This window comes from Finegoldia magna, from assembly GCF_003182075.1.
Taxonomy (GTDB): domain Bacteria; phylum Bacillota; class Clostridia; order Tissierellales; family Peptoniphilaceae; genus Finegoldia; species Finegoldia magna.
The window spans coordinates 1-57671 of the sequence record NZ_QGTH01000013.1 but is presented as its reverse complement, the minus strand read 5'-3'; the positions used below and the strand labels follow the sequence as shown (position 1 = coordinate 57671).

Sequence of the window (57671 nt, the reverse complement as noted above, 5' to 3'; positions counted from 1 at the left end):
AATTTGGTAGAATCTATCTATTCGTATGAGAATATTAAGAATACAAAATATTACAAAACAATCATTCATTTTATTGACAAACCAGAACTATATCTTCCAGCTGAAACAGACAAAAAAGAAGCTCAACAAAATTTTAGAGAAATAGCATCTGTAACTGTAATGCCTAAAACAGTATATGATGAAAACAAAGAAGAGATTCTCAACTGTTTAGAGGAATTAAATGATTTCAAGAATGATATTTCCAAGAGAGTTATCGCACGACAAAATATTTATAAATACACATTAACATTAGGCTATGAAGAATTTGCTAATGTTTATAAGCATAGTCTCACAAATATTGTTGAAATAAGCAGCTATGAAAAAATTCACGTTGTAGATTGTAATTATAGTTATGATTTTGGAATTTCGGAAGCACAACCTAATTCAGGAGGGATATTCATATGATAGAAGATAAGATTACTGGGCTTATGATTTACTATTATTTTGTTTGCAAAAGGAAGTTGTGGTATTCTTGCCAAAACATATCTATGGAATCGGAGAACGAAAATGTATCTGTAGGAAAATTTGTTGATGAATCTTCTTACATTAAAAACAGAAAACACATTATGATTAATAACGAGATAAATTTAGATTTTATAGAGAAGTCAAATACTATTCACGAGATTAAGAAAAGTAGAAAGATTGAGAAGGCTTCAATTTGGCAAGTCAAATATTATTTGTATTATTTGAAAAAACGTAATATCTTTAATTTGAATGCGAAAATAGATTATCCTCTTTTGAAGAAAACGGTGGAAGTTGAATTATCCGAAGAGGATGAGCTTACTATAGATAAATCTATCGAGGAAATAAAAAGGATAATTTCGTGTGAATTTCCACCTGAATTTGAAGCTAAAAATATTTGTAAGAGTTGTGCATTTGAAGATTTGTGCAAAATATAGGAGATTTTATGAAGAATAGCTTGTATGTTTATCAAAATGGGGAACTGAAAAGAAAAGATAATACTCTTCAATTTTGTACGGTTGATGGCGAGAAGAGGGACATTCCAGTCAATATGGTATCAGAGATTTATCTTTTTGGAGAGGTTAGTATTAATTCTAAATTAATAGATTTTCTGTCTCATAATGATATAATCGTTCATTTTTTCAACTACTATGATTTCTACAGTGCAAGTTTGGTGCCAAAAAAATCAAAAGTTTCTGGGAAAGTAACAGTTAAACAAGCCCAATTTTATTTGGACGATGAAAAAAGACTACAACTAGCGATGAAATTTGTGGAGGGTGCAGGTAAAAATATATACAGAAATCTTAGATATTATAATGGCAGAGGGAAAGATCTCGAAGAGTATATGAATGAGATTAATTATTACTTAAAAAACCTAGACAAAGCAAGAGATGTGCCGGAACTTATGGGGATGGAGGGTAATATTCACAAAACATATTACAAATCGTGGAGCACAATCATTAATCAAGAGATTGACTTTGAAAAAAGAGTCAAAAGACCTCCCGATAATATCGTGAATACTTTGATTTCTTATTTGAACTCATTAGTCTACACAACAGTTTTGGGCGAAATTTACAAAACTCAACTTGATCCTACAATTAGTTTTCTACATGAACCTGGCGATAGAAGATATTCGCTGAGTTTGGATATTGCTGAAATATTTAAACCGTTGATAGCTGACAGATTAATATTTTCATTATTGAACAAAAATCAGATACAAGACAAACATTTTAGTCAAGAATTAAACTATTTGTACATGAAAGAATCAGGGTCTAAGGTAATATTGCAAGAATACAATAAAACTTTGCAAAGGACGATAAAGCACAAAGATTTATCAAGAAATGTAAGCTACAGATATCTAATCAGATTAGAATGTTATAAATTGGTGAAGCATTTTATTGGTGAAAAAGAATATGAACCGTTTATAATTTGGTGGTAAAAATGTATATAATTTTAGTGTATGACATCTCAAATGAAAATAATGGACAACGAAGATGGAACAGAGTATTCAAAATATGCAAACAATACTTAAACCATATCCAAAACTCCGTGTTCGAAGGAGAAATCTTGGAATCGGATTTGTTTAAGTTGAAGAAGAAAATCCAAAAAGAAATCGATGAGAAGTTAGATTCAGTAATAATATTCAAAAGTCGAAACGAAAGATGGCTTGAAAAAGATATATTGGGAACAGAAATTGATGATCCACAATTTATCTAATATAATTGTCGATCACCTGTATAGACAAAATACGCGTAGATCGACAACGCCTAAAATCACACATTATTTTGTATTACATTGAATTATTTTCAAAAAAATCGTAAATTTGATATACTTAAAAAGAACATAGACAGAAACACCGTCTATAAGCATTGGAAATACTGTCATAGACAGTCACCTATTAAAATCTATCCAGAGTGGAATGTAAATATGCCTCAAATAAAACTTCCATTCTTTATCTTCCCTATCATTAAAATCTATCCAGAGTGGAATGTAAATGTTTTTCAAAATAAAGAAATCAAGGGAGATATAAAATTAAAATCTATCCAGAGTGGAATGTAAATATGATTTCTAGGATATCTAGCTTGTATTTGTCCCTCAATTAAAATCTATCCAGAGTGGAATGTAAATGCAATTAAACAAGCCTTAAAAAGCCTGTAAATGAATTATTAAAATCTATCCAGAGTGGAATGTAAATATGATTTCTAGGATATCTAGCTTGTATTTGTCCCTCAATTAAAATCTATCCAGAGTGGAATGTAAATGCAATTAAACAAGCCTTAAAAAGCCTGTAAATGAATTATTAAAATCTATCCAGAGTGGAATGTAAATGCATATCCGATAGTTACTTTAATAGGAAAAGCAAGATTAAAATCTATCCAGAGTGGAATGTAAATGAATATCAGCTAAAAGCGTCTAAGAAATGGTATAAATTAAAATCTATCCAGAGTGGAATGTAAATGATAGTATTGACCCAATATATCTAGAGAAAATGTATTAAAATCTATCCAGAGTGGAATGTAAATAAATATTCTTTGATTAAGCCTCTTAGTTTTGAATAATCATTAAAATCTATCCAGAGTGGAATGTAAATTCTTGATTACAACTATAGTATATACCTTAATAGGTATAATTAAAATCTATCCAGAGTGGAATGTAAATAGCTTTCCCAAATGCTGTGAGTTCTTGTGTTGACCTAATTAAAATCTATCCAGAGTGGAATGTAAATTTTCAAAGCTCTTAATCAAGTGATTCGAAGTAAAATTAAAATCTATCCAGAGTGGAATGTAAATGACTGTGTAACAAATACTTCCATCATCTCTTTTGATTAAAATCTATCCAGAGTGGAATGTAAATTGACCTGCGTCTAGCATTATCTTAATCATATTACAATTAAAATCTATCCAGAGTGGAATGTAAATATAGTATAACTTCTACTGTAACAAAAACTGTATCTGATTAAAATCTATCCAGAGTGGAATGTAAATTTGTACAGTGCAAGTTGTATCTTTAGTGTTCCAGTCATTAAAATCTATCCAGAGTGGAATGTAAATAGATCAACAGATTTCACAGTTGCAAATATAACAAATTAAAATCTATCCAGAGTGGAATGTAAATTTTCAAATTCTTTTTCAAGGTCTTTAATAGTTTCTTGATTAAAATCTATCCAGAGTGGAATGTAAATATTGAACTTGTAGCACTTGAGAAATCTCATTACGAATTAAAATCTATCCAGAGTGGAATGTAAATGTATTGGCGTATGCAGGGAATGTACATACTGATACATTAAAATCTATCCAGAGTGGAATGTAAATGCGACAAGTCGATTCTTCTTCCATATCCACCGTTTATTAAAATCTATCCAGAGTGGAATGTAAATCAAAATTTTTAAATACTTGTCTTAATATTTCTGTAATTAAAATCTATCCAGAGTGGAATGTAAATCTTTTTTTGGCTTGTTCCCAATTGATTTTTCCGTTATTAAAATCTATCCAGAGTGGAATGTAAATTTATTAAATTTAATCAACTTTGGCGTATCAAGTGCATTAAAATCTATCCAGAGTGGAATGTAAATATTAACTTATACGATATGTCGTATGTTTTTCTTGTATTAAAATCTATCCAGAGTGGAATGTAAATAATAGTACAGAAAACATAAAACAATACAACACAAATTAAAATCTATCCAGAGTGGAATGTAAATTTGTTTTATATTCTTTTTTATTCAAATTTTTAACACATTAAAATCTATCCAGAGTGGAATGTAAATGAATTTAAACGATTACTTGCGAAATTTTTCATATTATTAAAATCTATCCAGAGTGGAATGTAAATCCAGCTATCAACTCATGTTCAATCATTGACATCTGAATTAAAATCTATCCAGAGTGGAATGTAAATTTTGTTTACTTTATACCTATCATGTATCAACTCGTGATTAAAATCTATCCAGAGTGGAATGTAAATTTATACACTAAAGGTCTACTGTCTGTACTTTTAAAATTAAAATCTATCCAGAGTGGAATGTAAATAAACAAGACAAGGTATATCTTATATCAAAAGCTTTAATTAAAATCTATCCAGAGTGGAATGTAAATGTATATCCTCAAAGATATAATAATCTTCGTCATATATTAAAATCTATCCAGAGTGGAATGTAAATATGCGAATGATAACAAGGGTAAAGACTTCACTAAATTAAAATCTATCCAGAGTGGAATGTAAATGTTCTTGAAAAAGCAACTGAAACAACAGCTGGTATATTAAAATCTATCCAGAGTGGAATGTAAATTCGCTATTCAAGTCTTTAAAAGACACCTTGCCTTGATTAAAATCTATCCAGAGTGGAATGTAAATTTAGAATATTTGTTGTATCGTCCATTATTTTTTCCATTAAAATCTATCCAGAGTGGAATGTAAATATGCTTTGTGTGTCCTCCAACTGAATAATTCGGGATTAAAATCTATCCAGAGTGGAATGTAAATGTTTCTGAAGTATTATCAGTATAACTCCATACTGTATTAAAATCTATCCAGAGTGGAATGTAAATTTTACTGCTATCCGTTCCAAGTGGTAAAGATGGACAAGAAATTAAAATCTATCCAGAGTGGAATGTAAATCATGTAGAATATGGGCATGATGTTGGGGAAAATGGATTAAAATCTATCCAGAGTGGAATGTAAATATAGACTCTTTTAAATACCTTGAAATATCTTCATTATTAAAATCTATCCAGAGTGGAATGTAAATAATAGTCCATTTAACGGACAAGGTCAAGTATTCATAATTAAAATCTATCCAGAGTGGAATGTAAATAGGAATTGCTGGAAAACAAGGTTCAGATGGAAAAAATTAAAATCTATCCAGAGTGGAATGTAAATATACAAGCGACTATCAAGGAATGCTTTGTTGCTGTAATTAAAATCTATCCAGAGTGGAATGTAAATAGAGACGTTGCATTTATTCGAAAAGCGTATGAGACAATTAAAATCTATCCAGAGTGGAATGTAAATATTGCTTCAAATATTAGCAATAGGTTGAATGATTAATTAAAATCTATCCAGAGTGGAATGTAAATTAAGCTTTTACAGGTGTTAAAGATTTTGTGATAATAATTAAAATCTATCCAGAGTGGAATGTAAATATCTACCTTGAAAAAATGTTAAATTTAAATGGGTACATTAAAATCTATCCAGAGTGGAATGTAAATCGTGTCGCTTGTTCTTCAATCTTCCAATCTCCAAATTAAAATCTATCCAGAGTGGAATGTAAATGATAGATATAATTTAATTTCTAAATATTCTCAATGATTAAAATCTATCCAGAGTGGAATGTAAATTTTGTTATTATTTTTATTTAAATCATAACAAACACTATTAAAATCTATCCAGAGTGGAATGTAAATATTGATTTTTCCGTTATATTTTGATACATCAACACCTATTAAAATCTATCCAGAGTGGAATGTAAATCAATAAATGACACACTTAATGATTTTAATAATTCATTAAAATCTATCCAGAGTGGAATGTAAATTACTACAAGTTAATGTATAATCTTGTACAGTTTATAATTAAAATCTATCCAGAGTGGAATGTAAATGGATATGTTATTCCTCCCCAATTGTTTTCGACTTTTATTAAAATCTATCCAGAGTGGAATGTAAATACAAAAACACCACCTTTTCTAATTTGACAACTTCCATTAAAATCTATCCAGAGTGGAATGTAAATTACAAATAAAAGTTGCTAATAAAGAATATTTTAAAATTAAAATCTATCCAGAGTGGAATGTAAATTATTCAACATAGAATTATACGATAATAATTTGTCTAGATTAAAATCTATCCAGAGTGGAATGTAAATATCATATTTACCACCATAATTTACATACGTCTTGTCGATTAAAATCTATCCAGAGTGGAATGTAAATAAGAATTGATGATTTAAGTAATATTTTTTAGGTGATTAAAATCTATCCAGAGTGGAATGTAAATCAAGAAACACCATTTGGAAATAGTTATAGACGTTAAAATTAAAATCTATCCAGAGTGGAATGTAAATACACTAAAAGTAGCTTTTTTTAAATCATATTCCCAATTAAAATCTATCCAGAGTGGAATGTAAATTTAGTAAATGAAATTAGTCACATAGATAATTTTGTTGATTAAAATCTATCCAGAGTGGAATGTAAATTCCAAAACTCGTTTTGAAAATCAAGCAGGTGTCCCTATTAAAATCTATCCAGAGTGGAATGTAAATAGAACAGTTGTTGATACAGTAGAAGAAAGTACAACATTAAAATCTATCCAGAGTGGAATGTAAATATCATTGATAAAATGCAAAATGAAATTAATAACAAATTAAAATCTATCCAGAGTGGAATGTAAATACAAATCCTGATGGCTCTTGTCCATCATTACCACATTAAAATCTATCCAGAGTGGAATGTAAATCGTTTAACCGCGTATCTATAACATGCTCTGAAATCTAATTAAAATCTATCCAGAGTGGAATGTAAATATTTCTCCGACTTCCAATGTTGGTTGCTTACGAATAAATTAAAATTTAACCAGAGTGGAATGTAAATTTACACAGAAAAGTGACTAACAATGCGACTGACTGGATTAAAATTTAACCAGAGTGGAATGTAAATAAGAACAATTGTGTCGGAATAGGTAAGTTTCCTGATAATTAAAATTTAACCAGAGTGGAATGTAAATGATGGAGTGGAGGCTTTTATGTTTTTGATATATCTATATTAAAATTTAACCAGAGTGGAATGTAAATATTTAAACTAAAGGAAGTGAGGATATGCAACAAACATTAAAATTTAACCAGAATGGAATGTAAATGTTGGCTTGGGAATTGCAGGTGCTTTTTTGGCTTGGAAATTAAAATCTACCCAGAGTGGAATGTAAATTTCTCAACATCAATCAAATTCACTGTAGCTTTGAATTAAAATCTACCCAGAGTGGAATGTAAATGGGAAAACTGGTGCAACTGGACCATAAGGACCACCAGGGATTAAAATTTAACCATAGTGGAATGTAAATCTTGTACTTGAGTAAGTGAGTTCTTTTTCAAGTCCGAATTAAAATTTAACCAAGGTGGAATGTAAATCAAGACCAAAAAGACTGGAATACAGGAAAAATTAACATTAAAATTTAACCAAAGTGGAATGTAAATAGTACTACATCTTCTACATCATAAAAATCTTTTGCATTAAAATCTACTCATACTGAAATGTAAGTCCTTGATATCCCAGTGCAAGCGTTGCAACCTTTCCATTAAAATCTACTCATACTGAAATGTAAATACGATTAGTGGTATTGATAAGGATATGGGAGTAGTATTAAAATTTAACCAAAGTGGAATGTAAATCGTGCTGAGAGTGATGGATTATCAATTATACTATTATTAAAATCAATCATAGTGAATGCATTTAACCTTAATATACAATAAAAAAGGTTTGGATATAGAATTATTGGAGTACAATACGATATATTGAACACAATAGATATAAATAGAAATAGATATGATTAATATATGCCTACTATTGCGCAAAAGATAGTTATGAAGTTTAAGAAGATGGATTGGAAATGAGAGTAGGACAGGATATTTTTGTTTTTATATGTCAGAATTAAATCAGTTGAAACTTTAGATTATATAGACCTGTTAACCATGAATTAAAAGTCGGAGCGTTGTTGAATATAATCATCTTCTATTATTTCAAAATCATCTGGATCGTACAAATAATCTTCATCAGTATCATCAATAATTCTTATAAATTCACCTTCATATCCGAATGCTTCGTAAATTTTGTTTTTAGTTAGAGATATACCCCAATTTTCTCTTATATATTTAGCTTTCATCATTGTCATCCTATTATATTAATTCTTATCTTTTATCCATTCATTAAAGTCGTATCCACGAACTTCTAACTCGTTTTTTTTAGATTCCAGCACAAATTCATATCCAGCAATTACACCTTCATAAAATTCGCCGCTTGATTCTTTTTCATATTCTTCTTTTCACTCAACTATATCCATTATTATTGCTTTTAAGGTTTCTTCGGACCGTTTCCAATCTATTTTTGACTTCATAATTTACTCCTATTTTAGATATCTATAAATTTTGTTATTATCATTCAAACATTAATCAATATTTAGTTTTTGATTTTAAAGCCTTACTTAGGTATTTATTATAAATTATATCATTATTGTATAAAAAATACTGAAAATTTCTATACAATATAAAAGCGAAAAGGTGTTTAATAGTAATTTTACAAATCATCATCATAATATTGGATCTCTGGGAGATAAAAGATATAATATAAATATATTTCAGTTTATCGAATATTTACATAAAAGTTGGTACATGGTTTGTAAAAGAAAGTGAACATAAAAAAGAAAGGATCAATGATTATGAAGTTTAAAACGCCAACTGTATATTATTATTGCCCAGACTATAAAAAATATGTGAAATGTGAAGGCGGCATGTATTACTGCATAAAAGATGGCAAAGAAATATTTAATGACTTTTATTCTAAAATTGATTTGGGGTCGATATATACCGAAGATATAACAAAGGAAGAATATTATGCTCAACTATCTTAGAGCCTTTTTTATTATGTTGAATGCACATAAAGGACAAAAAGATAAAGGCGGACATGCGTACTTTTTACATCCATTAAGAGTTTCTAAGAAAATAAGTGACAGGCGATATAAGATAGTTGCACTGTTGCACGATGTTTTAGAAGATTCTGACAAATACACAATTAATGATTTTGACTTTCTTGACTCTGAACAAAAAGATGCTTTGATTAAACTTACGCATCCAGAAAATGTAGCATACATGGATTATGTAAAAAATATAAAAAGTAATAGCATTGCAAGAAAAGTAAAACTAATGGATTTAGAAGATAATATGAATCTAAATAGGCTTGTTTACTCTACAGAAAAAGACTTTAAAAGAGTTGAAAAATACAAGAAAGCTAGAGATTATCTTTTAGCATAAAATTAATAAAACCCCAAATATTAATAATCTAAGATGTTGAAAGTTAAAGAAATAGAATTGTTGGAGGAATAATATGCTCAACACACATGAAAATAACATACAAGCTGAAAAAATGTTAGAAGAGTATTATAAACAATATTTAGAAAGAAATCAATAAACAAAAAACGAAAAAATCAAGCCTAAAAGGACAAAATAATTAATTTATTAAGAACAACTTCCTAACAGATGGCCCTAATAAAACACCCGTTTTTTGAATAATCCAAGAAACGGAAAAAGACTGTGAGTTTTGATGCTCACAGCCTTTATTTTTCGTGTTGTTTGATTATATTTTCTAATCTTTTGTATTCTTTTTTAAATCTCGGGTTTGTGGATTTTGATTTCAATTCGTTTAAGTTTTTTCGTGCTAACACAAAATCACCGTCAAATATGTTTTTCATTATATACAATTGTTTGATGTTTTCGCCGTAATTTGGACTATTTTCAAATTGTTTTAAAAGCTTTTCGTGTGTTGTGAAGAGTTCATTAAACTTAATTTGATCGTTCAATTTGAAGTGGGCAATCATTGTGTTGAGCCAATATATCAATTGAAGGTCTTGATTTTTCAATTGGTCTTTTGCAATTGTTTCATAAGTAGCCAATGTTTTATTTGGTTCATTAAGTTCTAAATATCCAGCGCCCAAATTCATTTTCATTACTGTTTGTATGTGCTTGTTTTTGATTTTTGGAATTTTTGGTTCTAATTCATTGACGAAATCTTTGTATTTCATTTCTTCAAACAGTTTCATTGAGTGTTTCAATTCGTTTGTTTTGTAGGAGTAATAAATTGTGTTGACTATTAAAATGACTGCCAAGACAACCCCACCGATTATCCAATAATATTTAAGCATGACTTTGTCGTCGATTTTGAAGACAAGGCTAATGATTAGCATGGCTATTCCGATTGCAAATGCTATACCAAATAATTTTAGAAATTTTTTCATGTGTACCTCTGTTTTACGTTAAATTACTTGAAAATATCAAATATACTTTTTGTAGTTTTGTTATAAATCTTGTTGTAAAGTGCTTTTTTGGGGTTTTTAAACCAACCAATGCCCTTTTTTCCATAGGTAGGATCGATTGCAGACTTTAGTTGTCTTTTGTACTTTGAAGTTGTTCTTGCTTTGAATGATTTTTTCAAGCTTGGTGTTCTGAATCCTATTTTCATAAGTGCCTTCCTTTATATATTATTTCTCTTATCTTTCGAACTATTTTTTGCATTTTTTAATTTATAATTATATTACATAGTTTTAAAGTTAATTTGTCAAGTCTTTTTGCTATTTTTTAACTACCTGTAGTTGAGTGTCTGATTTTTTTATCCACTTGTTTATTAACCATCTTTATGGTATTATTTACATAAGTTAAAGGCGAGCTAAGACTATAATAGTCCCAACTCAAGCAATGTAATAACAAGCTTTAAAATTGCGATAATTAGGCTATTATTAATTTGCTTTTTTTATGCTTACGCATTCAACTCACCGCCTTTTTATAATATTTTTTGATGTGTGGTTGTGTGTAAGCATTTCTTTAACTTATAACTTGATAATACAATTGCAGAATTGTATTATCAAGTTTTTTTATTCTTTTATTTTTGCTTGTGATGTTTTGTAATTTTATCCACTTGTTTATTAACCAATTTTATAATATAATTTATTTATGAAATCTTTGACCTTGTCCATGAGTCCACCTCCATTTTTTTGAGCTTGTTGGGTGGCTCTGGATTATGGTTTTTTAGCTTACACTTATACTATGCACTTGTATAATTGTGTTATCAATACTTTTATTTTTTACTGTCCTTATTATGATTTTTCAATGTTTATGCCGTTGATATGGCTTTATTTTTTTGCTTTCAAAAAGATATTCGAAATACTTTAGCTTTTACATTTAATTGATAATTGTTATTATATATTAATTATAATTCATTTATGCGGATTTTCAATTGGGTTTTGTATTTGAAAATTTTGTGAGATAATAAAAACGGTGATATTATGTTAGAGTTTATGAACTTAAATGATAAAAACATGATAGCTGTTCAAGGTGCTGGCGGGAAAACTTCGAGCGTTTTTTTGCTTGCAAATGAGTTCAAATCGATGAATGAAGCATCTCTTATAAGTACGACTACGAAGATGGGGATTGTGAGTGAGGATAAATTTGATTATTTGTACATATTTAATGAGAAAACGAAAATTGTAGATGGCAAAATATACTTCGCATCTAAATCACGTACCGACACAAAAGAAATCGGATTTGAACCTGAATTTTTCGATAAAATTTTTCTTGATAGTTTGTTTTCCAATATAATTTTGGAAACGGATGGAGCAAAGACAAGACCTATTAAAGCTCCTCGAGAAGATGAGCCTGTAAATCCTAAAAACATCACGCACTGCGTTGGTGTGATGGGACTTGATAGCGTGAACAAGCCTTTTGATGAGAGATTTTGCCACAGAAAAGAATATATGGAGAAAATTATTGGAAATCCCAAGACTTTGACAACAGAAAGCTACGCTGAAATCATCAATTCTAATTGTGGTCTGTTCAAAAATTCGTACGATGCGAAAAAGTTTTTGATTTTGAACAAGGCAGACACAAAACAAGATATTGAAAATGCCGTGGATATTATTGATAGAATTGATGTCGATGTGAAGATTTTTGTGATGAGTTTTGGGAAGATTATAAAAATATACTAGGAGAATTTTATGAATTTACTTGAAGATTTGAATTTTGATGAGAATCATATTATTAAGGATACAATTGTTAGAAATGAAAAGTTTGACATTCACAGAATCCAATCGAAAAACGAAACATCAGGACCATATAATCAGGACTTTGACGAATTTGTTGTCATAATTAAGGGTGAGGCAATGTTAAATGTCGAAGGAAAAGATGTAAGACTTAAAGAAATAGATACGTATTTTATTCCTAAAAATGTAGTTCACGAAGTAAAAAGCACAAGTGATGAATGCGTGTGGCTGTGTTTTACGATAAAATAGTTGACAATTGAATCAAGAGAGTATATAATATTTTGGTATGTAAAAGGAGTCATTTCCTTTTATACAATACAGAAAGTCGCCGATGGCCGGGTGTGCGACGTGTCTAAATTCCCGGTGAGAAAACAATCGCTTTTTGGCAGCGATGTCCAAGTAGCCAAATATTGTAAATAAAGGAAAGGATGAATTGAATGAAAACTTATATACCTAAGAAAGATGACATCCAAAGAAAATGGTATGTAGTAGATGCAACAGATGTTGTTTTAGGTAGATTATCTACTGAAGTTGCTTCTATTTTAAGAGGAAAAAACAAACCAATGTTTACTCCTAATGCGGATGTTGGAGATTACGTAATTGTAATTAACGCAGAAAAAGTTAAATTAACAGGTAAGAAATTAGAACAAAAAGAATTAAGACATTATACAGGATACGCTGGTGGTCTTAAATCAATTACCTACAAAGACTTAATGCAAAAAGACCCAGAAAGAGCTGTAACTCATGCTATCGTTGGCATGCTTCCTCACAACTCTTTAGGACGTCAAATGGCTAAAAAATTAAGAGTTTACAGAGGCGCTGATCACGATCACATCGCTCAAAACCCTGAAGTTTTGGAAATTAAGTAGGAGGTAATTAAATGGCTAATAATAGATATCAAGGAACTGGTAGAAGAAAAACTTCTGTTGCTAGAGTTACTTTAGTACCAGGAAGTGGAAAATTCACAATTAACAAAAAAGATATAAGTGAATACTTTAACTTCGATACATTAAGAGTTATAGCTAAGGAAGCTTTGGAATTAACAAACAACACTGAAAGCTATGATGTTACTGTTAATGTAAAAGGTGGCGGATACACTGGTCAAGCAGGTGCTATTAGACATGGTGTTGCTCGTGCTTTATTAGAAGTTGACCCAGACTACAGAGCTGAATTAAAAAGAGCAGGTTTCTTAACTAGAGACCCTCGTAAAAAGGAAAGAAAGAAATACGGTCTTAAAAAAGCTCGTAAATCTCCACAATTCAGTAAGAGATAGTTTTTTCGAAATTATTCCCACAGATTTTTGTCTGTGGGTTTTTTATTTGCGTAAAAAATTATTATTTTATACTCCTAATCAATATATGATATACTTATTAAAGTAAAAAGGTTGTGATTATTTTGAATATCGATATTATTTCGGTGGGTAAGGTTAAGGAAAAATACATAAAACTTGGTATTGCAGAATTTTCTAAGAGATTATCTGCGCACTGCAAGCTCAACATAATTGAGGTTGATGATTTGAGTGCTGCAGAGAATTTGTCTGACAGCGAAAAGGAGATTGTGAAGGACAAGGAAGCAGAGAAAATTATGTCGAAAATCAAGGACAATCACTACGTGATTACGCTTGAGATTTTGGGAAATCAACTTACTAGCGAAAAATTAGCCGCCAAGATTGAAAATTTAACTGTACAAGGTCATTCTAATATTTGTTTTGTTATCGGCGGATCTTTGGGACTGGGAAAAAGTGTACTTGACAGGAGCGATTATGCGCTTTCTTTTTCCAAGTTTACATTTCCACATCAACTGATGAGGCTGATTTTGTTGGAACAAATTTACCGAAGTTTCAGAATAATCAACAATTTACCATATCATAAGTGAGGATAAAATGAAGGGAAAAAAGACAACTGTTGCATTGGCTTTTCTTATAGTGATTTTAGTTGGTGTGATTGGCGTTAGATATTCAGAAATTTCTGGGAAATCTCCAATTCAAGCATCACAAAAAAGTTCTCAAGTGAAGAGTGTTAAAAAATCAGAAGAAAAATCAAACAAAAAATCAGATAACGAAAAAGAAAATAAAAATCTGGAAAAGAAAGAGATAACCATAACTTGTTGGGGCGATTATATGAATCACATAACTCAAATTCGCCAAGCAAAAGCTACAAATTATGATTTTACGGATTCTTTTGCGGTTATTAAAGATATTGTGGGTAAGAGTGATTTATCCATAGTCAATTTGGAGACGACTATTGCAAAGAATGCATCAGACATGAGTGGTTATCCAGAATTTGCAACGCACGAAAATGTTATAAAAGCTTTAAAAGATACAGGATTTGATGTCGTAAGTACTGCGAATAATCACTCTTATGATAGAAGATTGAAGGGGATTGACCTCACGATAGATGCTATTGAAAAGTACGGTTTGAAAAGGACTGGTACGTTCAAGGAAAATGAATCGACCAATCCACTTATCGTAGATGTCAAAGGAATAAAGGTTGGATTTTTCTCATATACACAAATGCTCAATGGATTTGAAAATTCTATGCTTAATTCCGGAAGAGACACCGCGGTAAATATAATAAACATGGAACAAATCCAAAAAGATGTGGATTATTTAAAGCAAAATCACGCCGATGTTATAATGTGCTACATGCATTGGGGAGAGGAATATTCTGATTATCCTAACTCTTATCAGAAAAACACGTTCAAGAAATTTTCAGATATGGGAGTTGACTTGGTGATAGGATCGCACCCGCACACAATACAAAAGGCTGATGTTATTGAAAACGACGGCAAAAAATCATATTGCGTTTATTCAATGGGAAATCTAGTTTCAGATCAAAGAGAATCCTACGGACAATATTACGGTGTAGAGATTGGAGTGTACTCTGATATTAAAATTGAGAAAATTGGGGACAAGACAACTATAAAAAGTTTCGAAAACAAGCCATACTATGTAGACAAATACACAGATAGTGTGACTACAAGATATGTCGTGGTTCCAGTTAAACAAGTCCTCAATTCAGAGATAAATTATCCAAGAAAAGACAAAATAATATCTAAATTGAACAGAGCAAATCAACATTACGAGAAAATATTTAACAAGGAGTAAAAATGGGAAATATAATACTTACAGGTGACAGACCAACAGGAAAATTACATTTGGGTCATTACGTAGGCTCATTAAAAAACAGAGTTATCATGCAAAACAAAGGGGATTTCGACAAGATGTATGTCATGATTGCCGATGCACAAGCATTGACTGACAATTTTAACAATCCTGACAAAGTCAGAGATAACATAATTGAAGTGGCGCTTGATTATTTAAGTTGTGGGATTGATCCTAATAAAGTTACGATTTTTGTGCAATCACACGTTGAACAACTAACAGAATTGATGTTTTATTATATGAACTTGGTTACACTTTCAAGACTCGAAAGAAACCCTACAGTTAAAGCAGAAATCAAACAAAAAGAATTTGGAGCGAGCATTCCTGTTGGATTTTTGACTTATCCAATCAGCCAAGCAGCTGATATCACGCTTTTCAATGCAAACATAGTTCCTGTTGGAGAAGACCAGCTTCCAATGTTGGAACAAACGCGTGAAATAGTCAGAACATTCAACAACTATTACTCAGAAGTTTTGGTTGAACCAAAAGCTGTAATTCCTGACAACAAAATCTGTTCCAGACTTCCAGGATTAGACGGCAAAGCTAAGATGAGTAAATCATTAGGTAACTGTATTTATTTGTCGGATTCTGAAAAAGATGTCAAATCAAAAGTAATGAGTATGTTCACAGATCCTAACCACATTCAAATCACAGATCCTGGGAAAGTTGAAGGAAACACAGTATTCACTTATTTGGACGCTTTCTGTACAGACGATGATTTCTCAGAATTTCTTCCAGATTACAAAAATTTGGACGAATTAAAAGATCATTACAGACGTGGTGGACTTGGCGATGTCAAAATCAAAAAATTCTTGAACAATATTTTGCAAAAAGAATTATCTCCAATCAGAGAAAAAAGAAAACACTACGAACAAAATATTCCAGAAATCTTCGATATGTTGTTAAAAGGATCAGAAGATGCCAGAGAAGTTGGAGCAGAAACTTTGAAGAAAGTAAAAGCTGCAATGGGAATCAACTACTTTGAAGATGTGGAATTGATTAATAAACAACAACAAAAATACAAATAAATGAGAAATCAATCACTTCGGTGGTTGATTATGGATAGCAAACCATCATACACGAATATCTAGACTTCAAAAATTGATGATTTCTAAATCTCAAAATCCTAAAATCGCAAGCACGCTGAAGCTTACGCAGTCCGATTTTGACGGATTTATTCGATTTGAAATCATGACAATTTTTTCCGTATGATATTCTTAGCATGAAAGGTTTGCTATATTTTTTATATATGTCAATCACGTCAGTGGTTGATTTTTTATTGATTAATAAAATATAAATTTTATTTGATTTTTCATTTGCTTAAAATTATTATTTAAGGGTATAAATAATAAAGGAAAGGAAGATTATTATGTTAAGAGCAAAAGTAGGATCTAGATTATATAATATAAACGAAGCTATTAAGCTTGGAGAAATTGCGATAGCTAGCTTGAATGAGGTGCAATCTTATTTAGGTACAGCATCAGGATGGGGAATTTTCGATATTTTCAAGGGTAAGACTATTACTACTATGATTAAAAGATCGAATTTAAAAAAGGCGAAGAATCAAGCGAAGAAGGCTGACTTGGCGATTAGAAAGTTCAACAATATTATGATTGATTTGGACAAGAAACCAAGTGTTGGTTTCAGATATAAAAAACCATTTTTCTTGGCAGATTATTTTGATAACAAAGTTTTTGATTCTGTAATTCAAATGCAAATTCTCAATAACAAGAGAAATTGTGACGCTGCTATTAAGCAATTGAAGAAAGAAGTGTATAATTTACAAAAGGAAAAAATGAATTTAATGAATGAATAGATTTTATAGGGGGTATTATGCTAAAAGAATTTAAAAAATTCATTACTGAAGGTAATGTAATGGATTTGGCAGTTGCAGTTATCATGGGTGCTGCTGTTAAGGAAATGGTTGACGGACTTATTAACGGACTTATAGCACCTTTGATTGGAGCAGCAACAGCTGGTATAAACATGAAAGAAATGGCAGCAACTGTTGCAGGAGTGAAGTTACAATACGGATTGTTCTTGGATGCTTTGGTTAAATTTATCATTATAGCATTTATTGTTTTCTTGATGGTTAAGGCTATAAACAAAGGTCGTGATGCTTTGCATAAAGAACCAGCAGCTGATCCAACAACAAAAACTTGCCCATATTGCAAGAGCGAAATCGACATTACTGCTACTAGATGTCCACATTGCACATCACAATTAAGCGAATAGTTTCATCAAAAGAGGATTTTATCCTCTTTTTTTGTTGTCTTGTGTTATACTGAAAAAGGAATGATTAATTTATAATAAGGAGTTTATGATGAAATACGATTTTGAAACGATTAGTGACAGAAACGAAATGGGATCTAGAAAATGGGCTGTAAGAAGCGAACAATTTCCGAATATGAAAAAAAATGTAGTTCCATTTAGCGTTGCAGATATGGAATTCAAAAACGCACCGGAAATTATCGACGGTTTGAAAAAACGCTTAGATAATTTGGTTTTGGGATATTGCTCTCCTACAGACAGATTTTACAACAGCATTATAAATTGGGACAAGAAACGCCACAATGCAGATATCAAAAAAGAATGGATTGTCGAAGTTCCAACTGTTGTAGATGGATTTTTCGCCGCAGTAAGTGCTTTCACTAAAAAAGGCGATTCTGTAATGATTATGAGACCAGTTTATGGTCCTTTCAGATTTGCCATTGAATTTAACGACAGAGTTATGGCAGATGTTCCTTTGATTGCTGACGAACGCAACAATTACTCAATTGATTTTGAAAAATTTGAATCAGAATGCAAAAAGTCTGAAAACAAAATGGTTATTCTTTGTAATCCTCATAATCCGGGTGGAATTTTGTGGAGCAAGGATGATTTGGAAAAAGTAATCAAGATTGCGAATGATAATGATGTGATTGTTGTGGTTGATGAGATTTGGCAAGATATTGTTATGCCGGGAAACACTCACACATCTGTGCTTTCTTTGGATAGAAAATTAATCGAAAAAGCTGTAGTGTGTCAATCTTCAACAAAATCTTTTAACTTAGCAGGACTTTGCTGTGGATATACAATTATTTCCGATTCCGAAATGATGGCTCAATACAAGAAGACTTTGGATATTATGAGAAGTAACACTGTAAATGTTATGGGACTTGAAGCTACACAATTAGCTTTTGATGAAGCTGAAGACTGGCTTGACGAATTAATCGAAGTAATAGATACTAACCAAAAAATCGTCTACGATTTCTTCCAAGAAAAATATCCTAAAATCATAGTAAATCACCTTCAAGCGACTTACGTTATGTGGATGGATTTCAGATGTTTGGGATTAAACAGCGATGATTTGCTTAAAACATTGGGCGAAAAAGCTGATTTGGTATTCACTGACGGAAGATTTTTCGGAGAATGCGATGGATTTGTACGATTTAACGTTGCAGCTCCTACAAAAGTCGTAAAAGACGCATTAGTTAGATTGGATAATTTACTACAAGAAATATACAAATAAACACAACAAATCCCGAAACTCATTTGAATTTCGGGATTTTTTTAGTTCTATTTTACATTCAAAAATTGTTGCATGTATTCAAATGGACCATTATCCACTTGAACTTTTGGATTATTGATTGATTTATCTTCTTTTGAATTTAGTGAGATGTTAATGCTTTCAGTATCTTTTGATTTTGGAGTTGATTTTAATCTAACATCGTATGATTTGTCCTTGAATTCAAATGTTAAATTGAACATATCGTCTTTGTTAGTTGTCTTTAATGTGTTCATTTTGTCTTCGAATTCTTTTTTGGATTGTTCTGATTTTAGATTGTTTTCAATTTCTTGGATTTTTTGTTGTTCTTGTTCTGTAAGATCACTTCCCTTGGCAAGTTTGGCGTATTCTTTGAAGTTTTTCAATAAAGTTTTTCTTGAATATTCCATAACTTTTGCCCATTGTTCACCAGTCAAATTCACAGAATATTTGTGGTTGCCATCATCTGTAACCTTCAATTCCTTGTTGTCGACAACGAAATCTTTTGCGATTTTAACTTGGAATTTCGTATTAGATGATAAAAGTGGCATGAATACTGTGAAATCTCTTACAGTTGTAGCTTGGAAATTTTGTTCAGTTAATTTTTGCAAAATTTGTGTAACATTGAAGTACAAGTTTTTTTGAATCAAAGCTTCCTTCATTTTTGGTGGAAGATTGTTAGCAAATGCATCGTAATTCAAATACGCTTTTCCATCTTGGATTGCGAAGTGAAGTTCACCCAAATTATTTCCTTGACCTGCTAATTGAGCTACATCACTTGTAACAGTCGCCATTGCAACTCCTGTTGATTTGTCTTGTGTTGCTTTGACTTTGATTTCTTTTAGCTTGGAAGTTTCGTTCTTAAACTCATAAGATTGGTTCTTCCATTCAGTTGTTTTTCTAAAATCGTTTAATAGGCTCACTTTTTCTTTTGCTTGAGAGCAAGCGCTTAAAGTTATTACCATAAGTAGTGATAATAACACTAATGTAAATTTCTTTTTCATAAATTCCCCCTGACTATATTATTATAACAGATTTGGGCAAATGATTTTAAACATTTCACAATTGTAGACTTATTGTAATAAAATGTTGAATTTTGAAAGATAAAATGATAAATAAATAGTTGACAAGTAGAAATCGTTTAACTAAAATAAAATTGAAGTGATAATCATGAAAAAATATTAGAGGTTCATATGGTAGTAGGTAAATTAAGAAAAACAATCACTCTTGTTATTATTATGTGTTTACTTTTATCATCTTGTCAAAAACAAGAAATTAGAAACGACGAACGTGTAGCAAATCAAAACGAAACAGCAAAAGTTGCTAATGATGAAAAGGATAAAGCTGATATTAATGAGACCGTAAAAATGTTTTTTACGCAAAAATACTACAAGCTGGAAAAAGATACAAACAAAATTAGATTGAGTGAAAGTCTTGAAAAATTTTTAGCTAAAAAACCAGATTATAAGTATTATGAATTATCCGAGTTGAAAATATTGGATAAGTATGAAAGTAAAGACAAAATTTTAGTTTTAGTGAAGACATGGATTTCTACTAAGGATAAGAAATCTGGAGAAGGTGGAATTGTAAGAATTTTATTGCATAAGGATAATAAAGGCTATATTGTAGAAAAAGAAGTTAGTGAAGATATGATAGAATCAGCAAATTATCAAACTAAACTATCCCAAAAAGATATAAAAAATTATATTAAAAAATCATTGGTAATGAATGGAGAAAACTTATCGGATTCAGAGATAGATAAGGATATAAAAGATATGTATTTGCTCGATTTTTATTCATATATGGGAATGTTTGAAGTTCAAAAAAGCAAAGAAACTAATGAAGATTTAATCCATGTTTTAGAAAATCATGAATACAAATAATTTAAAAAGGAAAGTTCATAAAAAGAACTTTCCTTAATTTTTTGTTATTTTAATTTTTCTAATAATTTTAATGTGTAATCGTACATTCTTTGAGTAGATTCAATTCCCAAATGTTCTAATGGAGTGTGAGCACCAATGATATCTGGACCGAAACTAATCATATCGCAATCAGGAAGAACGCCTTTCAACAAACCACATTCCAAACCTGCGTGAATTGCAGTTACATTAGCTTTCTTGCCAGTCATTTCTTCGTACAATGCTGGGGCAACTTTTGCCAATTCTCCATCAGTGTTGAATTCCCAAGCTGGATATTCTTTTTCGATAACAGTTGTTCCATGAGTCAAATAAGCTAATGATTTGATTTTGTCGAACATATTGTGAAGTTCACTTTCTACAGAACTTCTTACACAACAAGTAACCTTGATTTTTTCGTCGTCTGCTTCAACAATACCAACGTTAGAACTTGTTTGAACTAAACCTTCGATGTCTTGTGAAGTAGAAATAACATCGTTGATTAATAAATACAAGAATTTAACGATTGATTGGGAAGTTTCTTTTGAATAAGAAAATTCTGTTTTTTCTGTTTCTTTAATTTCCAAAACCAAGTTAGGGTCAGTTTTTCTACCTTCGTGACGAACGTATTCTCCAACTTCGTTTAAAATATCCATCGCTTTATCCAAATCATCTACAGTGATGATAGCGTGAGCGTTCTTAGCAATGGCGTTGTGTTTTGAACCACCGGAGATTTCTTGCAATCTAAAATCCATTTCCAAAGCAACTTTGTTCAAAAGTCTTGCCATAACTTTGATAGCATTTTTATTTTGTTTTTGAATTTCAAGACCAGAGTGACCACCATTCAAACCAGAAAGAGAAATTTCAATAGCTTTTGACAAACCTTCTGATTTTTCGCTTTTGAAAGTAGTGATAGCATTTGCTCCACCAGAACAGCTTACAATGAAGTCTCCTTCAGTTTCAGTGTCGATATTTAACAAACGAGTTCCGCTCAAATGTTCAGCAGTCACGCCGTTTGCTCCGTCCATTCCACGTTCTTCATCAATTGTTACAAGAACTTCTAATTTTGGATGAGAAACATCATCAGAATCCAAAATAGCTAAGCAAAAAGCAACAGCGATTCCGTCATCTGCTCCTAAAGTTGTGTTATCTGCATAAACATATCCGTCTTTAACGTGCATTGAAATAGGATCTTTTAAGAAATCGTGGTCTGAATCATCAGTTTTTTCGCAAACCATATCCATGTGTCCTTGCAAAATAACAGGTTCTGAATTTTCGTAACCTTCTGTAGCTTCTTTTTTGATAATAACATTGTTAAGAGAATCTTGGTACACTTCCAATTCTCTTTCCTTTGCAAAGCTAACCAAAAAATCTGAAACAGCCTTTTCGTTTCCTGAACCACGAGGAATATAGTTTAATTGTTTGAACCAATAAAACACTTTTTTTGGTTCTAAATCTTCATATTTTTGCATGAGTAACCTCCTATATATATTCTTACTTTATTATAACTCTTTTACATTATTTTGTAATCTAATTGACAAGATTATTTACAACATTTACGATAATATCCATACCATTAGAGATATCATCGTAGCTCATCTTCGCAAACCCAATCAAAAACACATTAGTGTTCATATTTTTATCCAAATAAAAATCATCGATAGAATTCACATACACTGATTTTTCCCTCAAAGTTTTCAACAAAACATTACTGTCAATCCTCTTATCGACCTTGATTACGACAGATGTTCCACAATCAGTTTTCTCAAAATCAATGAATTTGCAGCCGTTAATTTTTGAAAAAATAATCTCGTATTTTTTTGCGTACACCTTCTTCATCTGATTGACCTGCTTTTCAAAATCTCCACTGTCGATAAACTTAGACAAAGCAGATTGAACGAAAATCGACACAGGACATCTCTCAGATTTTAGCACAGAATAAAATTTATTCATCAAATTTTTAGGCAAAACCATAAAACTCACACGCATCGCAGGGGTTACAGTACGTGAAAAATTCCCGATGTAAATCACCTTATCATTCACATCCAAAGTTTTCAGAGGGGCGATAGGACGAAGCTTGTATTTGAATTCTGCGTCGTAGTCATCTTCGATTATGTAGCGATTATTTTTTTCGTAAGCCCAATTCAACAGATCAATCCTTTTATTAATCGGCATAATCGCAGAAGTAGGAAACTGATGAGAAGGAGTCACGCTTACAACATTCGCATCTGTTTGTTTCAGAAAATCTATATCAATTCCATCTTCATTCACATCAATCGGCGTACTGTTGAAATTATTGTAAAAACCAATTCCGTGATAAGCATATCCAGGATTTTCAAAACCAAAAACGGGATTGTTAAGAAGGTTTTTAATCAAAATCAACAACTCGTTGCTGCCGGAACTCACGACGATTTGGTTGGGATTCACGATAATTTCTCTGAAATCTTTCAAATAATTTGAAATAGAACACCTTAACGAAAATAATCCTAAACCATCGACCTTACCCAAAATAGCATCATCATCTTCATTAATAGAATCTCTGAAAGCCTTTCTGATTTGCTTGTATTTAAAACAAGATTTATCCACACCTGAAAATGAAAAATCATACAGGTAAGAATTCTTTTCTTCAACAATCATATCCTCATCATCTAAGTTTGTATCGCTTTGCAAAATATGACCAGATTTTTCCACAAAAAATCCACTTCTCTCACTGGAACGAATGTATCCTTCCTTTTCCAATTGATAATAGGCATTGGATACAGTATTTATCGAAATATTCAGCTCATTTGATAATTTTCTAATAGAAGGAAGCTTGTCATTAGTCTTCAATTGTTTCGTGTTAATCTTTTCTTTTATAGAATCGTAAATTTGATTATACAAATAATCTTTGTCGTTTAAATTTATGAACATAAAATCCTCCGTTGGATTAAGTATAACACATCTGTACCCATAAAATTATTTTATTTTGCTACTATGATTAGATGCAATTTGCATGTATTATAAAGGCGAGGTGATTTTAATGGATATAAATGAAAAATTAAAGGGCGGAGTAATAATGGATGTAATCAATGCTGAACAAGCGAGGATTGCAGAAGCAGCAGGAGCAGTAAGCGTAATGGCACTTGAAAGAGTTCCTGCAGATATTAGAGCTGCAGGAGGAGTTAGCAGAATGAGCGATCCTAAAATGATTGAAGAAATTATGAAAGCTGTCAAAATTCCTGTAATGGCAAAAGTTAGAATTGGCCATTTTGTTGAAGCACAAATTTTGGAATCTTTGGGAATTGATTACATTGACGAATCAGAAGTTTTGTCTCCGGCAGATGACAAGTATCATATCGACAAATCGAAATTTAACACTCCTTTTGTTTGTGGAGCGAGAAATTTATCGGAAGCTTTACGAAGAATCAAAGAAGGCGCTAAGATGATTAGAACAAAAGGTGAAGCTGGAACTGGAGATGTTGTCCAAGCTGTTACACATATGAGACAAATCATGGGCGAAATTTCATTGGTGAAGTCTTTGAAGGAAGATGAATTATACGACAAAGCAAAAGAAATGGGAGTTTGCTTTGAATTATTGAAATACGTTCACGAAAATGGAAAATTACCTGTACTTAATTTTTCTGCAGGTGGAGTTGCAACTCCTGCTGATGCGGCGTTGATGAGACAATTGGGAGCTGAAGGTGTGTTTGTTGGTAGTGGAATTTTCAAAAGTGGAAATCCTGAAAAACGTGCCAAGGCTATCGTAAAAGCTGTGGAAAATTACAACAATCCAGATGTATTGCTTGAAGTGAGCAAAGATTTGGGAGAAGCAATGGTTGGAATTAATCCAGATGAGATAAAAGTCATCATGGCTAATAGATAAAACGAATAAATTACAGTGGCTACCTGAAAATCGGTAGCCATTTTTAGGTTTATTACAAGTCTAAATCTTTCCATAATTCAGAAATTGGTTTGCTATTTTTTTCATCTTTTAGATAATCTTCATATGCTTTTTCAGCTGTGATTGCGTCGTATTCATCCTCAATTTTTTCGAATAAAGCATTTTTAAAAGCGTCCTCCAAAGTAATAGAATGATTTTTCGCATAAGTTTTCGCGAGAATCATTTCTTCTTGAGTTAATTGAATATTAATTTTCATAATGCTACACTCCTTTATACATATTTTACTCCATTATCTAATTTTGTGATATCATTTTCTTGAAATTCATTGTAATAGCTAGAAGTATTTACTATAATTATTAATGAAAGGGGTAGAACATGAAAAAACTAACTACATCAAAATTTTTATTAGATAATAAATCTAAATTACAAGAAATTATAAAAAAATTGGAAACTGATTTCAAATACGTTTCTATTTTGGGTTGCGATGTTGATGGGGCAAGTTATTCTGTGACTACATCAGCAATTTCATTAAATCCATCTCCTGATTACCAAAGAGGATTCGTAATCAGAGTGTACACTGATTTGGGATTTAGTGAGTATTCATTTAATGAAGTAAATGTAGATGAAGTATGCGAAAATGTCCGTAAAATCGCACTTGAAGATCGTAAAAAAATCGTCGAAGGCTTGGATAGAGTAACTTACGACAGACTTCCAAATGATGATGAAATTACAAAAGAAAGAATCACTGAAGTTGAAAACTTACCAGAAGAAGATAATCCTGAAAAAATAATCACTACTTTGCAAAAAATTCACGACGAAGTTAAAGCGAAGTACGAAAAAATCGTTCAACTTTCTTTGAGATTGAATATTACGCAAGTTAATAAAATTTTCTTATCGAAAAACAAAGATTTGTACCAATCTTACGCTTATTCAACAGGATTTGCAATGGCAGCAGCAACTGATGGAAAGAATACTAAGCTAGATTTCATTTCTAGTTCTGGATTGTGTGGAAGTGAATTGATTTCTGAATTCAAAAAAGCAGCGGATGATGCTTGCAGAAGGACTGAAGAATTACTTACAGCAGACAGAGTTGTTCCTGGAGAATACGACATAATTTGCGATCCTGATTTTACAGGACTTATAGCTCACGAAGCTTTCGGCCACGGAGCTGAAATGGATATGTATGTAAAAGAACGTGCAAAAGGAAAAGAATACCAAGACAAGAGAGTTGCAAGTGACAAGATAATAATGCACGACGGTGCGACTGCTTTCGATGAAGTGTCAAGCTATTTATTCGATGACGAAGGTAACTTGGGAAGAGATACTGTGATTATCGACAAGGGAATTTTGCGTCATGGAATGTGCGACGAATTGTCTGCGATTTTGTTGGGACAAGAATCCACAGGAAACGGCAAGAGAGAATCTTTCAAGAGAAAAGCTTACACTCGTATGACTAACACTTTCTTTGAAGAAGGCGAAGATTCCGTTGAAGATATGATTAAATCCGTTGACAAAGGATATTTGTTGGAAGGTTTCTCATCTGGAATGGAAGATCCAAAAAACTGGGGAATTCAATGCGTTGCAATGAAAGGCCGTGAAATCATAGACGGCAAATTAACTGGCAAAATCGTAAGCCCAGTTTATTTGACAGGATATGTACCTGATTTGTTGCAATCAATCACGCAAGTTTCCAACGGACTTGTACTTTCTGGTGGAGGATATTGCGGAAAAGGCTGGAAAGAATGGGTTAAGACATCGACTGGTGGATCATATATTAAGGCAAAGGGGATTTTAAGTTAATGGAAAGATTAATAAATATATTAAAACAAAACGAAAAAATTACCGACTGGATAGTTGTCAACACTGTGTCCAAATCCAACGAAATATTTTTGATAAAAGACAAAGTAGACATGAACAGAAGTTGTGTGACTAATGAAACATCTGTAAGAGTATTCGTGGATTTTGAAGAAAATGGCGACAAATTCAAAGGTGACAGCACAGTTGTGTTGAATTTAAATGACAGTGAAGACGAAATCAAAGAAAAAATCGACAGAACTGCTTTTGCAGCGAAATTTGTCAAGAACAAATACTACGAACTTCCAGAAAAAGAAGAAGGTTATGCCACACTCAAAGACATCAAAGTGTGCGAAGATTTGACAGATAATTTCAAAAAAGTACACGATGTTATCTACAAAGATTACGGCTACCAATCAAAAGTGAATTCTTGTGAGATTTTCGCCTACGAAAATCACAAGCATGTCGTTACATCAAAGGGTGTGGATGTAGAATATCCATCCAACAAATTTACGTTTGAAATCGTAACTGATTGCAACGTTGGTGATGAACCTGTTGAAATATTCAACGGATATGATTTGACAAGTATCGATTACTTAAAAATCGAAGAAATCGTCGACAAACAACTTTTGGAAACTGAAAAAAGATCCAGCGCAGTTAGAAATGAAAAAATGGAAAATATGAGAGTTATTTTATCAAACGAAGCTGTTGAAGAATTCTTGTATTACTATTACGACCAAGCAAGAGATGCCATGATTTATCAACAAATCAGCTCTGCTAAATTAGGCGAGAGATTTTTCGGAGATAATCCAAAAGTAAACTTCAACATGAAAATCAATCCAACATTGGAGACATCAATCAACAAAAGACCTGTCGATTCAGAAGGTAAAAAACTTGTAGAATATGATTTGTACAAAAATGGTGTCGTAGAAAACTTGGTTACTAACGCAAAGTATAGTTATTATTTGAACGTAAAAAATATGGGACAATCACCAGTTTTCGAAGTAAATGGTGGAGATATTTCTGCCGAAGAATTAAAATCACAAGATTACATTGAAGTGTTGGCGTTCTCATCATTCTTGATGGACAGTGCTACGGGAGATTTCGGTGGAGAATTCAGACTTGCAAGACTTGTAAAAGATGGCGAGGAATCATTCATAACAGGTGGTTCAATTTCATTAAATGTAAAAGAAGTTCAAGATTCTATGATTTTCTCAAAAGAATTGAAATCTCGCAAAAACAGCTTAGCACCAGCTGTTATTGCGTTTGATAATGTGACTATTGCAGGAAAATAAGGAGGTAAAATTGAAACAAAAAGATAGATTTGGAGTGTTGGAATTATATGCGTATTGTATTGGATATATTTTGTTGATAACAATCTACAGATTTTTCAGGACAAATGAGTTTGATGCTGTAGGATTTTTGAAAATAGCAGCTACAATTTTTGTAGTAGCTTCGGCTGTGTTTGCAATTTTCAATAAAGGATCATTCAAGAAAACATCTTCTGATTACAAACTACCTATGATAATGATAACGGCTGTAGTGTCTATTCTAGTTTCGGTATTTATATTCTAAAAAAATAAAGGTTTGAACATTGGAAATCCAATATTCAAACCTTTTTTAAATTCCAAGAACAAATTCGTCGTCGTTGTGAATTGTTTTAACCAAAAATCCTGATTTAACCAAGAAATAAGTTGTAGTTAATGTGGATAAAACGTCAGACACTGGCATCGCTGACCACACGCCTGTAAGTCCGAAAAGTTTTGGGAAAATCAACATCAACGGCAACAAATAAATAAGTTGTCTTGTCATTGTCAATATGAAACCAATTTTTGGTTTGCCGATTGCTTGGAATAATGACGATCCAATTATGGAATATCCAAGCATGAAAATCATCGAATTGTATATTCTAAGTCCAGGAATTGCAATGTCCTTGATGACTGCATAATCTTCTGGTCTTGAAATAAAAATCTTCACCAACAAATCTGGTCTAAGCATAGTGAATGCCCAGTTCAAAACCATATACACAGTTCCTGCAACAACTGCAATTCTTAGAGTGTGCTGAACACGTCTGTATTTGTGCGCTCCAAAATTAAATCCTAAAATTGGTTGAATACCTTGGTTAATACCGAAAATTGGCATGAATGCAATTTGTGAGACACTGTAGATAACGCTCATAGATGATGTCGCCAAATCTCCACCGTAAATTTTAAGGGAATTGTTGAAAATAATATTAATACCACTAGCTACAAGTTGCATTGCGAATGGAGCAGAACCCAGTGCAAAAATTTGCTTGCAGTAGTGCAAATCAAGCTTGAATGTTTCCTTTTTAAGTCTCAACAGTGCACGGTCTGAAAGAAAATATCTAACAACCCAAATACAAGACAAAAATTGGCCTATAATAGTCGCCCAAGCAGCTCCTTGCACTCCCATTTTCATAGGGAAAATGAACACATAATCCAAAATAATATTGCTGATTGCACCGATGAACATCGTCACCATCGCAGCTCTAGGATTTCCTTCGCCACGGATGAAGTTGTTCATTGCAAAACCAACCATTTGAAAAGGTGCACCATACAAAATAATTTTTCCATATTCATAAGCGTAAGGCATCAAAGTGTCACTTGCGCCGAAAATTTTCAAAAACCATTTTAAATTTAAAAGAAAAATCGCTGATATCAAAATCCCGAAAATAATAGATAAAAACATAGATGTGCCAAGAATGATTTCTGATTCTTTTTTCTTACCTTCACCAAATTTGATTGAAGAAAGGGAATTGCCACCCACACCAATCAACATTCCGAATGCCATCAAAAATAAAAAAATCGGGAAAATCAAATAAACGCCACCAATTGACATTTGATTTACACCGGCACCTAGGAAGATTCTATCTATAACATTATACAAAGCTTGAACCAACATTCCTATAGTAGCTGGAACTGAAAACTTCCAGATTAATTTCGGAATGGATTCATTGCCGAGAAGATTTGATCGTTGTTCGTTTAAATTTTCTATAATAATCGCCTCCTAATCAAAATAATACAAGTTATTATACATTAAAAAACAAACATAATCAATGATTTATAAAAAAATTCAATAAATAACTAAAGAAATTAAAATCTTATTATGATAATATAGAAGTAAGAATAATAATAAAAAGGATGATAACATGAAAATACTACACGTAATCGCGCAACTTCCGAAGCAAACAGGAAGCGGCGTTTATTTTACCAACGTAATTCAATTTATGCAACAAAATCATGAAAATGCTGCTATATTTGGAATACAAGATAATATCCAATTAAATTTGGATGAAACAATCAAAAAATATCCAGTGGAATTTAAAAGCGAAAAGTTGAACTTCCCAATAGTTGGAATGAGCGATGAAATGCCCTACGATTCCACAAAATACAGCGATATGACACACGATATGATTGAAGATTGGACAAATGAATTCACAAAACAATTGAAAAAAGCAAAGAAAGAATTCCAACCAGACGTAGTCGTATCTCATCATTGTTGGATGCTAAGCAGTCTCGTGTTAGATATTTTCGATGAAACTCCCGTTTTATTACTAAATCATGGAACCGACATCAGACAAACAAATCTCAACCCAGAATTGTTTATGACTTGTGTGAATAATCTAAACCGTGCACAAAAAGTCCTAGCACTAAGCAAAAAAGACGTAGAACCTATCTCCGATATATTTGGAATCGACAAAGAAAAAATCGTTGTAATGGGTGGAGGCTACAACAGCGACATATTCTACAGAAGAAAAGAAGATCCACAAAACGACAGAATCAAATTATTGTTTGCAGGGAAATTATCACACGCAAAAGGAGTGTACGAACTTTGCAAAGCTTTTAAAAAACTAGAAGAAAAATACGATAATTTGGAATTAACACTAGTGGGAGATGTCGACATAGAAACAAAAGTTGAGTTGTGGGATAACACAGGAAACTCACTTCACTTCGATTTGCACAACACATCTTGTCAGAAAAAACTCTCCAATAAAATGAGAGATTCAGACATCTACATTTTGCCAAGCTATTATGAAGGATTGGGACTTATCGCAATCGAAGCATTGGGTTGTGGAATGAGAGTCGTAGTCACAGAAATAGAAGGACTAATCGAAACATTAGGCGATGAAATAAATAAAAGTAGCGCAATTGAATTTGTCGAAATGCCACGACTCAAATCAATCGATGAACCTTATGATTCAGAAATCGAACCATTTGTCGATAGATTAGCAAAAGGAATTGAACAACAAATAATCAGAGTACAAAACAAAGAACCATTACCAGAAAAAATTCACGAATTAGTATTAAAACATTCTTGGGATCATATAATGCTTGAAATCGAGAATGAGTTAATAGAGATTGAAAATTTATAATAGAATATAAAATTGACTAAATGCAGCTTTTAATTTATTAAGAGCTGTTTTTGTGTATATAAGATTGCTAAAAGTAACGTATAAAATTTTAGCTAGCTCAATATTATGTGTTTGAAGATATTGATAAGCACGAAACTTTTTTTAAAATTAATTTGATAATAAATATCATTGAAAAGAAATTGAGATTATAGTAAAATAAAAAAAGTTCTTTAGATGATAAAGAATATCATTATTAATTTAATAGGAGGTTCGTATGAACAAAAAGAAGATTATTTTTTCTTTAGTTTTTGTATTTGCTTTGCTTTTTGGATTAAATATTAATTCTAAAGCCGTTGATGACAAATATACAGCGGATGATTTTGAAATTGTGGGAGATACTGTATACGGTTTTTCGAAAAGTGGAGTGCAAAAACTAAAAAGAAATCGAAATGTTGTGCTACCAACAAAAAGCAAAGAAAATGTAGATTTGAAAAAAATAGCAAGTTTTGCATTTGTCTACAATAAGAGTAGTGCGATAGATGAGTATACTCAAAGAGAAGGCGAAAATGGAGAGGTTAACAACTTAGATGTTGATGGAAACGAAATTAAAAAGCTAGGAGAGGATTTCCATCAATTAGACATAGAATCTGTAGAGATTCCTGAAGGATATACTTATATTGGACAAGATGCTTTTGAAGAAAATAGTAACATTAAAAGCGTTAATTTGCCGAAAACCATCACTAAAATTAGTGATTATGCATTTGCACATCTAAGTTTAAAGACTATAAAATTACCAGATAATTTGAAATTTTTGGGAGATCAAGTATTTTTTGATAATCAAATAGAAGGCAAACTTATTTTACCTAAAAATTTAAGAAATTTAGGAGAAAGAGCATTTAAATCTAATCAAATTACAGATATAGAATTTAATTGTGAAAAATTAGAAACTATAAAAGAACAAGCTTTTCAAGATAATAAAATTAAGCAAGTGAAGCTTCCAAATAGTGTGAAAAAAATTGAGATTGGTGCGTTTAATGGAAATCTTGGTGATGAAAATTATGCATTGAAAGTTGTGCTTTTGTCAAAAGGTAATGTTGACAACAAAGATTCTTCTTCTATTGTTAATCCGACAGAAGAAGATAAGACGACTTCAGTAGATGTGGATAGTTCAAAATGGGATGAAAAAGATTTTGTATTTGATAAGGGTAAAGTTCTAGGATTTTCTAGTATAGGAAAATTAAAAGTTCGTGAAAACAAAAATCTTGTAATTCCTGAAAAGAATGGGAAATATGTTGTTGATGAAATTGGAGATGATGCTTTTCGAAATGTGAATTTTGAAAATAGTAGTTTGAATAAGTACGATTTACAAAGCGTAAAGCTTCCGAAAACTGTGAAAAAAATCGGGAAATTTGCATTCCAGTCTAATTATTTGACAGAATTTGAAGCACCTGAGGCTCTGAAAATCATTGGAGACGGAGCATTTATGAATAACAAGATAGAAATGCTTGAATTAGGTGAAAATACTGAGATAATTGGAAGTAGTGCGTTCCATATTAATAAATTATTTGCAATTGTGATTTATCCAAATGTTAGGGAAATTGGGATTTCAGCTTTTAGAAATAACGATGCACAAAATGTAATGTTTATGGGCGATAAAGTTGAAAAAATAGGAGAAATGGCCTTTTGTAATAACAAAATATCTGAGTTGGATTTGAGCTTATTAACAAAATTAAAAGAAATATCTGTTCAAACTTTTTACAAAAATAGCATTACAAAGGTTACATTGCCCGAAAATTTGGAAAGTGTAAAAGAAGAAGCATTTAGATACAATAATTTAAAAGAGATTGATTTTTCGAATAAAATTAAAGAGATTAGATTTAACGCATTTGACGATAACAAAGTTGAGGATAACTACAAAAAAGTTTTAGTTAGAATTAAAGGAAAAACACTAGCTGATGGAAATAATTTTGTTGTTAATCCTGAAGAAACTACGAAAAACAAAGATGATTTGAAAAAAGTTTTGGATGAATTAAATAAGTTAAATTTAATAGAACTCAGAGATGATACTCAAAAGCAATTTGAAGATATGAAGGCTGAAGGTGAGAAGCTTTTAAGAAAAGACAAATTATCTGAGGGTGCGAAGTTAAAATACATCCATGATACTCAATTTTTTGTAAGTCGATATAAGTTAGACTCATTAATTAAAAAAGGAGAATTAACGATTAAAAATCATCCACAAAATTCTGAGATTTTGAAAGATAAACTTGAATACGCAAAAAAATCTTATAATAATTCTGCCGTTGTGGATAATAAATTAACTCGTTTAACAAAAGAATTACAAAATCTTATTAATATTGTTGAAAACAAAGGGAACATGGCGGATTCAATTATGAAACAAGGTCATTTTGAACTTAAAACGCCACTTCCGATTCCATCCTATCATATTGGAATGAATGTGTATTTTGACAAAAACGGCAAAATCTTGTATGTGTTAGACATGTCTTACACTATTGGAAAAGGACAAAAAGACGAATACGGAAATGAGATTTTGAATGTTGATGAAGATAATGAAGGTTATCATATGTTGGCTTTGGAGACTTTGGATGATTATGAAGGGCTAAATTATTCAGATATTTTGAAATCAAATGTAGATAGTCTTGGAAAAATCAGAAAAGTTGATGATAGAGCAAAATACCATAGGGAAGGAATTTTCAATGCAATAAAAGATGCTTGCAAAGATTTTGAAAAGGAAAATCCAACAAAACCAGGTGATAACCCAGGGAAAACACCAAATCAACCTGGTACAGTAACACCAACACCAAGCACACCAGCTGAACAACAAAAAACTACAACAAGAGTTGCAGGTTCTGACAGAATTCAAACATCAGTAGAAGTATCCAAGAAATACTACGAATCTGCTGACACAGTAATCGTAGCAAACTACGAACAATTCGCAGACAGCTTATCAGCATCGGCATTATCGAAAGCATTAAAAGCACCAATCCTACTTGTTAAAAAAGATCAATTAGATTCAGTAGTAGCACAAGAAATCAAGAGATTAGAAGCTAAAAATGTAATCGTAATAGGTGGAGAAAAATCAGTAAATAAAACAAAAGACAGCCTATCACAATACAACGTTAGAACAATAGCAGGAGCTAATCGTTATGAAACAAGTGCAAAAATCGCACAAGAAGTAATCAAACTAACAGGAACAAAGAAAGCTGTAATAGCAAGTGGTGAAGTATTCGCAGACGCATTAACAGTAGCTCCATTAGCAAACAAAAACAACATGCCAATACTACTAGTACAACAAAACAACATACCACAAGAAGCAAAAGAAGTATTGAAACAAATCGAAGAAGTAATAGTTGTAGGAGGAGAAAAGACAATCTCTAAAGAAGTAGAAAACAAACTTCCAAACCCTACAAGAATAGCAGGAGCAAACCGTTACGAAACAGCAAAGAAAATCTACGAATATGGCTTCAAAGATAGAGTAGAAGTTAACATCGCAAACGGAACAGTTCCAGCAGACAGCTTAGTAATAGGCTCCATTGATTGCCCAATATTATTAGCAGAAGCAAATGAAATTCCAGAAGCTACAAAACAAGCTTTCAAAGAATCAAAATTTGAAAAAGTTAATGTATTTGGTGGAGAAAACTCAATAAATGAATCAGTGGTAAAAGAATTGATTAAGTAAACTAAACGCAGCACATAAAAATAATGTGCTGCGTTTTCACTAAAAAACAAAAAACATAATCTCTACTAATTTGAACATAATTAGTACACATTCATAGTCTATTATATAAGTATAAACAAAGTAAGTTTAATCTCAAGAAACAATCTCCTCCCTTAATATTGTTTTAACCTTAGATTAAACTGGAGACCACTCAGATGGTCTCTTTTTTATATTAAAATTTTAACCTAAAAAAGCTAACTCATTTTTGAGTTAGCTTTTCTTCTATATTTTTATTGTTCTAATGGTTTGGATAAGAATTTGAATCTTTTTTCTACGACTTTGATGTTCGATGGTGTTTTTTGGTACAATTCGCCATCTGTATCTGCGACTAATCCTTCAGGTGAGATGAACTTTATTTCTTTTGCTTTGAATGTTTGAACGCCTTCGTTTTGTTCGTTGAAATCAAAGCTGTTTGATTGTCCGAACATTGCTTTGAACGCTCCGATATTTGATTGTTCAACTACAAACACATTCAACACTCCATCGCTTGGGCTGATGTCGGAGATTGGAACTTCAACTCCTCCTGAGTACAATCCGTTAGCGACAAATACCATAACGGCATTTCCTTTTACTGTTTCGCCGTCGAGTTCCATTTCATAATCAAATGAATTGTCTTGTGTTAATGTTTCAAAAACTTTTGGAATGTATGTCAACACACCAAATGTTGATTTGTCAGCGTCTTGCATTTTTTGTGCGTTTTCGGATGCCATTCCTACTGTCCAGAAATTCAGAGCGATTTTGTCGTCATTTAATATACAGTCGTATTCTTTGACTTCTGCATCTAACAAATTCTCACTTGCCTCTACTGGATTTGCTCCGATGTTGACAGTTCTTGAAAAATCGTTGAACGATCCTCCAGGAATAATTCCTATAACAGGATCCATATCGTAATCGTATAATCCGTTGATGACTTCGTTTATTGTTCCATCACCCCCAACTACGATTACCAAATCAAAATCTTTTAATTCTTCACATTTTTTGTAGAAATCACCTTGTTCTTCGCTTTGAAAAAACACTGTTTCATTTGATAATTTTAATATATTAGGACTACATTTGCCTAATACTTCAAATATATCTTGTTGTCCTGAATTATCGTGATACATAACGATAGATTTTTTGAATTTATTCATTAAATCCTCCTTAAATTTTTACGATTTGTACAATTATCATTATTATAGGTTGGTGAATTAAATAAATCATCAAACTTTTTTTGCCCATTTTAGATAATAAATTCTCTCTTACATTTAATTTTATATCTAAAAAGTCTCCTGCGCAATATCCAACCAAATACATAAAATACCAAGGTAGTAATGGGAAATAGTCGCCACTGTAGAACTTATCGTTGTAGAATCCCACGAAACTAAACAGATTGGTACTTATATTCATTGGATGAGAGCTTATTTTGTAAGTTAGAATGAACATTACAAAAGATAGGACACACAATATTTTTTTGTTAAGGGTTAATTTGTCGACAAAAATCGTTATGAATGATGCCAAGCACAACAGATGAATTATTCCGAAGACTATGAAAAACTCATTTGCGAAGAAATACGTCACCACACTCAAAACCATAGCCACGATAAAAAGCGTGATGGTGTGTTTCTTGTGATTGTGAGATAGGTTGAAGCAATAGCCCGATATCAAAATGAAGCTGATGCAGATGAATCTCTCCCAAATCATGCCTGGTGTGTTTTCAAACCATTCAATTTTGAAATTTTCCATGTAGACCAAATCGAACAACAAATGGTAAATTACCATGTTGACAATTGCAAATCCCCTTAACGTATCGATTAGATTATTTCTTTTCATCATATCATTGGCGAGAATACTTTCAGAATTACGGATAGTATTTTTCTAAATACGCTTTGGTTTTCCAATTGTCGTGAAAATATTTCTTGTGATTGTGATTGCATTTCCAAGAAATCTTCCTTTAAGTCATCGACTATGTGTGAATCGTAGTACATCGCTCCGTTTTCAAAATGTAGATACAAGGATCTAAAATCCAAATTAATTGAGCCGACGACGCAATGTTTGTCATCTGATACACAACTTTTTGCGTGTAAAAATCCCGGAGTATATTCGAAAATTCTAACACCAGCTTCCAAAAGCGTTTTGTAGTAAGTTCTTGTAACCATATACACTAATTTCTTATCTGGTATTCCCGGAGTTATGATTCTAACATCGACACCGCTCTGAGCAGCATCTCTAAGTGAATCTATCATATCATCAGAAGGGATTAAGTACGGTGTTGTGATGTAGAAATATTTTCTGGAACGTGATAATAATTGCAAGTACGTACCTTTTCCAACGGGTATATTATCCAGTGGGGAATCAGTGTAAGGTTGGCAGTAACCTTCGTTTTCAGAAACATCACGAACAGTTTTTTCGAAGTAATATTTGTAGTCTAGTTCTTCTTCGTCGTACAACTCCCAAATGGACAAAAACATTATTGTAAATGACCACACACCATCACCAGTAACTCTAATTCCAGTGTCTTTCCAATATCCAAATCTTTGGATTTTATTCATGTACTCATCTGCCAAATTAAATCCGCCAGTGTAAGCGACTTTTCCGTCGATAACGACAATTTTTCTGTGGTCTCTATTATTGTGACGGGGCATTGGTAGAACTCTGATTTTATTGAAAACTTGAACCTTGATGCCTTTTTCTTCTAGTTTTTTGTAATATCTACGTGAAAGTTTGGTGATGCAGCCGAAATCGTCGTACAAAATCCTGACGTCGACTCCCTCTTTTACTTTTTGTTCCAAAACTTCCAGAATATTATTAAACATATAACCTTCTTCGATTATGAAAAACTCCAAGAAAATATAATCTCTTGCGTTTTTTAAATCTTTCATCAAATATTCAAAGAAAACTTCACCGTTTTTCAAATATTTCGAACTTGTTTTAGAAAATACAGGAGCATGAGCTGTTGTGTTTATGTAAGTTGCGATGGACTTGGAGTCGCCCTCCAGTTCGTCAATTACATTACCATTCGACAAAATATGGTTGTTAAACGTTGAACTAATCTTATCCATTCGTCTTTGTTGTGCACGAACGAATCTGTTTCTTCTGAAAAACAAATAGAACACCGCTCCAAACAACGGGAATATCCATATAGGAATGAGCCATCCTAGTTTGAAACTCGGGTTTACATCGGTGTTGACCACCATTATAGTAAAAGCGAAGGATATTATAATGTTTAATGTGTAGACATACACAAAATTTCTTTGGAAACTTAAAATCAAATAAACTAATAGTGAAATTTGAATGATAAATACAATTGCCAAAAGCATTATTCTACTAGTTAAAAATTTGAATAATTTTTTCATTTTAACCTCCACATATATTTTTAAATTTACTTAATTATAACACAAAACCCCGGCAAACTTTGAAAATCAATTCAAAATCGCCGAGGTCTATTTTTAAAAATATTATACTAATTTTACTCTGTGATATACTTTCTTTCCTTTTTTTATGATAAGTTCATCGTCGTTAAAATCGTGAATTGTTACAATTCTTTTTGGATCAGATTCCTTGTTGTCGTTAACAGAAATTCCGTTTTGAGTTACAAGTCTACGCGCTTCACTGTTTGATTGAGTAAGTCCTGTCATTGTCAACAAATTCAACAAACCAATTCCATTTTCAAAATCCAAAGCTTTCATTTCAGTTGTTGGCATATTTTCATCAACAGCGTTTGAATTGAACAATGCATTTGCTGTTTGACGAGCTTCTTCTGCTTTTTCTTCTCCGTGAACTAATTTGCACACTTCAAATGCCAAAACTTCCTTAGCTTTATTGATGTCACTTCCCTCTAAATTACCAAGTCTCTTACATTCTTCAGTTGGCAAGAATGTCAACATCAACAAGAATTTTTCCACATCTCTATCGTCTACATTTCTCATGTATTGGAACAAATCGTAAGGAGTTGTTTTGTTTTCGTCCAACCACACAGCGCCTTTTTGTGATTTACCCATTTTAACTCCGTCAGCAGTAGTTAAAAGCTTGAAAGTCATAGCGTAAACTTTGTCGTTTTCTAATTTTCTAACCAAATCGTATCCGCCCAAAATATTAGACCATTGATCAGAACCGCCCATTTGTAATTTACAACCGTATTTTCTGTACAATACCAAATAATCGTATGATTGCATCAACATATAACTAAATTCGAAAAATGTTAGGCCTTTTTTCATTCTGTTTTTGTAACTTTCCAAAGTCAACATTTGATTTACAGAAAAATGAACGCCGATTTCTCTCATGAAATCCAAGAAATTTAAATTCAACAACCAATCCTTGTTGTTTTCAATGTATGCCTTGTCTTCACCAAAATCGATGAATCTTGTCATTTGAGAATAAAATCTTCTCGCGTTTTCGTTGATAACTTCCTTAGTCATAATACTTCTCATATCGTTACGACCAGAAGGATCTCCAATCATTGTAGTTCCGCCACCTAAAAGACAAATCGGAATGTGACCGTGAGCTTGCATTCTCATCATAACCATCAATTGAATAAAATGACCAATAGTCAAACTATCTGCAGTCGCATCAAATCCAATGTAAAATGGAACTCTTTCTTTTCCGAGTAAATCTCTCAATTCATCTTCGTATGTAGCTTGTTCAAAATATCCACGCGCTACCAATTCGTCATACACATTTTCATGTTCAAATTCGTAATTAATCATAAAATCCTCCTATAAAATAAAAAAACTCTTGACACGAAAGGGCGAATTTACGCGGTACCACCTTTCTTATCAAAAGCTTATGTTCCATGCAAAGTATGAAACTACCTTGAAAACTCATGTGTTGTAATTCCCGAATAATCGGTACTGGTCACAATCATAATTTTCTATTGAGTTATTAAAATTTTATACTAGAAACTAATTTTAGTCAATAGCAAAATGTTTTTTTATAGTTTCGTAGCCAAATGATTGATAAGCACATCGATAGCAACCTTGTTCTTGCCACCCTTTGGCACAATCAAATCGGCAAATTTCTTACTAGGTTCCACAAAAAGCTCATGCATTGGCTTTACAGTTTCCATATATTGAGTCAAAATCGATTCAATAGTTCTGTCACGTTCCACGACATCTCTTGTAATTCTTCTTATGAGTCTGACATCTCCATCGCAGTCTACGAAGACTTTCATATCCATTAAATTACGAAGTTCTTCATTCTCCAAAACCAAAATTCCCTCTACAATCACAATTGGCTTTGGACTTTTCTTCAAAGTATCAGAGCTTCTAGTGTGAATTGTAAAATCGTAAGTTGGAATGTCGATTTCTTCATTATTTATAATTTTTTTAACATGCTCAATCAATAAATCTGTTTCAAAAGCTTGGGGATGATCGTAATTCAAACTAGCACGTTCATCCATAGTCAAATTGTCATGAGCAAAGTAATAATTATCGTGTTCAATAATTTCTATTTTATCTTCAAAATGTTTTTTCAAAGTCTTTACGATTTCAGTCTTGCCTGAAGCACTTCCACCTGCGACTCCCACAATATACGGTTTCATAATAGCCTCCTAGTTATTAGTTAATTTTAATATAAATTTTACAATTTTTCAAGGTTGTAAATTAGGATAACCTTTTAATTATTTGTAGAATAAAATTATAAATTGTGCTAAAATAATATTGAAATGTTTTATTTTGTAAATTTTATTACAAACTTTACAAAAAATTCAAGCAAATCACAATTACGGAAAATGTTTTAACAAAAGGAGATTTGAAATGTCAAAAAACACAAAATTTATTATTTACTCGTTGATTTACATATTGTTCATGATAATCATCAGATACACATTGTCTCATGCGCATGGATTTTTGATTGACCATTGCTTGATGATATTCTTGGCTATCGCAGCATTACTTGGATATTTTCATGGATTTATTTTCAAATTCAATTTTACGATTGTTTTCGTAGCGATATTTATGATGCTTTTCATCGGACAAATGACACCTCCATCAAGAGGATTTATCGAATATTCATTTATAGACTTTTATTACGTGTCGGCGGCGACGATTTTCATGTTAGTAGCAGACATAGCTGGATCCATCAGAAAAACTCACTTGATTCAAAAGGAGATTTTCTTGGAACAATTAGAAAAAGAAAAAAATGCCAAATTATTTAAATCGTAATCAATTAAACCATCAAGTGTTTTGCTTGATGGTTTTTGAAATTTTGGTGCAAATTGCTTTAATGTGGAAAAATAAATAAAATAATGTTAAAATATAGATTATAGTTTATTAAAAGAGAAGGAAGAAAATGAATATACTACAAAAATTATCAGAAGAATTAGACATAAAATATGATAACGTTGTTAAGACAGTTGAATTATTAGATGAGGGAAATACAATTCCATTTATCGCCAGATACAGAAAAGAAATCACTGGGAATTTGACTGACGAAACGTTGAGACAATTAAACGATAGGCTTACATATTTGAGAAACTTGCAAGAAAGAAAAGACGACATCACACGTCTTATCGATGAGCAAGGAAAACTCACTGAAGATTTGAAAAAACAAATCGACGAAGCGACTATTTTGACAGAATTAGAAGATATTTATCTCCCATTTAAGCCAAAGAAAAGAACTCGTGGATCAATCGCTGTAGAATTGGGACTACAACCAGTAGCAGATATGATAATGGAGAAAACTCACTCTTTATCTGAGATTGAGAAAAAAGCCTCAGAATTTGTCAACGGAGAAGAAATTAAAACAGTTGATGATGCTATTAGTAAAAGTTTGGACATCATAGCAGAGTTTGTATCTGAACAAAAAGTATTCAGAGATATAGTTCGTAATTCGTTCATAACTGATGGAATTATGAAAACTGAAGAAAAAAATGAAGACGAATCCGGCACATACAAGATGTACTACGATTATTCAGAAAAAGTAAAAGATGTCAAAGCACACAGAGTTCTTGCAGTATTTAGAGGAGAAAAAGAAGGATTCTTGAAAGTTTCATTCATTTTAAATGATGATTACAATATTTTCAAAATTATGAGAAAAATCGCAAGAAATAATGATTTTGAAACTTATGATTTGATAGAAAAAGCAGTAAAAGATAGCTACAAGAGATTGATAGTTCCATCAATTGAAACAGAAGTGCGTCAAAGTATGAAAGAAATGGCAGACGACGAATCAATCGGCGTATTCAAAAGCAATTTGAAGCCGTATTTGATGCAACCTCCTATCAAAGAAACTGCGATTATTGGACTTGACCCAGGATTTAGAACTGGTTGCAAAGTTGCTGTAATTTCTGAATACGGAGATTTCTTGGACAGTGCAGTAATTTATGTAACTGATGCAAGAAAACAAATCCAAAGGGCAGATGAAACTTTGAAGGATTTTATCGACAAATACAACGTCAAACTAATCGCAATAGGTAACGGAACGGCTTCTCGTGAAACAGAAAAATACGTATCTGATTTGTTAGCGCAAATCGACGATGAAATCTTTTATGCAATCGTAAACGAAGCGGGAGCAAGTATTTACTCTGCATCAAAACTTGCAATAGAAGAATTCCCTGATTTAGATGTAACAATAAGAGGTGCTATTTCGATTGCACGTCGTATTCAAGATCCACTTGCAGAATTGGTCAAAATCTCTCCACAATCGATCGGAGTTGGACAATATCAACATGATGTCAACCAAAAGAAATTGAAATCATCACTCGAAGAAGTAGTGGAAGATTGCGTTAACACAGTTGGTGTCAACATCAACACAGCAAGCTCTGCGCTTTTGAATTACGTATCTGGAATTACGAAAACAACTGCGAAAAACATCGTGGATTACAAAATAGAAAACGGACCATTCACTAATCGTCAAGAAATCTTGAAAGTAAAAGGAATTGGACCAAAAGCATTCGTACAATGTGCAGGATTTTTGAGAATTCCTGAAAGCGAAGAAATATTAGATAACACAGAAGTTCACCCAGAAAGCTATGAAATCGCAAAACAAATCATGAAATACGATTTGAACGATATAGATGTGAAAAAACTATCCGAAGAATTAGAAGTAGGAGAACCTACTTTGCGTGATATAATCGAAGAACTAAAAAAACCAGGCAGAGATCCACGTGACGAAATGCCAAAACCAGTTCTAAGACAAGATGTATTGTCAATCGATGATTTGGAAGAAGGAATGATAGTCACAGGAACGGTTAGAAATGTCGTGGACTTCGGAGCATTCATAGACATCGGAATAAAAGAAGACGGACTTTGCCATATTTCTAAGATGAGCAATTCTTACATCAAAAATCCAAGAGAAGTGTGCGAAGTAAGTGACACCGTAAAAGTAAAAATAATTGGAATAGATAAAGAAAGAGGATTGGTTTCCTTGTCAATGAAATTATAAATATTTTCAATACAAACTCCTAATTAGTTTAGCGATTAATTAGGAGTTTTTACGTTATTTGCAAATAAATATGCTGTGATAAAGTATATAATTTTGTTTTTAAATAAGATAATAAATTATTATTAAATTAATTGTTTTAAATGTGTTATTGAGTTATAATGATATCGGTATAAGATTAACTACCAAAAATAAAATCATTAGGAGGAAGCTTTGAAAAGAGTTGTAGCTTTTCTGTTAGCTTTTGCGCTTGTTTTTGGATATGCTCCAGTAGCAAAAGCAGCAGATGAAAAAGTTGATGGTAATGTAAATAATGAAGCCACATTACCAGAATCAGATGTCAAAACAAAGGAATTTTCTGTCAAAGTATTGTGCCAAGTGTGCAATTTGCAACCTGTTGCAAATCAATTGGAATTTGAATTAGAAAATTTAGAAACAAAAGAAGTGATGGAGTTTACATCAGCACAAGGAATTGCCAAATTTAATATTGAAAATATTAAAGTTGGTCAAAAATACAAAATCACTTTGAAGAAGAACAAAGATTACCAAATGGATCCATTTAATGTAGAAGTAATGGAATATGAGGGAGATCTTGTTTTAGCAAAAGAAGATAATTATATCTTGGAAGATATCCTAGTATCCAAAATTGATCTTTCTAAGGAATGTGTCGACGATGTTTGTGAATTTTCAGACAAGAAAGTAACTATGGCACCTATTCCAATGATGGTGGAAGAAAATGGAAACAAAAGAGCTTTGAAATCAGATGAAGAAGTTATATTTGATTTGTATAATACTTCAAAAGCTGAAAGAGTAGGCGAAGTAAAAACTGTTAATGGACAAATCCCTGCTTTGAGTGTTTACGAAAAAGACGATTATATTTTATTCACAAGCACTAAGAATAAGAAATTTATATTGGCAGATAAACCATTTGAAAGAATTGTTAGCGAGTTCTATTTCAGACAAAACGGCGAAGGTAAATTGCCAATTAGACATAAAGCTAAAAACCCATACTTACAACCAGCAAAAACAGAAATAGATTCATTGACTGTTCGTCATTTAAAAGAAAATGAAAAAATCACTGACAGGGTTACTTTGGATTATGTTTGTATAGCTCCAATTGAAAATGATAAGCAAGACTTTAAAGATTTAAAAGTTGTATTCACAAGTGAATATGATACAGTAACAGCAGTTCCTATTTTGCAAGATCAATACGGAACTTTATTGAGTCCTTTTAGTTTGCACGAGGGAGTACAATATTCCGTAAAAATTGAGGACCCTAAGGGACAATACGCAATAGAAAATTTTCCATTCACTATAGTGGACAAATCAGAAAGAGGACCTAATCATCCAATGGGATGGGAAGATGGAAAGTACGGATTCGACCATTCTTATTGTGGAAATGCAAACTTCATAACTGTTGTTAAAAAAGGCGAAGAAAACAAACACAACACAGTTATCAAATGTATCAATGGAAACACATCTGTTTCTGGAATGAATTTTAAAGATTTATTGTTAAGAACAATTCATCCAGACAAATCACAAATCAAATCAATGGAAGGAAAAGATTTTGATTTATTCAGATTTAAATTAATCAATCCAAAAAGATGTGAAGTTTCCAAAATGGCTGATGGAGATTTTACAATTCATAGAAACATCCCAAAAGATAAATCAGTAAAGGCTGTATATCAAGTTGAAAAAGACGGTAGCCTTACAAAATTAGATTTTACTGTAAAAGATAATGTAGCAAATATTAAAACAAAAACATTATCAATTTACGATACTGTAATTGAATATAGAAAAAAAGCAGAAGAAAAATTGGAACAAGAAGTTGAATTAGATGTATTATGTGGTTCTTGCAACAGATTGCCAGTTGATAAAGAATTGGAATTTGAATTGGAAAACTTGAACACTAAAAAAGTTTCAAGCATAAAAGCAAATTCTGCTAAGGTTAAGTTCACTTTAACAGAAGGCGAAAAATACCAAATTCGTTTAAAGAAAAATGACGAATACAAGCTTGATCCTTTAACTGTGACTGCGAAAAAAGTCAACGGCAAGATTGTGGCAATAACTGATGATAATAAAGTTTTGGAAGAAATTTTGTTGACTAAGTTAGATTATTCAAAAGAATCTGTGGATGATGTTTGCAAATTATCTGACAAAAAAGTCAAAATGGCTCCAATTCCAATTATGGTTAATGAAGATGGAAAGACTAGACCTTTATCAGATAGAGAATATTTGTATTTCACATTATATGATTTAACTAGATCTGAAAAAGTTGGAACTTTCATGGCATATGAAGGGGAATTGGCATCATTGTACGTATATGAAAATGACGACTATATGCTAACAACTGGCTCTAAGAATAAGCAATTCATATTATCAGATACTCCTTTTGATAAGGAAGTAAACGAATTTTATTTCAAAGCAAATGGCGAAGGAAATTTACCAATTAGACACAAAACTAAAAACCCTTACGCAAAACCAGTTGATCCAAAAATTGATCATCTAACAATAAGACCTTTGAAAAAAGATGAAGTTATCAAAGATAAATACACTATTGATTATGTAAGAATATTACAAGATAAGAATAATCCAAAAGATTGCAGCAATGTTAAGTTGATATTTACAAGTGAATACGACACTGTAACTGCAACTACATTAGAAGAAGATGAATGGGGAGTTCCAATCACTCCAATTGATTTATACGAAGGAGTGCAATATTCTGTAAGAGTTGAAGATTCAAAAGATGAATTTGCAATTGCTAATTTCCCATTCACACTTGTTGATAAATCAGAAAGAGGACCAAACCATCCATTAAAATGGGGCGACGGCAAATATGTATTCAATCAAACTTCTTGCACTAACGCAACTTATTTGACATTAGTTCCAAAAGGAGAAGAAAATGACAACAATACAGAATTGAAATCTGATGATAAGAGTACCACTATCAAAGGAATGAACTTTGGAGATTTGATGCTTAAAACGACTTATCCAGAGAAATCAAATATAAGACAACTTGCAGGAAAAGATTTTGATTTATTCAGATTTAAATTAATAAATCCTCATAGATGTGAAGTTACAAAAATGGCATTAGGAGATTTCACAATACAAAGAGTTGTTCCTAATGATAAAAATGTTGTAGCGGTTTATGAAATCGACAAATATGGAAACTTAAACTTGTTGCCATTCAAGCAAGATAAAGATTTAGTAGACATTAAAACAAAAACATTGTCTATTAATGATATCGCGATTGAATATACTAAAAAATCAGTAGAAGATAATCCAAGTGTTCCAGATGATAAACCAAATAAACCAGAAGATAATACTAATCCCTCTGATAAAAAAGAAGTGAAAACATTCGAAGATTTGTACAAGCAATTTGCAAATTCTAGAATTTCAGGAGAAGACAGATATCAAACAGCTATTGAAATTTCTAAAAAACACTTTACATCTTCTGAAAATATAGTATTAACATCAGCAAATGAATTGGTAGATTCATTGACATCAACTCCACTTGCGACATCTTTAAAAAGTCCAATACTTTTAAGTGGTAAATTAGAAGTAAATGCAAATACTTTGAATGAAATTAAAAGATTAAATGCAAAAAATATTTATATTGTAGGTGGAGAATCTACTATATCAAAAACAGTAGAATCTAATTTAAAACAACAAGGATACAATGTAGTCAGAGTTTCCGGCAAAGATAGATACAAAACATCTGTCGAAGTTGGCAAAAAAGTCGTGGAAAAATCTGGAAATAAACACAAAATTGTGTTGGCGAGTGGAGTGAACATTGTCGATGCACTTTGTGGAAATAGTATTTCCGCCAAGGAAAATATCCCAGTATTGTTAACTCAAATCGATGAATTGAATGAATACACGAAGAAAGCAATTAAAGAATGGAATATAAATGAAATTGTAATTGTAGGTGGAAAATCTTCTGTATCAGAAAAAGTCGAACAAGAGATTGTATCTATGGGAATAAAAGTAACTAGATTAAGTGGAAAAGATAGATTTGAAACTTCAGTAGAATGTGCAAAACACATCTATCCAAATGCAGAAAAAATCCTTGTAGCAAATGGATATAATTATGTAGATGCATTAGTTGCAGGTCCTATAACACAAATCAATAAAACTCCAATAATATTACTGGAAAAAGATAAAATCCCAGCATCTGTTCAAAAATATTTGAACGATTCTAATATCAAAGAAATCCAAGTAATTGGAGGAGTAGAAAGTATTTCAAAATAAAATCTTAGAGATATTGGCATATAGCTGATGTCTCTTTTTTTGTAAAATTAAGAAAAATAATGGATAATATGTGTGAGGTGAGTTATGAATACAAAATACGTTATAAAAAATGCAGCGGTTAGTCCAGATGATTACAACGAATTGCGTGAAAAATCTGGTATTGGAAATAAAAAATCGAAAGAAAATGCGGAAACTGCAATAGAAAATTCTCTTTTCATTACATCGATTTATGATGGGGATAAGTTGATTGCGATGGCAAGGGTTGTCGGAGATGGGGCGATTAGTCTTGTGGTTACTGATGTGATGGTGGATTCACAGTATCAGAAAAATGGTTTGGGAAGAGTTTTAATGAATGAGATTAACAAATACTTGGACGAAAATTATGATGAGGATAGCTATATTATTTTGTTGGCGAACACTCCTTACGATGCATTTTACGAAAAATTTCATTTCAAACAATTTCCTAACAAGAAGGGTATGCTAAGAGTTTTGTAAACTTTGAATTAAATATTTTAGTAACACAAAATTTTTGTTAATATTTTTAACGAAAAATGATTTATTAATTGGTCGTATTATGATAAAATTTATTCAACGCGAAAATTTTTTTCGTAAAATTTATAGGAGGAATTTATGAAATCTAAATCTAAGATGAGCTATAACTTGTCGGTAATTTTACTAATTCCACTTGGTATAGCTATCAATTTTGTTGGTGCAAATTTAACTGCAGCATTAAAATTACCGGTTTATTTGGATGTTATAGGAACTGTGTTCACAGGTGTATTGTGTGGACCTTGGATTGGTTTTCTTACAGGTGTTGTCACAAACATCGTGACATCTGTTACTAACCCTACGCAACTACCATATATGATTGTAAGTGGTGCGATTGGTTTGGTTGCAGGGGTTTGTGGGAAAAAGGCAATGTTCAAGACTCCAGCAAAAACATTTGTAGTAGCAGTTATTATTTGGCTTGTTGCAATGGTTACATCTGCGCCAATTACTGTTTTGGTCTTCGGTGGTGTTACTGGAGCGAGTGGTTCAAGTGCAATCACGACGTTTTTGGTTGCAACAGGAAAAGGATTATGGGAATCTGTTATAGGTTCAACTGTGCTTACAGAAACTTTGGATAAGTTTTTGACTTCGTTTGCAGTGTATTTCCTTATCAAATCCATTCCTAACAGAAATTTGTTGAGATATCCTAATGGAATTCAATACATAAAAGAAAAGAAGAACAAATACGTGAGAGGTGCAAAATGATATCTAAAATTTTCCCAACAACAAAACTTTTTATGGTTATAGTTACAGTTATTATTTCGTTGGTTTTGCCATGGCAATTCGCATACCTTTTTGTACTTCCATTAAGCTTGATATTAGCTTTGTTGGATAATAAATTCAAACAATACGTGAAAAAATTGTGGATAGTTTTGTTATTAGTATTATTAATAATGTTTTTGTTCCAATTATTCTTGGACAAATCAACAGAACACGTGTATTTGAATTTAGGATTTATGAGAGTGACACTTAACGGAATATTAAATGGTTTGGAACAAACAAAATTCATTCTAACGCTTATAACTTTGTTTTTATTATTCTTCGAAACAACAGACATCGAAGATTTAATGATAGCTCTTCAACAAAAAAGAGTAAGTCACGTTACAAGTTACGTAATTATGGCGACAATGACTATGATTCCAGAAATGATTAAGAAAAGTTCCAAAATCATAAAAGCACAACAAGCACGTGGAATTGAAACAACAGGCTCCATTAAAAACAGAGCGAAGGCGTTCTTCCCGTCACTTGGACCTTTGATTATATCATCACTTTCAGAAATTGATGAAAAGACAATTACACTTGAAGCACGTGGATTTGCATCTGAAAATGAAAAAACATGTCTTAAGGAAATTAAGAAAACAACTGCAGATAGAATAATTTTTTACGTTTTCATTGCATTGGTTGTGTTGGTATTGGTGTGGAGGTTTAAATAATGATAGAAATTAAAAATGTTTCGTTCAAATATGAACTTCAAGAAGAAAAAACGATAAAAAACTTGGATTTGTACGTGAAACAAGGAGAATTTGTGGGGATTATTGGCAAAAATGGTTCTGGCAAGACTACTTTGTGCAATATCATTAGAGGGATAATTCCAGACTTTGTTCAAGGAGAAATTACAGGAAGTATTTATATCGACAATAAAAATATCAACGATATTGAACGAGGAGAAATGGCGGAATTAGTTGGATTTGTATTCCAAAATCCATTCAGTCAAATCTCTGGAATAAAGAAAACTGTATTCGAAGAAATAGCCTACGGACTTGAAAACTTGGGAGTTCCAAGAGAAGAAATCAGACAAAGAGTAACTGATGTTATTAAATTACTTAAAATAGAAGATTTGCAAGACAAAAATCCGAATGAATTGTCTGGTGGTCAATCGCAAAGAGTAGCGATAGCTTCAATCATCGTAATGAATCCAAAAGTTTTGATATTCGATGAACCGACAAGTCAGCTTGACCCACTAGGAACTGAAGAAATCTTCGATATTTTGAAACTTTTGAAATCACAAAACAAAACAATAATACTGGTAGAACACAAGATTGATTTGATAGCAGAATACGCTGATAGAGTTGTGGTAATGGACGATGGAGAAATCATCTTCAACGGTGAAACTCACGAAGTTTTATCAAACGATAAAATCGAACAGCACAATGTATCTATGCCTATAGTTTCAAAACTTGCATACAAATTAAATGAAGAAAAGTCAGGATTTTTCAAAAAAGTTCCTATAACTTTAGATGAATGCAAGAAAGAATTGGAGGAAAACTAATGAGCAAATTAGAATTTAAAAATGTAAGCTTTACTTATCCTAATGGATTCAAAGCGATTAATGATTTGAATTTGGTCGTAAATTCTTCAGAAAAAGTTGCAATCGTGGGACAAAATGGAGCCGGCAAATCGACTTGTGCAAAACTAATGAACGGACTATTGAGACCTAATTCTGGGGAGATTTTGTTAGATGGGAAAAATACAAAAGACATGACCACAGCACAAATATCCAGAAAAGTAGGCTACGTCTTCCAAAATCCTAACGATCAAATCTTTAACTCCACAGTTTACGATGAGGTTGCATTTTCGTTGAGAGCATTAAAAGTCGACGAAGATGAAATGGACAAACGTGTCAGACAAGCTTGTGAAATCTGTGAACTTTCAGAATATTTGGACGACCATCCTTATGATTTGCCATTTAGTACGAGAAAATTCATAACGATAGCAATTACAATTGCAAATGACTGCGACATTTTCATATTTGATGAACCGACAGCAGGACAAGATGCATATTCTATGAGTTGCTTGAAAAGAGTAATCGATCATTTGCACGATTTGAACAAAACAATCATAACGATAACTCACGATATGGAATTCGTCGTTGAAAACTTCGACAGAGTTGTAGTAATGTCCAACAAAGAAATCATCAAAGATGCTGATAAAAAGGAAGTTTTTGATGAAGATGAAATCCTACAAAAAGCATACATCCAACCACCTGTTGTCAAAAGACTTTGCAACTCAATTAATTTGAACGAAAAATTATTGTCGGTGGATGATTTTGTAGATTACATCAAAAATTTTGGAGGTGCTAATGATTAATTGTATATTGGATTTTGATCCGGGAGTTGATGATGCAGCAGCTTTATTTGCAATTAAAAATTCGAAAAATTTAAAGCTGTTGGCACTTTCTTCGGTAAACGGAAACGTATCAATCGAACACACAACAAGAAACATGCAATGCTTGGCAAAACTTTTGGACATAAATGTTCCTATGGGAAAAGGACAAGAAGTGCCACTTGTAAGAGAGCCTTTCTTTGCAACGGTTCACGGAGATGATGGAATTGCAGGATTCAGAGATATGATCGAATCAGAAGATGTGAATGAACTTACAAGCAAAAATTCCGTTACAATGATGCACGAAATTATCCAAAACTCAACTGAAAAAATCACGATAATTGCAGTGGGACCACTTACAAACATTGCACTACTTCTAAGAACTTTTCCGGAAGACAAGGAAAAAATCGAACAAATCAGCATCATGGGTGGCTCCATTACAAGAGGTAACGTCACAAGTCTCAGCGAATTTAATTTCTTCGTCGATCCAGAAGCAGCGAAAATCGTGTTTGAAAGCGGAGTTAAAATCATAATGGCAGGACTAAACGTAACACAAAAAGCCAGCATAACTGATGAGCAAATTAAATTCTTGGACACAATTGAAACGAAAAGAACGAAATTTGCACACAGAATTTTGAAATACTACGCATCAAACGATGCAGGAATTCATGATCCTTGCTCAGTAATAGTATTGGATAATCCAGAAGTTTTCGAAACGAAAGACATGTACATCAAAATCGATGTGCAAAACGACGGAACAAGAGGAATGAGCTACAGAGATTTGATTAAAGAAGAAAATGGTGAATTCAACTGTAAAGTAATAACTAAAATCGACATCGATAAATTCAGAGAAATATTGATGCAAGCTCTAACAGAATAAAACTGGCTCCGAGAAATATCTCGGAGTTTTTTTAAATTCAAATGATTATCATTATTGACAGAATAAAAAAATAATGTTATTATTTATTTGGATAAAGTTAGTAGGATGATTTTTACAATTGATTTTGCAGATTAGACGTAATTTGCAACTAAATAAGTTTTTAATTCTCAAAAAACTTATTACATATTTAAAATTGAATAGAATGATTAGGATGAGAAATAAGATTTTATTGTAATAAGTTAATTAATTAATAAAATTAGAATGCATTCAAATTTGTTTTGAGATATTAATAACTATTTGTATTTCCGTGCTAACAAATATAAATAAGGAGTATTGATATGAATAAATTAAAATTGATGACTTTGGTTGGTGTGATGTCAGCGGCTTTGTTGTTGAATGGTTGTGGAGCACAAAAAGATGCACCGAAAGAAAATACTAAGCAAACTGAGCAAAAACAAGAAGATAAAAAAGAAGACAGCAAGGCTACTGAAAAAACTGAGGACAAAAAGGAAGAAGTAAGCTTGTCTGATTGGGACGGAGAATGGAACAATATGGGAAGTTATTTGGAAAAACCAGAAGTTCAAGGTGCTTACAAAACTTTAGCAAAAAAAGAAAATATTGATGAGAAAAAAGCAAAAGCGGATTATCTTGAAAAAAGAAAATGTGAATTCAACGGATTGAAAATCGACGGAAACAAGATTACATTTACAAGCAAAATCCCTTCAGAAAATGGAGACAAAATAGCTGAAACTGAGTATAAATTTGTGGAAAAAAAGGCTGTAAAACATGGATCACACATGCTAGAATGGGATGTTTTTGAAGCTGTGGATTCTAATGCAAAATACAAAGTTTTGTTGATGATGCCAATTCACGGCGAAGAAGAGTTGACACATTTCCACATGAGATATGGTAATGACAAGGAAGAATTATTTGCAAAGGAAGGCTGGTTCCCAACTTTCGTAAAACCAAACACAACTGATAAACAAATTATCGGAGAAATCGAAGAATAAGGTTGGAATATGAAATTGACAAAGGGCAGGGACGACCTGTCCTTTGATTTTTGAAAAGGAGAATTTAGATGAAAAAGAGATTTTTGAGTTTTCTATTAGCCTTGTGCATGGTTTTGTTTGCGGGATGTTCCAATCACACGAAAAAATCTTCAGGAAAACCGGTTATCTACACATCGTTTTTTCCTGTGCATGATTTGGTGAAGATGATTGCAGGAGATACTGTCGAGGTGAGAACTTTTATGCCTGTGGATAAGGAGCCTCATTTGTGGGAGCCGTCTGCTAAGGATATGAAAAAACTTGCCGATGCAGATTTGCTGGTTGTAAATGGTGCGAATATGGAACATTGGGTAGACAAGGTGCACGAGAATTTGCCTAATTTGGATATTTTGAAGTTGTCGGATTCTGTAGAGCTAATCACGTATAAAGGAGCTGCTGCAAGGGGCGATTTTCAATATATGGCACAATTGGACTTAACAAAGGGAAAACGAAAAATAGATTTTGGGCATACTCATGAAGATATTATGAGGGTTGCGTTCTTCAAGGACAATGGAGAAGACAAAAAAGAATTAGTCAAAAAAGCTAAGGAAATTATGAATCAAAAAGGTGAGATTGTTCACCAAAAAAACACTTTCGATGTTGAAGAAGGAAAAGTATATGGCCTTGAAATGGGTCATGAATCTGGAGAGATATTTTACAACATAAAAGATGATGGCAAGTGGATTTTCGTATCGGACAGAATAAGCGAAGATTTGCTACCATATTATTTACAAGATACTAATGGAAAATTGCTTCAAGATGAGGGCAAATTAAAGCCTGTAATGGAAGGTTCTTCGTCAGGATTTGACAAGATAACTTACGATCCACATTCATGGTTATCTGTCGTAAATGCAAAGAAATATTTGAATAGTATCCAAGACAAATTGATACAAAAATACCCAGATAACGAGAGAATTTATCGAAAAAATAAATTGAAATACGTTGATAAATTGACAGACATTGACGCAGAATACAAAGAAAAATTTAGTAAATTAGACAACAAAAGCTTTTTGGTAACACATTACGCTTATGCATATATAGCGAGGGATTTTGGGCTTACTCAGTATCCATTAGAAGGTCTTACTAGCATGGAAAGTCCAAGTCTTAAAACAATAAAAAAAGCCGTGGATTTTGCGAAAACAAAAAACATTACTACGGTATTTTATGAATACGGGAAACCTCCTAAAGAAGCGAAGACTTTATCGGAAGAATTGGGAGGAGATATAAAGCCTTTGGCTTCGATGGAATTTATAACAAAAGAGCAACAGGACAATAATCAAGGATATATCGAATTAATTGAGATGAATTTGAAAAACTTATACGAATCTATGAAGAAGGCAGGTGTATAAATGAATGCAGTAACAATAAACAACTTAAACTTTGGTTATAATGAAGATTTGGTGCTTAAAGATTTGAATTTGAAGATAAATCAAGGAGAAATGGCTCTAATCCTTGGTGGAAATGGAAGCGGTAAATCAACTTTATTGAAATTAATGCTGGGAGAGTTAAAAGCTGATGACGGAGAAATCAAAGTTTTAGATAAAAATATTAAAGATTACAAAAGCTACCGAGATATAGGCTATGTTCCCCAAATAAATATTGTAAACAAAATAGCGTTTCCGATTACTTGTTTGGAGCTTGTAACGTTAAATTTGTATGAAGATTTTGGGCTAATTAAAGTCGCACGCAAAAAACATTACGACAAGGCAAAACAAATTATGGAAGAAATGGGAATGAAAGAATACATTAACCGACCTGTAAATGAATTGTCTGGAGGGCTTCAACAAAGAGCTATGATTTGTAGGGCGATGATTAATGAGCCAAAACTTCTTATACTCGATGAGCCGACTGCAGGTGTTGACAAAGAAAACAAAGAGAAATTTATAAAAACAATTGCTAAACTCAACAAAGATTACAACATAACTGTAATAATGGTAACTCACGAAATAAAAGAAATAGAAGCTTTGGATATTGAGAGAACACAATACGAAATGATTGAAGGGAGGCTTGTAAAATGCTAGAATTTGCGTTTATGAGAAAAGCATTGGTAGCAGGATTGATGCTTTCGATAATGATTCCGATGATTGGAATAATAATGGTTAATCGTAAAACATCGATGATAGGAGATGCGCTTTCTCATACTGCTCTTAGTGGAGTTGGGCTTGGACTTATTTTAGGATTCGACCCATTAGTAGGCTCTGCAATAGTTTGTGTTGTAGCGGCATTTTTAATAGAATTAATCAGAAAAAAATTCCCGCAATATGGAGATATGGCAACTGCTGTCATAATGAGTACGGGACTTGGAATTGCAGCGATATTATCTGATTTTGCTCCTGGAGGAAACTCATTTGAATCGTATCTTTTCGGAAGCATTTCTTCTGTAACAAACAGAGATGTGATAAATATTTCTGTAATTTTCATATTAATTTTAGCAGTGTCTATATCGCAATACGCAGGATTATTGGCTATTTCTATCGACAAAAACATCGCTCGTCTTGCAGGAGTCAAAGTAAATAGAATCAATGCGATATTTACATTTTTGTCAGCGATTACTATAGCTCTTGCAGTGAAAATAGTTGGAGCGTTGATGGTGACATCTTTGATTGTACTTCCCGTAGCAACAGCACTCATAATTGCAAAAAGCTACAAGAAAACATATATCACAACAATAATTCTAGGGATTTTATACATGATGCTAGGAATAATCCAATCGTATCAATTTGACATTAAACCAGGTGGAGCAATCGTAGTAAATGCAGTTATAGGTATGATAGTTTTCGTAGTATATTCAAAAATTAAACAACCAAATAGGAAAAACTTTTCAAATTCACAAAATAATGCTAAAATAAAGTAAATACAATATTACAAGAAGGCAGGATAATATGAATTTGGAAGTAGAAAAAGGAAACAAAGTAACAATACCGGATATATTAATGAGAAAATACGACCTAAGGGTTGGAGATATATTCGAATGTGAACTTGAAAACGACAAGATAATATTGATTCCTAAGAAAAACCACGATGCAAATTATGTAGAAAAATTAAAAGGATTGACTGACGACACAATTGATGCATTAGGTGAAGAGGAATAAAATCAAAAGGGCTATTAAAAAATTTATTGGTAGTCCTTTTTTCTTTTTTCTGTGTAAAAAATATGAAAAAGGGGTATAATGATATTGGATATTAAAAAAGTATCACATTTAAGGAGGTATGTAATTATGGCATGTACTACATTATTAGTAGGTAAAGAAGCGAGCTTTGACGGCTCCACAATTATTTCAAGAAGTGAAGATTCTCCTTCTGGAATTTTTACAGCTAAGAGATTTATCGTTGTAAAACCAGAAGATCAACCAAGAAAATACGAATCAGTTTTATCAGGATGCAAGGTGGATTTACCTGATAATCCTATGAGATACACAGCACTTCCAAACTCTGACACATTCGAAGGAGATTGGGCAGCATCAGGCGTTAACGAAAAAAATATTTCAATGAGCGCTACTGAAACTATCACTACAAACGCAAGAGTTCAAGGAGCAGATCCTTTGATTCAATCTCCAACAAAAGATGAAAAATTCGGTGGACTTGGAGAAGAAGATTTCGTAACTTTGGTTCTTCCTTACATTAACTCAGCCAGAGAAGGTGTTGAAAGATTAGGTAAATTACTTGAAGAACACGGAACTTACGAATCAAACGGAATTGCTTTCCAAGATGTTGATGAAATTTGGTGGTTAGAAACAATCGGTGGACATCACTGGATGGCAAGAAGAGTTCCTGATGATGCATACGTTGTAATGCCAAACCAATTGGGAATTGATTATTTCGATTTTGATGATGCTTACGGCGAACAAAATGAATTCATGTGCTCAAAAGATTTGAAAGAATGGTCCGAAAAACATCACCTATTCTTAGATCAAGAAGATTATGTAAATCCAAGATTAGCATACGGATCTCATGATCATTCAGATCACACATACAACACACCAAGAGCATGGATTATGCTAAGATATTTCAATCCAAAAACATTGATTTGGGATGGAGTTGATGCTGATTTTACACCAGAATCTGATGATTTGCCATGGGCAATGGTACCAGAAAGAAAAATCACAGTTGAAGATATGAAGACAATATTGTCCAGCCACTACGAAGGAACACCTTACGATTGCTACGCAAAACATGGAGATCCAAACTATCGTGGAATGTATCGTCCATTGGGAATTAGCCGTGACAATGTAACTCATTTCACACAAATAAGACCATACGCTCCAGAAGAAATCAGAGCAATTCAATGGTTATCATTTGGTAGCAACGCATTCAACGCAGCAGTTGCATTCTACGCAAACGTAGAAACAACTCCAAGCTATGTTGGAGATCAAGTTACAAAGGCAACTTCAGAAAACTTCTACTGGGCTAACAGAATCATAGCTGCACTTTGCGATGCACATTTCAACAAAACAGCAATCTTCATCGAAAGATATCAAGGAGCAGTTCAATCCAAATCCAACGAAATAATCAATAAATACGACGAAGAATTTGCTAAAAATTCAGCAAACGCTCATGAGTTACTTGAAAAAGCAAACCAAGAAATGGCAGACTTCTTGAAAGAAAAAACAGACAAATTACTTCACGATGTTTTATTCACAGCAAGCTGCGAAATGAAAAACGGATTCGCAAGAAGTGATAACTAATATTTAACGATAACAAATGAATTAATAGCAATCAAAAAACACCTCATATTAACCTGAACCCCAAAATCCGGAATACGGATGGAGGGGTTTTTGTATGCCAAAATACACAAAAGAATTTAAAATAAAATTAGTACTAGAATATTT

General features: G+C 32.2%; 51 protein-coding genes and 1 CRISPR repeat array (1 of these 52 running past the window's edge). Of the genes, 38 read left to right on the top strand and 13 right to left on the bottom strand.

Annotated features, from left to right (window positions below):
- The 4 genes in view from cas3 to cas2 are tightly spaced (at most 8 nt apart) and all read left to right on the top strand, a layout consistent with a single transcriptional unit that may run on beyond the window.
- Window positions 1–444, top strand: partial view of a CRISPR-associated helicase Cas3' gene (gene cas3 / locus DES33_RS06375; RefSeq protein WP_249033622.1) — the end only. It extends 1470 nt beyond the left edge of the window; the window shows 444 of its 1914 coding nt (coding positions 1471–1914); its start codon lies off the left edge, out of view; the stop codon is at window positions 442–444.
- Window positions 441–938, top strand: a complete 498-nt coding sequence (locus tag DES33_RS06370; RefSeq protein WP_110058438.1) for a CRISPR-associated protein Cas4 — start codon at window positions 441–443, stop codon at window positions 936–938. Before cas3 ends, DES33_RS06370 begins: the two co-directional genes overlap by 4 nt.
- An 8-nt stretch (window positions 939–946) precedes the next feature.
- Window positions 947–1939 carry a type I-B CRISPR-associated endonuclease Cas1b gene (cas1b, locus tag DES33_RS06365; RefSeq protein ID WP_110058437.1) on the top strand — a complete coding sequence of 331 codons (993 nt, stop codon included), beginning with the start codon at window positions 947–949 and terminating at the stop codon, window positions 1937–1939.
- A gap of 2 nt (window positions 1940–1941) precedes the next feature.
- Complete coding sequence (gene cas2 / locus DES33_RS06360; RefSeq protein ID WP_110058436.1) at window positions 1942–2217, top strand: CRISPR-associated endonuclease Cas2; 276 nt, start codon at window positions 1942–1944, stop codon at window positions 2215–2217.
- Window positions 2218–2397: 180 nt separating this feature from the next.
- A CRISPR array of direct repeats spans window positions 2398–7881; the repeat unit is 30 nt; unit sequence ATTAAAATCTATCCAGAGTGGAATGTAAAT.
- Window positions 7882–8186: 305 nt separating this feature from the next.
- Here the strand turns inward: cas2 and DES33_RS06355 are convergent.
- Window positions 8187–8375 (bottom strand): hypothetical protein, encoded by a 189-nt coding sequence (locus DES33_RS06355; RefSeq protein ID WP_199797333.1) that lies wholly within the window; start codon window positions 8373–8375, stop codon window positions 8187–8189.
- Between the two features lie 549 nt (window positions 8376–8924).
- Here DES33_RS06355 and DES33_RS06350 point away from each other — a divergent pair.
- Together DES33_RS06350 and DES33_RS06345 are read left to right on the top strand one after the other, a co-directional pair.
- Complete coding sequence (locus tag DES33_RS06350; protein WP_094224365.1) at window positions 8925–9116, top strand: hypothetical protein; 192 nt, start codon at window positions 8925–8927, stop codon at window positions 9114–9116.
- A 13-nt stretch (window positions 9117–9129) separates the two neighbouring features.
- Window positions 9130–9516: a GTP pyrophosphokinase gene (locus DES33_RS06345; protein WP_242430457.1), complete on the top strand. Its 387-nt coding sequence runs from the start codon at window positions 9130–9132 to the stop codon at window positions 9514–9516.
- Window positions 9517–9818: 302 nt separating this feature from the next.
- On the opposite strand, the gene DES33_RS06340 is transcribed toward DES33_RS06345, so the two are convergent.
- Both DES33_RS06340 and DES33_RS06335 read right to left on the bottom strand, forming a co-directional pair.
- The gene (locus tag DES33_RS06340) at window positions 9819–10496 is read right to left on the bottom strand and encodes a hypothetical protein (protein ID WP_110058435.1); all 678 of its coding nucleotides are present in this window, start codon (window positions 10494–10496) and stop codon (window positions 9819–9821) included.
- Between the two features lie 23 nt (window positions 10497–10519).
- A complete protein-coding gene (locus DES33_RS06335; RefSeq protein WP_110058434.1) occupies window positions 10520–10720 on the bottom strand; it encodes a hypothetical protein in 201 nt (66 codons plus the stop codon).
- An 820-nt stretch (window positions 10721–11540) separates the two neighbouring features.
- Here DES33_RS06335 and yqeC point away from each other — a divergent pair.
- The 10 genes from yqeC to DES33_RS06285 all read left to right on the top strand — a co-directional run bounded on the left by yqeC (window position 11541) and on the right by DES33_RS06285 (window position 18967).
- On the top strand, window positions 11541–12239 hold the full coding sequence (gene yqeC, locus DES33_RS06330; protein ID WP_110058433.1) for a selenium cofactor biosynthesis protein YqeC: 699 nt from the start codon (window positions 11541–11543) through the stop codon (window positions 12237–12239).
- Between the two features lie 9 nt (window positions 12240–12248).
- The gene (locus tag DES33_RS06325; protein WP_110058432.1) at window positions 12249–12542 is read left to right on the top strand and encodes a cupin domain-containing protein; all 294 of its coding nucleotides are present in this window, start codon (window positions 12249–12251) and stop codon (window positions 12540–12542) included.
- A 188-nt stretch (window positions 12543–12730) separates the two neighbouring features.
- Entirely contained in the window at window positions 12731–13162 is a 432-nt protein-coding gene (gene rplM / locus DES33_RS06320; RefSeq protein ID WP_002838046.1) for a 50S ribosomal protein L13, read from the top strand.
- Window positions 13163–13173: 11 nt separating this feature from the next.
- Window positions 13174–13566 carry a 30S ribosomal protein S9 gene (gene rpsI / locus DES33_RS06315; RefSeq protein ID WP_002835726.1) on the top strand — a complete coding sequence of 131 codons (393 nt, stop codon included), beginning with the start codon at window positions 13174–13176 and terminating at the stop codon, window positions 13564–13566.
- Between the two features lie 122 nt (window positions 13567–13688).
- The gene (rlmH, locus tag DES33_RS06310; protein ID WP_002835724.1) at window positions 13689–14168 is read left to right on the top strand and encodes a 23S rRNA (pseudouridine(1915)-N(3))-methyltransferase RlmH; all 480 of its coding nucleotides are present in this window, start codon (window positions 13689–13691) and stop codon (window positions 14166–14168) included.
- A gap of 7 nt (window positions 14169–14175) precedes the next feature.
- Window positions 14176–15399, top strand: a complete 1224-nt coding sequence (locus DES33_RS06305) for a CapA family protein (protein WP_110058431.1) — start codon at window positions 14176–14178, stop codon at window positions 15397–15399.
- A 2-nt stretch (window positions 15400–15401) separates the two neighbouring features.
- The gene (trpS, locus tag DES33_RS06300; RefSeq protein ID WP_094206338.1) at window positions 15402–16484 is read left to right on the top strand and encodes a tryptophan--tRNA ligase; all 1083 of its coding nucleotides are present in this window, start codon (window positions 15402–15404) and stop codon (window positions 16482–16484) included.
- A gap of 341 nt (window positions 16485–16825) precedes the next feature.
- A complete protein-coding gene (locus DES33_RS06295; protein ID WP_110058430.1) occupies window positions 16826–17272 on the top strand; it encodes a hypothetical protein in 447 nt (148 codons plus the stop codon).
- A 17-nt stretch (window positions 17273–17289) separates the two neighbouring features.
- Window positions 17290–17691 carry a large conductance mechanosensitive channel protein MscL gene (mscL, locus tag DES33_RS06290; protein WP_110058429.1) on the top strand — a complete coding sequence of 134 codons (402 nt, stop codon included), beginning with the start codon at window positions 17290–17292 and terminating at the stop codon, window positions 17689–17691.
- An 88-nt stretch (window positions 17692–17779) separates the two neighbouring features.
- On the top strand, window positions 17780–18967 hold the full coding sequence (locus DES33_RS06285; protein ID WP_110058428.1) for a MalY/PatB family protein: 1188 nt from the start codon (window positions 17780–17782) through the stop codon (window positions 18965–18967).
- A 47-nt stretch (window positions 18968–19014) separates the two neighbouring features.
- On the opposite strand, the gene DES33_RS06280 is transcribed toward DES33_RS06285, so the two are convergent.
- A complete protein-coding gene (locus DES33_RS06280) occupies window positions 19015–19986 on the bottom strand; it encodes a hypothetical protein (RefSeq protein ID WP_110058427.1) in 972 nt (323 codons plus the stop codon).
- A 189-nt stretch (window positions 19987–20175) separates the two neighbouring features.
- Here DES33_RS06280 and DES33_RS06275 point away from each other — a divergent pair, with 189 nt between their 5' ends.
- On the top strand, window positions 20176–20865 hold the full coding sequence (locus DES33_RS06275) for a hypothetical protein (protein ID WP_110058426.1): 690 nt from the start codon (window positions 20176–20178) through the stop codon (window positions 20863–20865).
- A 44-nt stretch (window positions 20866–20909) separates the two neighbouring features.
- On the opposite strand, the gene DES33_RS06270 is transcribed toward DES33_RS06275, so the two are convergent.
- A complete protein-coding gene (locus DES33_RS06270) occupies window positions 20910–22349 on the bottom strand; it encodes an aminoacyl-histidine dipeptidase (protein ID WP_110058425.1) in 1440 nt (479 codons plus the stop codon).
- A gap of 58 nt (window positions 22350–22407) precedes the next feature.
- Window positions 22408–23787, bottom strand: coding sequence for a MocR-like pyridoxine biosynthesis transcription factor PdxR (gene pdxR / locus DES33_RS06265; RefSeq protein ID WP_110058424.1), 1380 nt, complete (start codon window positions 23785–23787; stop codon window positions 22408–22410).
- 109 nt (window positions 23788–23896) lie between these two features.
- Between pdxR and pdxS the strand changes: the two genes are divergently transcribed.
- Window positions 23897–24739: a pyridoxal 5'-phosphate synthase lyase subunit PdxS gene (gene pdxS / locus DES33_RS06260; protein ID WP_002840912.1), complete on the top strand. Its 843-nt coding sequence runs from the start codon at window positions 23897–23899 to the stop codon at window positions 24737–24739.
- A gap of 52 nt (window positions 24740–24791) precedes the next feature.
- Here pdxS and relB read toward each other — a convergent pair whose 3' ends face one another.
- Window positions 24792–25013 carry a type II toxin-antitoxin system RelB family antitoxin gene (relB, locus tag DES33_RS06255; RefSeq protein ID WP_110058423.1) on the bottom strand — a complete coding sequence of 74 codons (222 nt, stop codon included), beginning with the start codon at window positions 25011–25013 and terminating at the stop codon, window positions 24792–24794.
- Window positions 25014–25132: 119 nt separating this feature from the next.
- Between relB and DES33_RS06250 the strand changes: the two genes are divergently transcribed.
- From DES33_RS06250 to DES33_RS06240, 3 genes are read left to right on the top strand one after another with little or no spacing between them, the layout of a single operon-like run.
- Entirely contained in the window at window positions 25133–26557 is a 1425-nt protein-coding gene (locus DES33_RS06250) for a TldD/PmbA family protein (RefSeq protein WP_110058422.1), read from the top strand.
- Window positions 26557–27846, top strand: a complete 1290-nt coding sequence (locus tag DES33_RS06245; RefSeq protein WP_110058421.1) for a metallopeptidase TldD-related protein — start codon at window positions 26557–26559, stop codon at window positions 27844–27846. The genes DES33_RS06250 and DES33_RS06245 overlap by 1 nt, the downstream gene beginning before the upstream one ends.
- Before the next feature lie 10 nt (window positions 27847–27856).
- A complete protein-coding gene (locus DES33_RS06240) occupies window positions 27857–28126 on the top strand; it encodes a hypothetical protein (protein ID WP_110058420.1) in 270 nt (89 codons plus the stop codon).
- A gap of 45 nt (window positions 28127–28171) precedes the next feature.
- On the opposite strand, the gene DES33_RS06235 is transcribed toward DES33_RS06240, so the two are convergent.
- The gene (locus tag DES33_RS06235; RefSeq protein ID WP_282956202.1) at window positions 28172–29506 is read right to left on the bottom strand and encodes an MATE family efflux transporter; all 1335 of its coding nucleotides are present in this window, start codon (window positions 29504–29506) and stop codon (window positions 28172–28174) included.
- Window positions 29507–29720: 214 nt separating this feature from the next.
- On the opposite strand from DES33_RS06235, the gene DES33_RS06230 reads away from it, so the two are divergent.
- Window positions 29721–30944, top strand: a complete 1224-nt coding sequence (locus tag DES33_RS06230; protein ID WP_110058418.1) for a glycosyltransferase family 4 protein — start codon at window positions 29721–29723, stop codon at window positions 30942–30944.
- A gap of 253 nt (window positions 30945–31197) precedes the next feature.
- Window positions 31198–34620, top strand: coding sequence for a leucine-rich repeat protein (locus DES33_RS06225; protein WP_110058417.1), 3423 nt, complete (start codon window positions 31198–31200; stop codon window positions 34618–34620).
- A 269-nt stretch (window positions 34621–34889) separates the two neighbouring features.
- Here the strand turns inward: DES33_RS06225 and DES33_RS06220 are convergent, their stop codons facing one another.
- From DES33_RS06220 to udk, 5 genes are all read right to left on the bottom strand, one after another.
- On the bottom strand, window positions 34890–35789 hold the full coding sequence (locus DES33_RS06220; RefSeq protein WP_110058416.1) for a diacylglycerol/lipid kinase family protein: 900 nt from the start codon (window positions 35787–35789) through the stop codon (window positions 34890–34892).
- Between the two features lie 10 nt (window positions 35790–35799).
- Entirely contained in the window at window positions 35800–36468 is a 669-nt protein-coding gene (locus DES33_RS06215) for a heparan-alpha-glucosaminide N-acetyltransferase (RefSeq protein WP_227930614.1), read from the bottom strand.
- Window positions 36468–37991: a cardiolipin synthase gene (gene cls / locus DES33_RS06210; protein ID WP_110058414.1), complete on the bottom strand. Its 1524-nt coding sequence runs from the start codon at window positions 37989–37991 to the stop codon at window positions 36468–36470. Before cls ends, DES33_RS06215 begins: the two co-directional genes overlap by 1 nt.
- A 102-nt stretch (window positions 37992–38093) precedes the next feature.
- Window positions 38094–39341 (bottom strand): tyrosine--tRNA ligase, encoded by a 1248-nt coding sequence (gene tyrS / locus DES33_RS06205; protein ID WP_110058413.1) that lies wholly within the window; start codon window positions 39339–39341, stop codon window positions 38094–38096.
- Between the two features lie 224 nt (window positions 39342–39565).
- The gene (gene udk, locus DES33_RS06200; RefSeq protein WP_110058412.1) at window positions 39566–40174 is read right to left on the bottom strand and encodes a uridine kinase; all 609 of its coding nucleotides are present in this window, start codon (window positions 40172–40174) and stop codon (window positions 39566–39568) included.
- Window positions 40175–40388: 214 nt separating this feature from the next.
- On the opposite strand from udk, the gene DES33_RS06195 reads away from it, so the two are divergent.
- The 15 genes from DES33_RS06195 to DES33_RS06125 all read left to right on the top strand — a co-directional run bounded on the left by DES33_RS06195 (window position 40389) and on the right by DES33_RS06125 (window position 57527).
- Window positions 40389–40796 carry a hypothetical protein gene (locus tag DES33_RS06195; RefSeq protein WP_110058411.1) on the top strand — a complete coding sequence of 136 codons (408 nt, stop codon included), beginning with the start codon at window positions 40389–40391 and terminating at the stop codon, window positions 40794–40796.
- Window positions 40797–40923: 127 nt separating this feature from the next.
- A complete protein-coding gene (locus DES33_RS06190; RefSeq protein WP_110058410.1) occupies window positions 40924–43017 on the top strand; it encodes a Tex family protein in 2094 nt (697 codons plus the stop codon).
- 210 nt (window positions 43018–43227) lie between these two features.
- Window positions 43228–47265: a cell wall-binding repeat-containing protein gene (locus DES33_RS06185; RefSeq protein WP_110058409.1), complete on the top strand. Its 4038-nt coding sequence runs from the start codon at window positions 43228–43230 to the stop codon at window positions 47263–47265.
- A gap of 84 nt (window positions 47266–47349) precedes the next feature.
- A complete protein-coding gene (locus DES33_RS06180) occupies window positions 47350–47760 on the top strand; it encodes a GNAT family N-acetyltransferase (protein WP_094224280.1) in 411 nt (136 codons plus the stop codon).
- A gap of 135 nt (window positions 47761–47895) precedes the next feature.
- The gene (locus DES33_RS06175) at window positions 47896–48519 is read left to right on the top strand and encodes an ECF transporter S component (protein WP_110058408.1); all 624 of its coding nucleotides are present in this window, start codon (window positions 47896–47898) and stop codon (window positions 48517–48519) included.
- The gene (locus DES33_RS06170) at window positions 48516–49247 is read left to right on the top strand and encodes an energy-coupling factor transporter transmembrane component T family protein (protein WP_094224282.1); all 732 of its coding nucleotides are present in this window, start codon (window positions 48516–48518) and stop codon (window positions 49245–49247) included. Before DES33_RS06175 ends, DES33_RS06170 begins: the two co-directional genes overlap by 4 nt.
- Window positions 49247–50083, top strand: a complete 837-nt coding sequence (locus DES33_RS06165; RefSeq protein ID WP_094224283.1) for an energy-coupling factor ABC transporter ATP-binding protein — start codon at window positions 49247–49249, stop codon at window positions 50081–50083. The genes DES33_RS06170 and DES33_RS06165 overlap by 1 nt, the downstream gene beginning before the upstream one ends.
- Window positions 50083–50901 carry an energy-coupling factor ABC transporter ATP-binding protein gene (locus DES33_RS06160; RefSeq protein WP_094207613.1) on the top strand — a complete coding sequence of 273 codons (819 nt, stop codon included), beginning with the start codon at window positions 50083–50085 and terminating at the stop codon, window positions 50899–50901. Before DES33_RS06165 ends, DES33_RS06160 begins: the two co-directional genes overlap by 1 nt.
- Window positions 50894–51796, top strand: a complete 903-nt coding sequence (locus DES33_RS06155) for a nucleoside hydrolase (RefSeq protein ID WP_094224284.1) — start codon at window positions 50894–50896, stop codon at window positions 51794–51796. Before DES33_RS06160 ends, DES33_RS06155 begins: the two co-directional genes overlap by 8 nt.
- Before the next feature lie 338 nt (window positions 51797–52134).
- Entirely contained in the window at window positions 52135–52806 is a 672-nt protein-coding gene (locus DES33_RS06150) for a ZinT/AdcA family metal-binding protein (protein ID WP_094224285.1), read from the top strand.
- A gap of 68 nt (window positions 52807–52874) precedes the next feature.
- Window positions 52875–54191: a metal ABC transporter substrate-binding protein gene (locus tag DES33_RS06145; protein WP_094224286.1), complete on the top strand. Its 1317-nt coding sequence runs from the start codon at window positions 52875–52877 to the stop codon at window positions 54189–54191.
- Window positions 54192–54863: a metal ABC transporter ATP-binding protein gene (locus DES33_RS06140; protein ID WP_094224287.1), complete on the top strand. Its 672-nt coding sequence runs from the start codon at window positions 54192–54194 to the stop codon at window positions 54861–54863.
- Window positions 54857–55696, top strand: coding sequence for a metal ABC transporter permease (locus DES33_RS06135; RefSeq protein WP_110058407.1), 840 nt, complete (start codon window positions 54857–54859; stop codon window positions 55694–55696). The genes DES33_RS06140 and DES33_RS06135 overlap by 7 nt, the downstream gene beginning before the upstream one ends.
- Window positions 55697–55724: 28 nt before the next feature.
- Window positions 55725–55934 (top strand): AbrB/MazE/SpoVT family DNA-binding domain-containing protein, encoded by a 210-nt coding sequence (locus DES33_RS06130; protein ID WP_094224288.1) that lies wholly within the window; start codon window positions 55725–55727, stop codon window positions 55932–55934.
- A gap of 126 nt (window positions 55935–56060) precedes the next feature.
- Complete coding sequence (locus tag DES33_RS06125) at window positions 56061–57527, top strand: C69 family dipeptidase (RefSeq protein WP_094224289.1); 1467 nt, start codon at window positions 56061–56063, stop codon at window positions 57525–57527.
- The last annotated feature ends 144 nt before the right edge of the window (window positions 57528–57671 follow it).

What these genes read in the sequence shown, in the direction of transcription:
- DES33_RS06135 (WP_110058407.1), top strand. Translation starts at nt 54,857, where the DNA reads ATGCTAGAATTTGCGTTTATGAGAAAAGCATTGGTAGCAGGATTGATG.
- DES33_RS06215 (WP_227930614.1), bottom strand. Translation starts at nt 36,468, where the DNA reads ATGAAAAGAAATAATCTAATCGATACGTTAAGGGGATTTGCAATTGTC.
- DES33_RS06140 (WP_094224287.1), top strand. Translation starts at nt 54,192, where the DNA reads ATGAATGCAGTAACAATAAACAACTTAAACTTTGGTTATAATGAAGAT.
- DES33_RS06355 (WP_199797333.1), bottom strand. Translation starts at nt 8,375, where the DNA reads ATGATGAAAGCTAAATATATAAGAGAAAATTGGGGTATATCTCTAACT.
- trpS (WP_094206338.1), top strand. Translation starts at nt 15,402, where the DNA reads ATGGGAAATATAATACTTACAGGTGACAGACCAACAGGAAAATTACAT.
- cas1b (WP_110058437.1), top strand. Translation starts at nt 947, where the DNA reads ATGAAGAATAGCTTGTATGTTTATCAAAATGGGGAACTGAAAAGAAAA.
- DES33_RS06160 (WP_094207613.1), top strand. Translation starts at nt 50,083, where the DNA reads ATGAGCAAATTAGAATTTAAAAATGTAAGCTTTACTTATCCTAATGGA.
- pdxS (WP_002840912.1), top strand. Translation starts at nt 23,897, where the DNA reads ATGGATATAAATGAAAAATTAAAGGGCGGAGTAATAATGGATGTAATC.
- DES33_RS06145 (WP_094224286.1), top strand. Translation starts at nt 52,875, where the DNA reads ATGAAAAAGAGATTTTTGAGTTTTCTATTAGCCTTGTGCATGGTTTTG.
- DES33_RS06220 (WP_110058416.1), bottom strand. Translation starts at nt 35,789, where the DNA reads ATGAATAAATTCAAAAAATCTATCGTTATGTATCACGATAATTCAGGA.
- DES33_RS06155 (WP_094224284.1), top strand. Translation starts at nt 50,894, where the DNA reads ATGATTAATTGTATATTGGATTTTGATCCGGGAGTTGATGATGCAGCA.
- DES33_RS06225 (WP_110058417.1), top strand. Translation starts at nt 31,198, where the DNA reads ATGAACAAAAAGAAGATTATTTTTTCTTTAGTTTTTGTATTTGCTTTG.
- mscL (WP_110058429.1), top strand. Translation starts at nt 17,290, where the DNA reads ATGCTAAAAGAATTTAAAAAATTCATTACTGAAGGTAATGTAATGGAT.
- relB (WP_110058423.1), bottom strand. Translation starts at nt 25,013, where the DNA reads ATGAAAATTAATATTCAATTAACTCAAGAAGAAATGATTCTCGCGAAA.
- pdxR (WP_110058424.1), bottom strand. Translation starts at nt 23,787, where the DNA reads ATGTTCATAAATTTAAACGACAAAGATTATTTGTATAATCAAATTTAC.
- DES33_RS06285 (WP_110058428.1), top strand. Translation starts at nt 17,780, where the DNA reads ATGAAATACGATTTTGAAACGATTAGTGACAGAAACGAAATGGGATCT.
- DES33_RS06130 (WP_094224288.1), top strand. Translation starts at nt 55,725, where the DNA reads ATGAATTTGGAAGTAGAAAAAGGAAACAAAGTAACAATACCGGATATA.
- DES33_RS06270 (WP_110058425.1), bottom strand. Translation starts at nt 22,349, where the DNA reads ATGCAAAAATATGAAGATTTAGAACCAAAAAAAGTGTTTTATTGGTTC.
- DES33_RS06345 (WP_242430457.1), top strand. Translation starts at nt 9,130, where the DNA reads ATGTTGAATGCACATAAAGGACAAAAAGATAAAGGCGGACATGCGTAC.
- DES33_RS06190 (WP_110058410.1), top strand. Translation starts at nt 40,924, where the DNA reads ATGAATATACTACAAAAATTATCAGAAGAATTAGACATAAAATATGAT.
- DES33_RS06245 (WP_110058421.1), top strand. Translation starts at nt 26,557, where the DNA reads ATGGAAAGATTAATAAATATATTAAAACAAAACGAAAAAATTACCGAC.
- DES33_RS06230 (WP_110058418.1), top strand. Translation starts at nt 29,721, where the DNA reads ATGAAAATACTACACGTAATCGCGCAACTTCCGAAGCAAACAGGAAGC.
- DES33_RS06250 (WP_110058422.1), top strand. Translation starts at nt 25,133, where the DNA reads ATGAAAAAACTAACTACATCAAAATTTTTATTAGATAATAAATCTAAA.
- DES33_RS06125 (WP_094224289.1), top strand. Translation starts at nt 56,061, where the DNA reads ATGGCATGTACTACATTATTAGTAGGTAAAGAAGCGAGCTTTGACGGC.
- DES33_RS06275 (WP_110058426.1), top strand. Translation starts at nt 20,176, where the DNA reads ATGGTAGTAGGTAAATTAAGAAAAACAATCACTCTTGTTATTATTATG.
- DES33_RS06335 (WP_110058434.1), bottom strand. Translation starts at nt 10,720, where the DNA reads ATGAAAATAGGATTCAGAACACCAAGCTTGAAAAAATCATTCAAAGCA.
- cls (WP_110058414.1), bottom strand. Translation starts at nt 37,991, where the DNA reads ATGAAAAAATTATTCAAATTTTTAACTAGTAGAATAATGCTTTTGGCA.
- DES33_RS06165 (WP_094224283.1), top strand. Translation starts at nt 49,247, where the DNA reads ATGATAGAAATTAAAAATGTTTCGTTCAAATATGAACTTCAAGAAGAA.
- DES33_RS06170 (WP_094224282.1), top strand. Translation starts at nt 48,516, where the DNA reads ATGATATCTAAAATTTTCCCAACAACAAAACTTTTTATGGTTATAGTT.
- rplM (WP_002838046.1), top strand. Translation starts at nt 12,731, where the DNA reads ATGAAAACTTATATACCTAAGAAAGATGACATCCAAAGAAAATGGTAT.
- DES33_RS06370 (WP_110058438.1), top strand. Translation starts at nt 441, where the DNA reads ATGATAGAAGATAAGATTACTGGGCTTATGATTTACTATTATTTTGTT.
- DES33_RS06305 (WP_110058431.1), top strand. Translation starts at nt 14,176, where the DNA reads ATGAAGGGAAAAAAGACAACTGTTGCATTGGCTTTTCTTATAGTGATT.
- DES33_RS06150 (WP_094224285.1), top strand. Translation starts at nt 52,135, where the DNA reads ATGAATAAATTAAAATTGATGACTTTGGTTGGTGTGATGTCAGCGGCT.
- cas2 (WP_110058436.1), top strand. Translation starts at nt 1,942, where the DNA reads ATGTATATAATTTTAGTGTATGACATCTCAAATGAAAATAATGGACAA.
- DES33_RS06340 (WP_110058435.1), bottom strand. Translation starts at nt 10,496, where the DNA reads ATGAAAAAATTTCTAAAATTATTTGGTATAGCATTTGCAATCGGAATA.
- tyrS (WP_110058413.1), bottom strand. Translation starts at nt 39,341, where the DNA reads ATGATTAATTACGAATTTGAACATGAAAATGTGTATGACGAATTGGTA.
- rpsI (WP_002835726.1), top strand. Translation starts at nt 13,174, where the DNA reads ATGGCTAATAATAGATATCAAGGAACTGGTAGAAGAAAAACTTCTGTT.
- udk (WP_110058412.1), bottom strand. Translation starts at nt 40,174, where the DNA reads ATGAAACCGTATATTGTGGGAGTCGCAGGTGGAAGTGCTTCAGGCAAG.
- DES33_RS06180 (WP_094224280.1), top strand. Translation starts at nt 47,350, where the DNA reads ATGAATACAAAATACGTTATAAAAAATGCAGCGGTTAGTCCAGATGAT.
- DES33_RS06295 (WP_110058430.1), top strand. Translation starts at nt 16,826, where the DNA reads ATGTTAAGAGCAAAAGTAGGATCTAGATTATATAATATAAACGAAGCT.
- yqeC (WP_110058433.1), top strand. Translation starts at nt 11,541, where the DNA reads ATGTTAGAGTTTATGAACTTAAATGATAAAAACATGATAGCTGTTCAA.
- DES33_RS06195 (WP_110058411.1), top strand. Translation starts at nt 40,389, where the DNA reads ATGTCAAAAAACACAAAATTTATTATTTACTCGTTGATTTACATATTG.
- DES33_RS06325 (WP_110058432.1), top strand. Translation starts at nt 12,249, where the DNA reads ATGAATTTACTTGAAGATTTGAATTTTGATGAGAATCATATTATTAAG.
- DES33_RS06350 (WP_094224365.1), top strand. Translation starts at nt 8,925, where the DNA reads ATGAAGTTTAAAACGCCAACTGTATATTATTATTGCCCAGACTATAAA.
- DES33_RS06175 (WP_110058408.1), top strand. Translation starts at nt 47,896, where the DNA reads ATGAAATCTAAATCTAAGATGAGCTATAACTTGTCGGTAATTTTACTA.
- DES33_RS06280 (WP_110058427.1), bottom strand. Translation starts at nt 19,986, where the DNA reads ATGAAAAAGAAATTTACATTAGTGTTATTATCACTACTTATGGTAATA.